This is a genomic window from Armatimonadota bacterium (assembly GCA_031459715.1).
Classification (GTDB): domain Bacteria; phylum Sysuimicrobiota; class Sysuimicrobiia; order Sysuimicrobiales; family Humicultoraceae; genus Humicultor; species Humicultor tengchongensis.
The window spans coordinates 1-57512 of the sequence record JAVKIA010000015.1 but is presented as its reverse complement, the minus strand read 5'-3'; the positions used below and the strand labels follow the sequence as shown (position 1 = coordinate 57512).

General features: G+C 69.7%; 48 protein-coding genes and 6 tRNA genes (1 of these 54 running past the window's edge). 38 read left to right on the top strand and 16 right to left on the bottom strand.

Annotated features, from left to right (window positions below):
- The 10 genes from QN152_07555 to coaE all read left to right on the top strand — a co-directional run.
- Nucleotides 1-672, top strand: partial view of a metallopeptidase TldD-related protein gene (locus QN152_07555; protein MDR7539369.1) — the 3' end only. Its footprint begins 675 nt before the window's first position; only the last 672 of its 1347 coding nucleotides appear in the window; its start codon lies off the left edge, out of view; its stop codon occupies nt 670-672.
- Nucleotides 673-802: 130 nt separating this feature from the next.
- Complete coding sequence (locus tag QN152_07550; GenBank protein MDR7539368.1) at nt 803-4330, top strand: DNA polymerase III subunit alpha; 3528 nt, start codon at nt 803-805, stop codon at nt 4328-4330.
- A 1-nt stretch (nt 4331) separates the two neighbouring features.
- Nucleotides 4332-4940, top strand: a complete 609-nt coding sequence (locus tag QN152_07545; GenBank protein MDR7539367.1) for a TlpA disulfide reductase family protein — start codon at nt 4332-4334, stop codon at nt 4938-4940.
- 20 nt (nt 4941-4960) lie between these two features.
- Complete coding sequence (locus QN152_07540; protein ID MDR7539366.1) at nt 4961-5698, top strand: DUF881 domain-containing protein; 738 nt, start codon at nt 4961-4963, stop codon at nt 5696-5698.
- A 13-nt stretch (nt 5699-5711) separates the two neighbouring features.
- A complete protein-coding gene (locus QN152_07535) occupies nt 5712-6725 on the top strand; it encodes a hypothetical protein (protein MDR7539365.1) in 1014 nt (337 codons plus the stop codon).
- 111 nt (nt 6726-6836) lie between these two features.
- Nucleotides 6837-6923, top strand: a tRNA-Leu gene (locus QN152_07530).
- 58 nt (nt 6924-6981) lie between these two features.
- Complete coding sequence (locus tag QN152_07525) at nt 6982-7629, top strand: sigma-70 family RNA polymerase sigma factor (GenBank protein ID MDR7539364.1); 648 nt, start codon at nt 6982-6984, stop codon at nt 7627-7629.
- Nucleotides 7626-8828 (top strand): DUF4349 domain-containing protein, encoded by a 1203-nt coding sequence (locus QN152_07520; GenBank protein MDR7539363.1) that lies wholly within the window; start codon nt 7626-7628, stop codon nt 8826-8828. The genes QN152_07525 and QN152_07520 overlap by 4 nt, the downstream gene beginning before the upstream one ends.
- A 132-nt stretch (nt 8829-8960) precedes the next feature.
- Nucleotides 8961-11570: a DNA polymerase I gene (gene polA, locus QN152_07515; protein MDR7539362.1), complete on the top strand. Its 2610-nt coding sequence runs from the start codon at nt 8961-8963 to the stop codon at nt 11568-11570.
- Nucleotides 11570-12202 (top strand): dephospho-CoA kinase, encoded by a 633-nt coding sequence (coaE, locus tag QN152_07510; protein MDR7539361.1) that lies wholly within the window; start codon nt 11570-11572, stop codon nt 12200-12202. The genes polA and coaE overlap by 1 nt, the downstream gene beginning before the upstream one ends.
- 35 nt (nt 12203-12237) lie before the next feature.
- Here coaE and QN152_07505 read toward each other — a convergent pair whose 3' ends face one another.
- The gene (locus QN152_07505; GenBank protein MDR7539360.1) at nt 12238-12744 is read right to left on the bottom strand and encodes a TIGR00725 family protein; all 507 of its coding nucleotides are present in this window, start codon (nt 12742-12744) and stop codon (nt 12238-12240) included.
- 18 nt (nt 12745-12762) lie between these two features.
- Nucleotides 12763-12966 (bottom strand): cold-shock protein, encoded by a 204-nt coding sequence (locus QN152_07500; GenBank protein MDR7539359.1) that lies wholly within the window; start codon nt 12964-12966, stop codon nt 12763-12765.
- Nucleotides 12967-13175: 209 nt separating this feature from the next.
- Between QN152_07500 and uvrB the strand changes: the two genes are divergently transcribed.
- Nucleotides 13176-15305 (top strand): excinuclease ABC subunit UvrB, encoded by a 2130-nt coding sequence (gene uvrB, locus QN152_07495; GenBank protein MDR7539358.1) that lies wholly within the window; start codon nt 13176-13178, stop codon nt 15303-15305.
- Nucleotides 15306-15456: 151 nt separating this feature from the next.
- On the opposite strand, the gene QN152_07490 is transcribed toward uvrB, so the two are convergent.
- Entirely contained in the window at nt 15457-16350 is an 894-nt protein-coding gene (locus QN152_07490) for a hypothetical protein (protein MDR7539357.1), read from the bottom strand.
- Here QN152_07490 and QN152_07485 point away from each other — a divergent pair.
- From QN152_07485 to QN152_07460, 6 genes are all read left to right on the top strand, one after another.
- Nucleotides 16349-16489 (top strand): hypothetical protein, encoded by a 141-nt coding sequence (locus QN152_07485; GenBank protein ID MDR7539356.1) that lies wholly within the window; start codon nt 16349-16351, stop codon nt 16487-16489. The genes QN152_07490 and QN152_07485 overlap by 2 nt on opposite strands.
- A gap of 76 nt (nt 16490-16565) precedes the next feature.
- A complete protein-coding gene (gene uvrA / locus QN152_07480; GenBank protein ID MDR7539355.1) occupies nt 16566-19547 on the top strand; it encodes an excinuclease ABC subunit UvrA in 2982 nt (993 codons plus the stop codon).
- A 100-nt stretch (nt 19548-19647) separates the two neighbouring features.
- Nucleotides 19648-20760, top strand: coding sequence for an aminotransferase class I/II-fold pyridoxal phosphate-dependent enzyme (locus tag QN152_07475; protein MDR7539354.1), 1113 nt, complete (start codon nt 19648-19650; stop codon nt 20758-20760).
- 12 nt (nt 20761-20772) lie between these two features.
- The gene (gene uvrC, locus QN152_07470; protein MDR7539353.1) at nt 20773-22656 is read left to right on the top strand and encodes an excinuclease ABC subunit UvrC; all 1884 of its coding nucleotides are present in this window, start codon (nt 20773-20775) and stop codon (nt 22654-22656) included.
- Complete coding sequence (locus QN152_07465; protein ID MDR7539352.1) at nt 22653-23447, top strand: ABC transporter ATP-binding protein; 795 nt, start codon at nt 22653-22655, stop codon at nt 23445-23447. The genes uvrC and QN152_07465 overlap by 4 nt, the downstream gene beginning before the upstream one ends.
- A complete protein-coding gene (locus QN152_07460) occupies nt 23444-24481 on the top strand; it encodes an iron chelate uptake ABC transporter family permease subunit (GenBank protein ID MDR7539351.1) in 1038 nt (345 codons plus the stop codon). Before QN152_07465 ends, QN152_07460 begins: the two co-directional genes overlap by 4 nt.
- Here QN152_07460 and QN152_07455 read toward each other — a convergent pair.
- Nucleotides 24384-25019, bottom strand: coding sequence for an N-acetylmuramoyl-L-alanine amidase (locus QN152_07455; GenBank protein MDR7539350.1), 636 nt, complete (start codon nt 25017-25019; stop codon nt 24384-24386). The genes QN152_07460 and QN152_07455 overlap by 98 nt on opposite strands.
- 112 nt (nt 25020-25131) lie before the next feature.
- Here QN152_07455 and QN152_07450 point away from each other — a divergent pair.
- Nucleotides 25132-25207 (top strand) — tRNA-Gly (locus QN152_07450).
- Between the two features lie 50 nt (nt 25208-25257).
- Here QN152_07450 and QN152_07445 read toward each other — a convergent pair.
- A complete protein-coding gene (locus QN152_07445) occupies nt 25258-25476 on the bottom strand; it encodes an SPOR domain-containing protein (protein ID MDR7539349.1) in 219 nt (72 codons plus the stop codon).
- Between the two features lie 525 nt (nt 25477-26001).
- Between QN152_07445 and QN152_07440 the strand changes: the two genes are divergently transcribed.
- Nucleotides 26002-26076: transfer RNA gene (locus tag QN152_07440), tRNA-Cys, on the top strand.
- A 35-nt stretch (nt 26077-26111) separates the two neighbouring features.
- Nucleotides 26112-26200, top strand: a tRNA-Leu gene (locus QN152_07435).
- Between the two features lie 5 nt (nt 26201-26205).
- Here QN152_07435 and QN152_07430 read toward each other — a convergent pair.
- Nucleotides 26206-27273, bottom strand: a complete 1068-nt coding sequence (locus QN152_07430; protein MDR7539348.1) for a diguanylate cyclase — start codon at nt 27271-27273, stop codon at nt 26206-26208.
- 106 nt (nt 27274-27379) lie between these two features.
- Between QN152_07430 and QN152_07425 the strand changes: the two genes are divergently transcribed.
- The 5 genes from QN152_07425 (at nt 27380) to QN152_07405 (ending at nt 31703) form a co-directional block, all read left to right on the top strand.
- Nucleotides 27380-29797, top strand: coding sequence for an ATP-binding protein (locus tag QN152_07425; GenBank protein ID MDR7539347.1), 2418 nt, complete (start codon nt 27380-27382; stop codon nt 29795-29797).
- A 171-nt stretch (nt 29798-29968) separates the two neighbouring features.
- Nucleotides 29969-30044, top strand: a tRNA-Thr gene (locus tag QN152_07420).
- Nucleotides 30045-30164: 120 nt separating this feature from the next.
- On the top strand, nt 30165-31382 hold the full coding sequence (tuf, locus tag QN152_07415) for an elongation factor Tu (GenBank protein ID MDR7539346.1): 1218 nt from the start codon (nt 30165-30167) through the stop codon (nt 31380-31382).
- Nucleotides 31383-31454: 72 nt separating this feature from the next.
- Nucleotides 31455-31607, top strand: a complete 153-nt coding sequence (gene rpmG, locus QN152_07410) for a 50S ribosomal protein L33 (protein MDR7539345.1) — start codon at nt 31455-31457, stop codon at nt 31605-31607.
- Nucleotides 31608-31628: 21 nt separating this feature from the next.
- Nucleotides 31629-31703 (top strand) — tRNA-Trp (locus QN152_07405).
- Between the two features lie 26 nt (nt 31704-31729).
- On the opposite strand, the gene QN152_07400 is transcribed toward QN152_07405, so the two are convergent.
- The 3 genes from QN152_07400 to QN152_07390 all read right to left on the bottom strand — a co-directional run bounded on the left by QN152_07400 (nt 31730) and on the right by QN152_07390 (nt 36183).
- A complete protein-coding gene (locus QN152_07400) occupies nt 31730-33205 on the bottom strand; it encodes an HD domain-containing protein (protein ID MDR7539344.1) in 1476 nt (491 codons plus the stop codon).
- Nucleotides 33205-35319 (bottom strand): HEAT repeat domain-containing protein, encoded by a 2115-nt coding sequence (locus QN152_07395; protein MDR7539343.1) that lies wholly within the window; start codon nt 35317-35319, stop codon nt 33205-33207. The genes QN152_07400 and QN152_07395 overlap by 1 nt, the downstream gene beginning before the upstream one ends.
- Nucleotides 35320-35451: 132 nt before the next feature.
- Complete coding sequence (locus QN152_07390) at nt 35452-36183, bottom strand: ImmA/IrrE family metallo-endopeptidase (GenBank protein MDR7539342.1); 732 nt, start codon at nt 36181-36183, stop codon at nt 35452-35454.
- A gap of 256 nt (nt 36184-36439) precedes the next feature.
- On the opposite strand from QN152_07390, the gene secE reads away from it, so the two are divergent.
- The 8 genes from secE (at nt 36440) to rpoC (ending at nt 46959) form a co-directional block, all read left to right on the top strand.
- A complete protein-coding gene (gene secE / locus QN152_07385) occupies nt 36440-36712 on the top strand; it encodes a preprotein translocase subunit SecE (GenBank protein ID MDR7539341.1) in 273 nt (90 codons plus the stop codon).
- A 13-nt stretch (nt 36713-36725) separates the two neighbouring features.
- Nucleotides 36726-37349, top strand: a complete 624-nt coding sequence (gene nusG, locus QN152_07380; protein MDR7539340.1) for a transcription termination/antitermination protein NusG — start codon at nt 36726-36728, stop codon at nt 37347-37349.
- A gap of 63 nt (nt 37350-37412) precedes the next feature.
- A complete protein-coding gene (gene rplK / locus QN152_07375) occupies nt 37413-37838 on the top strand; it encodes a 50S ribosomal protein L11 (GenBank protein ID MDR7539339.1) in 426 nt (141 codons plus the stop codon).
- 58 nt (nt 37839-37896) lie between these two features.
- On the top strand, nt 37897-38607 hold the full coding sequence (gene rplA / locus QN152_07370; GenBank protein MDR7539338.1) for a 50S ribosomal protein L1: 711 nt from the start codon (nt 37897-37899) through the stop codon (nt 38605-38607).
- A gap of 252 nt (nt 38608-38859) precedes the next feature.
- On the top strand, nt 38860-39426 hold the full coding sequence (gene rplJ, locus QN152_07365) for a 50S ribosomal protein L10 (protein MDR7539337.1): 567 nt from the start codon (nt 38860-38862) through the stop codon (nt 39424-39426).
- Between the two features lie 45 nt (nt 39427-39471).
- Nucleotides 39472-39843, top strand: coding sequence for a 50S ribosomal protein L7/L12 (gene rplL / locus QN152_07360; GenBank protein MDR7539336.1), 372 nt, complete (start codon nt 39472-39474; stop codon nt 39841-39843).
- A 313-nt stretch (nt 39844-40156) separates the two neighbouring features.
- Nucleotides 40157-43522: a DNA-directed RNA polymerase subunit beta gene (rpoB, locus tag QN152_07355; protein ID MDR7539335.1), complete on the top strand. Its 3366-nt coding sequence runs from the start codon at nt 40157-40159 to the stop codon at nt 43520-43522.
- Complete coding sequence (rpoC, locus tag QN152_07350) at nt 43522-46959, top strand: DNA-directed RNA polymerase subunit beta' (protein MDR7539334.1); 3438 nt, start codon at nt 43522-43524, stop codon at nt 46957-46959. Before rpoB ends, rpoC begins: the two co-directional genes overlap by 1 nt.
- On the opposite strand, the gene QN152_07345 is transcribed toward rpoC, so the two are convergent.
- The 7 genes from QN152_07345 to QN152_07315 form a co-directional block, all read right to left on the bottom strand.
- Nucleotides 46960-47484, bottom strand: coding sequence for a hypothetical protein (locus QN152_07345; GenBank protein ID MDR7539333.1), 525 nt, complete (start codon nt 47482-47484; stop codon nt 46960-46962).
- Complete coding sequence (locus QN152_07340; GenBank protein MDR7539332.1) at nt 47481-49013, bottom strand: hypothetical protein; 1533 nt, start codon at nt 49011-49013, stop codon at nt 47481-47483. Before QN152_07340 ends, QN152_07345 begins: the two co-directional genes overlap by 4 nt.
- Nucleotides 48985-49389, bottom strand: a complete 405-nt coding sequence (locus QN152_07335; GenBank protein ID MDR7539331.1) for a hypothetical protein — start codon at nt 49387-49389, stop codon at nt 48985-48987. Before QN152_07335 ends, QN152_07340 begins: the two co-directional genes overlap by 29 nt.
- 59 nt (nt 49390-49448) lie before the next feature.
- Nucleotides 49449-49883, bottom strand: a complete 435-nt coding sequence (locus QN152_07330; GenBank protein ID MDR7539330.1) for a GspH/FimT family protein — start codon at nt 49881-49883, stop codon at nt 49449-49451.
- Nucleotides 49884-49943: 60 nt separating this feature from the next.
- The gene (locus QN152_07325) at nt 49944-50345 is read right to left on the bottom strand and encodes a prepilin-type N-terminal cleavage/methylation domain-containing protein (protein ID MDR7539329.1); all 402 of its coding nucleotides are present in this window, start codon (nt 50343-50345) and stop codon (nt 49944-49946) included.
- Between the two features lie 152 nt (nt 50346-50497).
- Complete coding sequence (locus QN152_07320) at nt 50498-51700, bottom strand: type II secretion system F family protein (GenBank protein ID MDR7539328.1); 1203 nt, start codon at nt 51698-51700, stop codon at nt 50498-50500.
- Nucleotides 51697-53595: a GspE/PulE family protein gene (locus QN152_07315; GenBank protein ID MDR7539327.1), complete on the bottom strand. Its 1899-nt coding sequence runs from the start codon at nt 53593-53595 to the stop codon at nt 51697-51699. The genes QN152_07320 and QN152_07315 overlap by 4 nt, the downstream gene beginning before the upstream one ends.
- Before the next feature lie 247 nt (nt 53596-53842).
- Between QN152_07315 and QN152_07310 the strand changes: the two genes are divergently transcribed.
- From QN152_07310 to QN152_07290, 5 genes are all read left to right on the top strand, one after another.
- A complete protein-coding gene (locus QN152_07310) occupies nt 53843-54127 on the top strand; it encodes a ribosomal L7Ae/L30e/S12e/Gadd45 family protein (GenBank protein MDR7539326.1) in 285 nt (94 codons plus the stop codon).
- Nucleotides 54128-54374: 247 nt separating this feature from the next.
- Entirely contained in the window at nt 54375-54752 is a 378-nt protein-coding gene (rpsL, locus tag QN152_07305; GenBank protein MDR7539325.1) for a 30S ribosomal protein S12, read from the top strand.
- Nucleotides 54753-54767: 15 nt separating this feature from the next.
- Nucleotides 54768-55241 carry a 30S ribosomal protein S7 gene (rpsG, locus tag QN152_07300; GenBank protein MDR7539324.1) on the top strand — a complete coding sequence of 158 codons (474 nt, stop codon included), beginning with the start codon at nt 54768-54770 and terminating at the stop codon, nt 55239-55241.
- Between the two features lie 49 nt (nt 55242-55290).
- Nucleotides 55291-57378: an elongation factor G gene (fusA, locus tag QN152_07295; GenBank protein MDR7539323.1), complete on the top strand. Its 2088-nt coding sequence runs from the start codon at nt 55291-55293 to the stop codon at nt 57376-57378.
- Nucleotides 57379-57408: 30 nt separating this feature from the next.
- On the top strand, nt 57409-57512 hold a 104-nt coding region (locus tag QN152_07290), incomplete at its 3' end, for a GTP-binding protein (protein ID MDR7539322.1).

Below are 57512 nucleotides of genomic sequence, written 5' to 3'. Positions count from 1 at the left end.
CCGGTGATCCTGGAGCCTCCGGCCGTGGGCCTGATGCTCGCCTTCCTGGCCATGACCACGTTCAACGGGAAGGCGGTGCTGGAGGGGCGCAGCGCGCTGGCCACGCGCCTGGGCCAGCGGGTGATGGACCCGCGGGTACAGATCTGGGATGATGCCACGGACCCGCGCACGATCGGCCTCCCCTTCGACTTTGAGGGGTTGCCGAAGCGCCGCCTCGACCTGGTGCGCGAGGGGGTGGCCGTGGGGGTAGCCTACGACAGCCGGACGGCCCACCGGGCGGGGGTGCCCAACACGGCGCACGCCCTCCCTCAGCCCAACCCCTTCGGGCCGATGCCCACCCACATGCTCATGGCCCCCGGGCGGCGCTCGCTGGAGGAGTTGGTCGCGGCTACGGAGCGCGGCCTGCTGGTCACCCGCTTCCACTACGTGCGCGTGGTACATCCGGCACGGACGTTGATCACGGGGATGACGCGGGACGGGACCTTCCTGGTGGAGGGCGGGCGGATTGTCCGGGCGCTGCGCAACCTGCGCTTCAATGTCTCCATCCTGGAGGTCTTTGCCGCCGTGGAAGAGATCGGCGCGAATGGCCGGCTGGTAGGGGAGGAGCTGGCCGTGTTCGCGCCCCCGGTTGCCGTCCGCCGGTTTACCTTTACCGGCCTCACGCCCTTCTAGCTCCGGCTATCAGGGGAACCTCCCTTCCCTGTCGTCCCGCCTGGGAGGGAAGTCCTGGGCGTGCTGCCCCGGTGACTTGTGGTGGCCCCGGAGAGGCTTCCGGCGGTAAACTCTGGAAGAGGACCTGCGGATGTCTGACCCGTTCGTCCACTGCCACCTGCACACAGAGTACTCGCTGCTCGATGGCCACAGCCGCATCCGCCCCCTGATGGAGGAGGCGGTGCGGCTGGGTATGCCTGCCGTCGCCCTGACCGACCACGGGGCGATGTACGGCGCCATCGAGTTCTTCCTGGCGGCGCGGGAGTACGGTCTGACCCCCATCCTGGGTGTGGAGGCCTACGTGGCCCCGCGGCGGCTCTCCGACCGGGACCCCAAGCTGGACGCCAACCCCGCCCACCTGATCCTGCTGGCCACCAGCACCGAGGGGTACCGCAACCTGATGGCTCTGACCACGGTGGCGCACCTGGAGGGCTTCTACTACAAGCCGCGGATCGACCGCGAGGTCCTGGCCCGCCACAGCCGGGGCCTGGTGGGCTCCTCCGCCTGCGTGCAGGGGGAGGTGGCCCGGGCGATCCTGCGCGACGATCTGGCGGGCGCGCGGGAGATCGCCGCCGCCTACCGGGACATCTTCGGGCCGGGAAACTTCTTCCTGGAGGTGCAGAACCACGGCCTGCCTGAGGAAGCCCGCGTGATCCAGGGGATGCTGCGCCTGGCCCGGGAGCTGGACCTGCCGCTGCTGGCCACCAACGACGTGCACTACGTGCGCCCGGACGAGGCGGACGCGCAGGACGCACTCATGTGCATCCAGATGAACATCGGTCTGGAGCAGACGGACAAGCCGCGCATGGGGAACGTGCCCCAGTTCTACCTGAAGAGCGCCGAGGAGATGAGCCGCCTCTTCGCCGAGATCCCCCAGGCTGTGCGCACGCCGCTGGAGATCGCGGAGCGCGCGCACGTGGAGATCGAGATGGGGCGGCTGCGCCTGCCCCACTTTCCCGTGCCGCCGGGGGAGACCGCCGACAGCTACCTGCGCCGCCTGTGCGAAGCCGGGCTGCACCGCCTCTTTGGCCGGATCACCCCCGAGGTGCAGGCGCGCCTGGACCATGAGCTGGAGATCATCGCCCGCACGGGCTACGCCGCCTACTTCCTCATCGTCCAGGACTTTGTCAACTTCGCCCGCCGCCAGGGCATCCTCACCACCGTGCGCGGGTCCGCCGCCGGCAGCCTGGTCCTCTACGCCCTGGGCGTGACCGACGTGGACCCCCTGCAGTACCGCCTCCCCTTCGAGCGGTTCCTCAACCTGGAACGGGTCACCCCGCCGGACATCGACGTGGACTTCATGGACAGCCGGCGCGACGAGGTGATCCGCTACGTCATCGAGCGCTACGGCATCGACCACGTGGCCCAGATCATCACCTTCGGCACCATGGGGGCGCGGCAGGCGGTGCGGGATGTGGGCCGGGTGATGGGACTCCCCTACGGCGAGGTGGATCGCATCGCCAAGCTCATCCCCTTCCACGCCTCCATCGACGAGGCCCTGCGTGCCGACCCCGAACTGGCCCGCAGCGCTCAGGAGAACCCCCAGGTGCGGCGCCTGCTGGATCTGGCCCAGAAACTGGAAGGCGTCGCCCGCCATGCCAGCACCCACGCCGCTGGCGTGATCATTTCCCGTGACCCGCTCATCGAGCACGTTCCCCTGCAGAAGTCCACCAAGGGCGACCTGGTGATGACCCAGTACGACATGAATGCGGTGGAGAAGATCGGCCTGCTGAAGATGGACTTCCTCGGGCTGATCAACCTCACCATCCTGGACACCGCCCTGCGCATCATCGCCCGCACCCGGGGGATGCGCATCGACCTGAAGGCCATCCCCCTGGACGACCAGAAGACCTACGACCTCCTCTCCGCCGGGGAGACGGTGGGGATCTTCCAGCTGGAGGGGGCGGGGATGACCCGCTACCTGAAGGAGCTGCGCCCCTCACGCATCGAGGACATCATGGCCATGGTGGCCCTCTTCCGCCCCGGGCCCATGGCCAACATCCCCGCCTACATCCGCCGCAAGCACGGCCGCGAGCCCATCACCTACCTGCATCCCTCACTGGAGCCCGTGCTCCGCGAGACCTACGGGGTGATGGTCTACCAGGAGGACGTGATGGCGGTGGCCCAGGCGGCCGCAGGCTACACCCTGGCCGAGGCGGACGTCCTGCGCTACGCGGTGGGGAAGAAGATCAAGGACAAGCTGGAGGCGCAACGGGAGAAGTTCATCGCCGGGTGCCGCCGCCGCGGCATCCCCCGGCGCACCGCCGACCAGCTGTGGGAGCAGTTCGAGCCCTTTGCCCGTTACGGCTTCAACCGGGCGCACGCCGCCTGCTACGGCCTGATCGCCTACTACACCGCCTACCTCAAGGCCAACTACCCCGTGGAGTACATGACCGCGGTGCTCACCCACGAGGCGCAGGGGCAGGACTGGATGGCCAAGGTGGCGCTGGCCGTGGCGGAGGCGCGGCGCATGGGCATCCGCGTCCTCCCCCCGGACGTGAACGCCTCGGAGGAGAACTTCTCGGTGGAGGGCGAGGCCATCCGCTTCGGGCTCAGCGCGGTGAAGCACGTGGGAGCGGGCGCCGTGCAGGAGATCATCCGCGCGCGGCAGGAGGGTCCCTTCAGCTCCCTGACCGACCTGTGCGCCCGGGTGGACGGGCGGGTGGTGAACAAGCGGGTTCTGGAGAGCCTGATCAAGGCGGGAGCGCTGGATTCCCTGGGCCAGCCCCGGGCGCAGCTGCTGGCCAGCCTGGACCAGGCCCTGGCGGCGGCGCAGCGGGTGCAGCGGCTGCGCGACTCCCCGCAGCAGGGCCTCTTCGCCCTGGACGGGCCCGCGGTCGAGTCCCCGCCACTCCTCCCGGTGGAGGAGTTCAGCGACCGGGAGCGCCTGGCCATGGAGAAGGAGATGCTGGGCCTGTACATCTCCGACCACCCGCTGGCTCACCTGCAGGAGGACCTGGCGGCGCGGGTCAGCCTGCCCATCGGCCAGCTCTCCGAAGTGCCCGATCGGACCACGGTCACCGTGGGGGGCATCGTCACCGCCCTCAAGCGCACCACCACCAGGAGCGGATCGGTGATGGCCTTCCTCACCCTGGAAGATCTCACCGGAGCGGTGGAGGTGATCGTCTTCCCCAAGACCTATGAGCAAAACGCCTTCCTCCTGAAGAAGGACGCCGTCCTGGTGGTACGCGGCCGGGCAGACGTGGCGGAGCAGCAGGTGAAGGTCCTGGCGGAGAGCCTTTTCCCGCTCGCTGAGGCCCCGGTGGCGGAGCCGCTCACGGAGGCTGAGCCGCTGCTGGCGGAGGACGCGCCCGGCGCGGACGGGAACGGCGGGACAGTCGCTTTGGCGCCGGAGGAGACGCCCCCGGAGGGGCCGGGAGGCCCGGTGCTCCACGTCCGCCTCCCGGTCCACCTCGGCGCGGAGGCGCTGGAGCGGTTGCGGGTGGCCTTGGAGCGGCACCCCGGACACCACCCGCTGGTCCTGCACCTGGTGCGCGACGACCGGGAGACGGTCGTTCGCTCCCAGGAGGTTCGCGTGCGTGCCGACCCCGCGCTGGCTGAGGACCTGGAGTCGGAGTTCGGCGCAGGGACGGCCTGGGTGGAGGAGGGTGACCGGTAGGATGACCCGGGGGAGACGTCTGTTCCTTGGCGCTCTGGTGGGGTTGCTGGCCGGTGGTGGCCTCGCCTACCTTCTCGTCCTTCCCGCCACCTCACCCGGGCAGGACCCCCGGGCGCTTCGTCCCTATGCAGTGGTCCCGCCATCGGGCCGCTCACCCGCCTCACCGCTGCTGGCGGGACGTCCGGCTCCCGACTTTACCCTTCCCTCCCTCCGGGGCGGCCAGCTCCGCCTCAGCGACTTTCGGGGGAAGGTGGTTCTGCTCAACTTCTTCGCCTCCTGGTGCGCCCCGTGCGCGGCGGAGGCGCCTGACCTGCGGACGGTGTACGAGCGCTACCGCAACCGCGGGGTGGTCTTCGTCGGTGTGGCCGTTCTGGACGAGGTGGACGCGGCGAGGGCCTTCCTGCAGCGCCACGGGCTGCCCTACCCGGCGGTCTTTGACCGGAGCGGCAGGCTGATGGAGCGCTACCAGATCACGGGGCTGCCCACCTCGATCTTCATCGACCCATCGGGGATGCTCGTCGACCGGTTCGTCGGTCCGTTTATCGGACCCGCCGGAGCTGCCGAGCTGGAGCGCCGGCTGGTCCGGGCCGGGGCCGGGACGGCACCCTGAGCCGGGAGGGATCACCCGCCATGGATCAGCCGGCAGCCCCCCGCCCCCTGGCCCTGCCCGTGCTGCAGGTGCTGGCCGCGGTGCTGTTGCTGGCCTTAGGCTTCCTCCTTGTCATCCAGTCTCGGGCCGGTCGCTCCCTGGTGCAGCAGCCGGAGGTGCCCACCAGGAATGTCTACGCCCTGGCTACACTCTTGCGTGAGGAGCGGGAGGCGAACGCGGCCCTGGAGGCGCAGGTGGCCGCGCTGCGCCGGCAGCTGGAGGCCTACGAGCGGAGCGCAGCCGAGGGGCAGAGCCTGACCGCCGCCATGTCCAGGGAGCTGGAGGTGCTGCGTACCGCGGTGGGTCTGAAGGCCATGGAAGGGCCCGGGGTCACCGTGACCATGAAGGACGCGCCCAGTCGGCCGGCCGGCAGCAACCCGGTGGTGGTCACCTACCAGGACATCGTCGGGGTGGTCAACGAGCTGTGGGCGGCAGGCGCAGAAGCGGTGGCCGTCAACGGCCACCGGGTGACGGCGATGACGGGGTTCGGGCAGGTGGGTGGGACCGTGGTCGCAGACCTGGAGCGTCTGCAGGGGCCCTTTGTCATCACCGCCCTGGGTGACCCCGCCACGCTGGAGGGTGCCCTGAACATCCGGGGCGGGCTGGTGGAGGCCCTGCGCACCATCGGCCTGAGCGTGGCCGTCACCCGCCACGACCGCCTGCGCGTCCCGGCTCTGTCCCGGCCGGTGCGGTTCGAGCACGCACGGCCGCTGCCGTAGGACGAGGATCGCGGTGCAGCACCCCGTGTTCATCGCCGGGGCCAGCTTCGCCGGTCTGGCCGCCGCCCGCGTCCTGGGCCCGGTGGCGTTGCTTGTGGACCGGGCACCCCTGGGCGCGGGGCAGACCTCCGCCTGCGCGGCCCCCGCATCCCTGGTAGAACGCGCGGGTGCAGGAGAGGCCATCCTGCAGCGGCACGACCATCTGCGCATCACCGTGGGAGCGCAGGCGGTACGCTGGCCGCTTCCCGAGCCCTTCTGCACCTTCGACTACGCAGCCTACTGCCGGCTGGCCTTTGCCGTCACCGGGGCGCACTTTCTCCAGGCTTCCGTGCTGAGGATTGAGGACGGCTGCGTGCACACCACAGCCGGCACATTTCCTGCCCGCGCTGTCGTGGACGCCACCGGTCCCCGCTCTGTGCTGGCCGCGGCGGCGCGGGGGAGGCGGCTGGCCTTCGGCCTGGAAACGGAGATTCCCGCGCCCCCCGAGACCGGGCTGCGGTTCTACTTCGTGCCGGAGGTCTCTGACGGCTACGCCTGGGCCTTTTCTTGCGGAGCGGTGACCCGCTTCGGCGTGCTCAGCTACCGGGGAGAGACCAGGCTGCTGCCCGCCCTGAGCCGTTTCCTCTCCCGCTTCGACCTCGCTCCCGGGCCTCTACACGGGGGATTTCTGGCCACCGGCCTGTGCCCAACGGTGGTCGGCCGCACCTTCCTCGCCGGCGATGCGGCGGGCCAGTGCCTCCCGCTGACGGGGGAGGGGATCCGCACCGCCGTGCGGGCCGGGGAACTCTGTGGCCGCCTGCTGCAGGGCGTGCTGCAGGGGCGCTGGTCCCTGGAGGAGGCCGCGTCGCGCTACCGCTCCATCGTGTGGCGGGAGCGCCTTCGCTTCCGGGTCCTGCTGTGGGCAAATGGCGCGGTGTTGTTCCTGCCGCGCCGCCTGTTGCGCCTGCTGCTGCAGGCAGTGAGCCGGCCGGCAGTCCTGGAGGCCTTCTTCCGGCAGTACCTGGCCATTCTGGACTGGCCACACTGATCCAAATACTAGAAGCTGTTTGCCCGGGTTTCTAAGCCGGTGCCATGCCTTGCCCGCAATGTGGTGCGGTGCTACCATCGTCCTGCGCAACCCTTTGCACCAGGCACGTGTGCCGGGGTGGCGAAACAGGCAGACGCTTCGGTCTCAAAAACCGATGGGGGAAACCCCGTGCGGGTTCGAGTCCCGCCCCCGGCACCACCTGGAATTACCGATTGTTCCCCTGCACAGCGGAACTCAGGAGGGGTGCCTCCGTCTAATGGGACGGATGTCGGCGACCAGGGCACAGATGCCCGCGGGGAGGTGGCCCACGGAAGCCGCAGCCGGTGAAGCGCCGGCGCAGGTGGATCCGGCGGAAGGGGCGCTGATCGAGCGCAGCCGCCGCGGCGACCTGGACGCCTTTGACCACTTGGTGGCCGCGCACCAGGACCGCGTCTACCATACCGTCTACCGCATCACCGGGAACGCCGACGACGCCCACGATGCGGCGCAGGAGACCTTCGTCAAGGCCTTCCGCGCCCTGCCCCGCTACCGTCACGAAGCCGCCTTCGGCACCTGGCTGCACCGCATCGCCGTGAACGCGGCCCTGGACATCGTGCGCCGCCGGCCACAGGCACCGCCCCTTCCTCTGGAGGATGTGGCGCTGCCCGCCAGCGCTCACAACCCCGACCGGGAGGCGGAACGGCGGGAGGTCCAGCAGCGGGTACACCAGGCGCTGCAGCAGCTCTCTCCCGACCACCGGGTGGTGATCGTGCTGCGCGACCTGCAGGGCCTGGCCTACGAGGAGATCGCCGCCGTCCTGCGCATCCCCCTGGGCACGGTGCGTTCCCGGCTGAGCCGGGCGCGCGATTCGCTGCGCCGGGCGCTGAGGGATCTGGCACCGGGTGAACTGCTGGAGGAAGGATGATGGAGGCTCACCTGCCGCTGGAACGGCTCTCCGCGTACCTGGACGGGCGGATCGACGCCGCAGAGCGACGCGAGGTGGGGGCCCACCTGGAGGCCTGCGCCGCCTGCCGCGGGGCCCTCGCCGGGCTGCGGCGCACCGTGGCCCTGCTAGGCCAGATGGAGGCGGTGCGCGCCCCCGCCGGCCTCCGCGCCGCCGTGCGACAGCAGCTGGAGGCGGAGCAGAGTCATCCCGTCCGCTCCCGTTTCCGACTATCGGGCGTGACAGCGCCGGGAGGCGCCCTCTGGCGCGTGGGGCTGGTGGCAGCCGCCGCGGGGCTGGTCGCCCTCTTCGCCGTCAACCTCTGGCCGGACCTCCTGCCCGCGCGCAGGCAGGTGGCGGAGGAGCGGCAGGGAGCGCGCCCCCCGCTGCCGGTGCAGGCGGTGGAGAGGGTGGGGAGCAGCGAGGGACTTGGCCGGACCCGGCAGGTGGGGGTCCCCGCCGTCCCGCTCCGGGGGCAGGTCCCGGAGGCTCCCCGTCTGCCCTTCGAGCGGCAGGTGGTCCGCCAGGCCGAGCTGACGGTGGAGGTGGCCAGTTTCGAGGACGCTTCGGCCTCCCTGGTGCGTATCGCCGAGGACAGCGGGGGCTTCGTCGCCGAGTCCACCACCTCGCAGGGGGAACCGCCGCAGGGGACCTTCGTGCTGCGCGTGCCCGCCCGGGCCTTCTCCCGCACGCTGGAGCGGGTCGAAGCGCTGGGCCAGGTCAGGGGGCGACGAGTGAGCGGGCAGGATGTCACCGAGGAGTTCGTTGACCTGCAGGCGCGCATCCGCAACCTGGAGAGACACGAGCGGCAGCTGCTCATCTTTATGGAGCGGGCAACGCGGGTGGCCGACCTGCTGGCCATCGAGCAGGAACTCTCCCGCGTCCGGGGGGAGATCGAGCGGTTGAGCGGGCGGCTGCGCTTTCTGGCCCACCGCGTGGAGCTGGCCGCGCTTGAGGTGAGGCTGCGCCAGAAGCCCAGAGGCAGTTCCGGGATCTTCTGGGACTTTACCGCCTCGTGGCGCCGGATGCGGGAGGCCTTCCTGGGAACGATCCGGCAGCTGCTGGCTGCAGCCGAGCGGCTGGTGGTCACCCTGAGCGCCCTGGCCCCCGTGCTCCTGGTGGGGCTGGCCGGCCGGGGGGTCGTGCGCCGCTACCAGCGCCGCGGGGCCAGCTCCCTCTGAGGACCCTCCGCCGCTACCCGGGCCGCGGGACCGGGGCCGCCCGGGGACCGCGCACCCTGTGAGGACACAGGCTGTGCCCGCCGCCCCCGTCTGCGTACAGGCGGTTGCTATACTGGTCCGGGTGATTTCCTGGTGACCGGGAAGCTGGTCCTCCTGGATACCAACGGTCTGGTCTACCGCGCCTTCTTCGCCCTCCCCTACTTCACCACCAGCGACGGCCGGCCGACCAACGCGGTCTACGGCTTCGCCAATATGCTGCTCAAGGTGCTGGAGGAGGAGCAGCCGGATTACGCTGCCGCCGCCTTCGACAGGCCCGTCCCCACCTTTCGGCACAGGGCCTACGCCGCCTACAAGGCGCAGCGTGAGCGCATGCCCGACGACCTGCGGCCGCAGCTGGCGCTGAGCAAGGAGATCCTGCAGGCCCTGCGCATCCCCATGTTCGAGATGGAAGGCTACGAGGCGGAAGACGTTATCGCCACCCTGGCCCGGCGCGCCGTGGCCGAGGAGATAGACGTCCTCATCGTGAGCGGCGACCTGGACCTGCTGCAGATCGTGCGGCCGGGTATCCGCGTCATGATCACCAGCCGTGGCATCACGGAGACCACCGTCTACGACGAGGCGGCCGTGCGCCAGCGCTTCGGCTTCGCTCCCGCCCAGCTCCCGGACTTCAAGGCGCTGAAGGGGGATCCCACGGACAACATCCCGGGGGTGCCCGGCATTGGTGAGAAGAGCGCCAGTGCGCTGGTGGCTCAGTTTGGTTCCGTGGAAGCGCTGCTGCAGCGGCTGGAAGAGGCACCCCCCCGGCTGCGGGAGCGGCTGGCCGCCCACGCCGCACAGATCCGGCAGAGCAAGCACCTGGCAACGGTGGTGGAGGTACCGCTGGCCTGGAGCTGGGAGGAGCTGCGGCGGCATCCGCCGGATCGGGAGCGGCTGACGGCCCTCTTCCGCGACCTGGAGTTCAAGACCCTCCTGGAGCGCCTGGGGACGGCACCGCCGCAGGCCCCACCGCAGGGGGAATACCAGGTGGTCAGCTCCCCGGAGGGGTTGCTGGCAGAGGTGCGCCAGCGGGGCGAGGCCGGCGTGGTGCTGGTGCACACGCCCGAGCATCCGCTGACCGCCACACTCACCGGGATCGCTGTCGCCGGGCGGGAGGGGAGGGCCCGCTTCCTGCCCCTCGACGGCCGGATCCCCAACGAGCTGGCGGCCTGGCTGGCCGATCCCTCGGTGCGCAAGGTCACCGGCGACGCCAAGGGCGACTACCACCTGCTGGTGCGCCAGGGCGTGCGGCCGGGAGGGTGGGACTTCGATGTGGCCCTGGCCGCCTACCTGCTTAACCCGGGGAAGCGGACCCACACCCTGCAGAGCGCAGCCTGGGAGTACCTGCACTGGCGGCTGGAGGGAGAGGGGGAGGAGGCGCTGCCGCTGCGCGGCCCGCAGCCGGCCTGCCGGGCGGCAGACGCTCTGCTCCGCCTGCGGCCGCTCCTGGAGGAGCGACTGCGGGAGCGGGAGCTTACCGGGCTGTTCCAGCACATCGAGATGCCGCTGACCGTGGTGCTGGCGGAGATGGAGCGTGCCGGGGTGAAAGTGGACATCCCCTGCCTGCAGGAGCTGGACCGGGAGCTGGTGCGGCAGATCGACGGGCTGGCCACCGAGATCTACCGGCTGGCGGGGATGGAGTTCAACATCAGCAGCCCCAAGCAACTGGCCTTCGTCCTCTTCCAGCGGCTGCAGCTCCCGGCGCTGAAGAAGACCAAGACGGGCCTCTCCACGGACCAGGAGGTGCTGGAGTATCTGGCCGCCCAGCACGAGATCGCCGCGAAGGTGGTGGAGTATCGCGAGCTGGTCAAGCTGAAGAACACCTACGTGGACGTCCTGCCGCGGCTGGTCGACCCCCGCACCGGCCGGGTCCACACCACCTTCAATCAGACTCTGGCAGCCACCGGCCGTCTCTCCAGCACCGAGCCCAACCTGCAGAACATTCCCATCCGCACCGAGGTGGGGCGGCGGATTCGCCGCGCCATCATCCCGGGCGACGGCGCCCTGCTGCTGGGCGTGGACTACTCCCAGATCGACCTGCGCGTCCTGGCCCACATTACCGAGGACCCGGGCCTGCTGGCCGCCTTCGCCCGCGACGACGACGTGCACGCGGTGACGGCGGCCGAAGTGTTCAACGTGCCGCGGGACCAGGTCACACCCGACCTGCGGCGGCGGGCCAAGACCATCGTCTTCGGCGTGGCCTACGGCATGAGCGAGTTCGGGCTGGCGGCGCAACTGGGGATCGGCAAGGCGGAGGCCAGACAGTACATCGAGCGCTACTATGCCCGCTACCCACAGGTGCGGGCGTATATGACCCGCATCGTGGAGCAGGCGCGGCGCGACGGCTACGTCACCACCCTGCTGAACCGTCGCCGCTACCTCCCCGACCTCTTCTCCCGCAACCGCGTGGTGCGCGAGGCCGCCGAGCGCACGGCCATCAACACCCCCATCCAGGGCAGCAGCGCTGACATCATCAAGAAAGCCATGGTGGAGGTCGCCCGGGAGGTGCTCCCCCGCCATCCGGCGGTGCGCCTGATCCTGCAGATCCACGACGAGCTGCTCTTCGAGGTGCCGGCGGCGCAGGTGCGGGAGGCCGCCCGGGCCATCCAGGAGGTGATGAGCCAGGCCTACCCGCTGAAGGTTCCCCTGAAGACGGAGGCCAGAGCTGGCCCCAACTGGCGGGACATGACGCCGCTATCCCCCTGATGGCCAGGGTCGTCGGGCTCACCGGCGGGCTGGCCAGCGGCAAGAGCACCGTGGCCGCCATCCTCCGCCAGCTGGGGGCGGTGGTTATCAGCGCCGACGCCCTGGCCCGCGAGGTGATGGAGCCGGGTACGGAGGCGTACCGGGAGGTGGTGGCCGCCTTCGGCCCGGGGGTCCTGCAGCCCGACGGGCGGATCGACCGTGCCCGCCTGGCCTCTTGGATCTACGCCGATCCGGCGGCGCGCCGTCGCCTCAACGAGATCACCCACCCGCGTATCCGGGTCCTGCTGCGCCGCGAGCTAGCCCGCCTGCAGCGGTGGCTACCAGCGGATGCGGTCATCGTCCTGGACATCCCCCTGCTGCTGGATACCGCGCCCCGGGACGCCTTCCCCCTGGAGGGGGTGATCGTCGTGGCCGTAGACGAGACCACGCAGCTTGCCCGTCTGTGCCGCCGTGAGGGGATCAGTGAGGAGGAAGCCCGCCAGCGTCTGGCCGCGCAGCGGCCGCTGCGGGAGAAGGTGGCGGAGGCCGACTGGGTCATCGACAACAGCGGCACGCCGGAAGAGACCCGCCGCCAGGTGGAGGCACTGTGGCGACGGCTCCGGGCCAGCCCCGCTGACCCCCGGGGAGGCTGACCAGGCAGAGAGGCCGATCGCCGCCCAGAGCCCGGCTAGCCCCGGCCCCGGCGGGCCAGCGCCTGTTCCCAGGCCCAGGCCACAGCCTCCTGCGGGTCCTGTGCCCGGCGGATGGGGTCGGCGGGTAGGCCCTCCCGGCGCACCTGCCAGGTGTCCAGTCCGACCACGGGCACACCCAGGTTCAATGCGTGCCCGATCTCCGAGAGGGTCCCGTACCCGCCGCCCACGGCGATGACCGCCTCGGCAGACCGCGCGATGATGACGTTGCGCGCTTCATCCATGCCCGTGGGGATGGGAATCGTCAGGTAGGGATTACCCTCCTCTGCGGAGGCGCTGGGCAGGATGCCGACGACCACGCCCCCTGCGGCGGCCGCGCCCCGCGCCGCCGCCTCCATCACCCCCGTCATCCCCCCGCAGATGAGAATGCCGCCCCGCCTGGCGATCTCCCGGCCGATGATTTCGGCCGCCTCAGCCAGGGGGGCGGACGTCTGCCGCTCCCCGATCACGGCAATGCGGATCGGTCGCTGCGGACGACCCTGCATCAGTTCCCGGAGGGGAAACTAGATCGGGCGGACGTTCGCGGCCTGAGGTCCCTTCTGTCCCTGTGTGATCTCGTACTCTACCTTCTGCCCTTCCGAGAGGGTGCGATACCCCTCCATCTGAATGGCCGAGTGGTGCACGAAGACGTCCTTGCCTCCCTCATCGGGTGTGATGAACCCGTACCCCTTCTCGGCGTTGAACCACTTAACGGTTCCCCTGGGCATACCTCTCCCCCGTCCTTTCCCGGACAGTCGGTCGTCCGGCCCCGTATGTTTCGCCAGGAGAGGGGCCCAACCCTACCGGCGGGCGGGGCTTAGCCATCCACCCCCAGGGGGTTTCCGCCCACCTCCGCCGGGTCCGGCAGACCCGGCGCCGGGGGAGGTCCAGGAGGGGCGCTCCACCCGGGTGCCCGATGGGGTGCTAAGATTGTTTTATGGCCGTGTTCAGGATGCTCACCGAGATGCAGCCCCGGGGTGACCAGCCCAAGGCCATCGAGGAGCTGGTGGCCAGCCTGCAGGCGGGAAACCGCTACCAGACACTGCTGGGGGTTACCGGCAGCGGGAAAACCTACACCATGGCCAGGGTGATCGAGCGGCTGCAGCGCCCCACCCTGGTCATCGCCCACAACAAGACCCTGGCCGCGCAGCTCTACAGCGAGTTCCGCCAGTTCTTCCCGGAAAACGCCGTCCGCTACTTCGTCTCCTACTACGACTACTACCAGCCGGAGGCGTACGTCCCACAGACGGACCTCTACATTGCCAAGGACGCCTCCATCAACGACGAGATCGACCGGCTGCGGCACGCCGCCACCAAGGCGCTGATGGAGCGGCGCGACGTCATCGTCGTGGCCTCTGTCTCCTGCATCTACGGCCTGGGCCGGCCCGAGGACTACAAGGAGGTCATGCTGCTGCTCCGCCGTGGCGAGCGGCGGACCCGGGAGGACATCCTGCGACGGCTGGTGGACATCCAGTACGAGCGCAACGACATCGACTTTGCCCGGGGCCGCTTCCGCGTGCGCGGCGACGTCATCGAGATCCACCCCGCCTACGAGGAGCGGGCGGTGCGCGTGGAGCTGTTCGGCGACGAGGTGGACCGAATCATGGAGGTCGACCCCCTCACCGGCGAGATCCTGGAGGAGAAGCCGGTGGTGGCTATCTGGCCGGCCAGGCACTGGGTGACCACAGAGGAGCGGCTGGAGCGCGCTCTAGGGACCATCGAGGCGGAGCTGCAGGAGCGGGTGGCCTGGTTCCGGGCTCAGGGAAAGCTGCTGGAGGCGCAGCGGCTGGAATTCCGCACCCGCTACGACATGGAGCTGCTGCGGGAGACCGGCACCTGCCCCGGCATCGAGAACTACTCGCGGCACCTGGACGGGCGGGCGCCGGGGGAGCGGCCGGGATGCCTCCTCGACTACTTCCCCCGGGACTTCCTCATGTTCATCGACGAGAGCCACGTCACCGTGCCGCAGATCAAGGGGATGCTGGAGGGAGACCGCTCCCGCAAGACCAACCTGGTGGATTACGGATTCCGCCTGCCCTCCGCCCTGGACAACCGCCCCCTCTCCTGGGAGGAGTTCGACGCGTTGATCAGCCAGGTGGTCTTCGTCTCGGCCACCCCCGGGCCGTTCGAATACGAGGTCAGCCAGAAGGTGGTGGAGCAGATCGTCCGTCCCACGGGGCTGGTGGACCCCTACGTGGAGGTGCGGCCGGCCCGCGGCCAGATCGACGACCTGATGGCCGAGATCAAGGCTCAGGTGGAGAAGGGGGAGCGTACCCTGGTCACCACGCTGACCAAGCGGATGGCCGAGGACCTCTCGGCCTACTTGCAGGAGATGGGCCTGAAGGTACACTACCTGCACTCCGAGGTGGAGACGCTGGAGCGGGTGCAGATCCTCAAAGACCTGCGCCTGGGTACCTACGACGTCCTGGTGGGGATCAACCTGCTGCGGGAGGGGCTGGACCTGCCCGAGGTGTCGCTGGTGGCCATCCTGGACGCCGACAGGGAGGGCTTTCTCCGCTCCGAGACCTCTCTGATCCAGACCATGGGGCGGGCGGCACGTCACGTCTCCGGCCGGGTGCTCCTCTACGCCGACGAGGTCACGGAGTCCATGCAACGGGCCATCGCCGAGACCAACCGCCGCCGGGAGATCCAGGTGCGCTACAACCAGGAGCACGGGATCACCCCCCGGTCCGTCACCAAGCCGATTCGCGACCTGATCGACATCCAGCAGGTGGCCGAGGAGATCGAGAGCTACCAGCCCTCTACGGAGGTGCTCACCGCCCAGGAGTTGATCAAGCTGGCGGAGAGCCAGCGAGGCAAGGTGCCCTGGGACGTGGCCCGCCTGCTGATGCTCTCCCCCCAGGAGCTGGAGCAGACCATCGAGGCGCTGGAACGGGAGATGCGCCGGGCGGCCGCCAACCTGGAGTTCGAGAAGGCCGCCGCGCTGCGCGATCAGGTGGCCGAGCTGCGCCGCGGGCTGGGAGAGCCCTTCTTCGCCACCGGCCTTCGCGGGGGGGGACGGCGGAGGGGCCCGCCGAGCGCCCGGCGGGGAGCGCGGCGGCACTAGGGCGCATTCAAGAATTCCTGGGCCGCGCGGCCCGAGGCCCTGGAAACTTGCGGCGGTGAACTTCTGGGGCGGGCTGGCGACGCCCGGAGGGATGGCGATGGGGCGGCAGACTCCCTCTCTCCCCGCGTCGTCTGGGGGTGAAGCGCCGGGGTCAGGGAAGGCGGTACGCGGAGAGGTCGCGGCCCAGGCCCAGGGCGAAGCGGTGGCGTGCGCGGACCAGCTCCTGCAGTCCCCCGCGAAGGATCTCCTCGGCCTGGTCCCGCGCCAGGGGTTGCAGGACCCGGCTGCCCCCGGGAAAGGTGACCGTTTCCACCGTCCCCTCCCCCCATCCGTCCACGCTCAGGCGAAGAAGCCTCGTCCTGTTGGCCGGCTGGCCGAACGTCTCCCACGTGATCGCCAGGAGATCCGGCTGCACCTCCAGGCGCCACCGTTCGGCACTGCGGGCCACCTCCAGGCTCTCCGCGAGGTCGGGGGTGGCCAGGGCGGCCAGGGTGTAGACCGTGGACCCGTCCGCCTCGTCCGCCCGCAGGATGAGGTCCGCCCCTTGCCGCAGTTGCAGGGCAATCCGCGCCGGGCCCCCGGTGAATCCGACAAGACCCAGAGCCTCGCGAGCCCTGTCCAGGAGCGGGGCCGCTGCGGCCTGGCGGCGGGCGACCTCCTCCGGAGCCGGAGGCGGGGGGACGCGCTCGCTGCCCAGGTAGACGTCCCAGAAAGCGGCGGCCCCGCCCGGCCCCGGCCGGATGACCAGGGCCGCTGCATCCGCCGGCCGCCGCGTGCGGGCCTCGACCAGGTCGGCCCCCGCCAGGGTGAGTACCACTTCCACGAACTCCGCATCCAGGCACGCCCAGCAGGCCAGCGTGAACCGCTGCTCGCCCGGGGGCCGCAGCAGGTAGGTGACCTCGTACCCCTCAGGCGCCAGGACGGCGGCCTGGCGGGCCTCCAACAGCCCCAGGCGGGAGGGGTCGACCACCACAGTGAGGGCGGCGGCGCGGCCGGGAGTCCCGAGGAGGATAACCAGCACCAGGGTAAGGAGGGCGCGCCGCATGGGGCGATCTGCGCAGCTGTTCGTCCGCGCGCCGGCCCAGTCCTCCTGCGGCGGCGTCTCCGCCGCCGCCATCTGCGGGCGGCGCGGAGACCAGGGCCCGGGGGTGCTGGAGGGCTGCCACTGGCGCCCTGAGACCTGACTGGACGGCGGCCCGGCAAGCTTGAGAAAATAATGACTTGAGTTCCTGAGCAGGGTCGTAGAGCGCCGAAGAGACCATGCCGCTGGACCGCATCATCGTGCGCGGAGCGCGCGAGCACAACCTGAAGAACATCACCGTGGAGATCCCGCGGGACAAGTTTGTCGTCCTCACCGGGATTTCCGGATCGGGCAAGTCCTCCCTCGCCTTCGACACCATCTACGCTGAAGGGCAGCGCAAGTACGTGGAATCGCTCTCCGCCTACGCCCGGCAGTTCCTGGGGCTGATGGAGAAGCCGGAGGTGGACTACATCGAAGGCCTCTCCCCGGCGGTCTCCATCGACCAGAAGGGCGCCCCCCGCAACCCCCGGTCCACCGTGGGGACCGTGACCGAGATCTACGACTACCTGCGGCTCCTCTACGCGCGGATTGGCCAGCCCCACTGTCCCAAGTGCGACCGGCCCATCGCCCGGCAGACCCGGGAGCAGATCGTGGACCGGGTGCTGGGGCTGCCGGAGAGGACGCGGATCCAGGTCCTCGGCCCTATCGTCCGCGGCCGCAAGGGCGAGTACCGGCAGCTCTTCGAGGACCTGCGCCGCCAGGGGTTCGTCCGGGTCCGCGTGGACGGCAGCGTCTACGACCTGAGCGAGGAGATTCCCCTGGACAAGAACCGCAAGCACAGCATCGAGGTCGTGGTCGACCGCATCGTCATCCACCCGGAGGTGAAGACCCGACTTGCCGATTCGGTCGAGACCGCTCTGAAGCTGGGGCAGGGGATTGTCTACGTCCACGTCCTTCCTGACGGCGGGGGAACAGGAGCGGGCCCGACGGCGAGTCACGAGGTCCCGGAAGCCGGAGGACCCCCCTCCGCGCCCTCCCGAGACGGCGACGAGCTGCTGGTCTTCAGCCAGCAGTTCGCCTGCACCGAGCACGGCACGGTGCTGCCGGAGATCGAGCCGCGGATCTTCTCCTTCAACAGCCCCTACGGAGCGTGTCCCACCTGCTCGGGGCTGGGCTTCAGGCAGGAGATCGACCCCGACCTGGTGCTGGATCGCGACCGCTCCCTGCTGGATGGGGCGGTGGTCCCCTGGGCCGAAAGTAGCAGCGACTACTACACCGAACTGCTGCAGTCCCTGGCCGCGCACTACCGGGTAGACATGAAGACGCCGCTGCGCCGCCTGCCCAAAGCCTTCATCGAGGTCCTGCTGCGAGGGTCAGAGGAGCCCATCCGCGTGCGCTACCACAACAAATGGGGAGCCCTGCGCGTCTACGACACCTACTTCGAAGGTGTGATCAACCAGCTGGAGCGGCGGTACAAGGAGACTGACTCCGAGTACGTCCGCGAGGAGATCGAGCGGTTCATGACCACGCAGCCCTGCCCCACCTGCCGCGGCACCCGGCTGAAGGCCGAGTCGCTGGCGGTACGCGTGGGAGGGCTGAACATCGCCCAGCTCACGGCGTTGACCATCCGCCAGGCGCAGCAGTTCTTTGCCGGGCTGACGCTGAGCGAGCGGGAGCAGCTCATCGCTCACCAGATCCTCAAGGAGATCCGCGCTCGCCTGGGCTTCATGGTGAACGTGGGGCTGGACTACCTGACGCTGGACCGCACCGCCAACACCCTATCCGGTGGGGAGGCGCAGCGCATCCGCCTGGCCACCCAGATCGGCTCGGGGCTGATGGGGGTCCTGTATGTGCTGGACGAGCCCAGCGTGGGCCTGCACCAGCGGGACAACAAGCGGCTGATCGCCACGCTGAAGGCCCTGCGCGACCTGGGCAACACCATCCTGGTGGTGGAACACGACGAGGAGACCATCCGCTCCGCGGACTGGGTGGTGGACATCGGACCGGGCGCGGGGGCGGAGGGGGGCGCTGTGGTCGTCAGCGGCACGCCTGAGGATGTGGCCCGCCACCCGCACTCCATCACCGGCCTCTACCTCTCGGGGCGGCGGAAGATTCCGGTGCCGGCGCGTCGCCGCCCGGGCAGCGGCGGCGCGCTCATCGTGCGGGGGGCGAGGGAGCACAACCTGAAGAACATCGACGTGCGCATCCCCCTCGGTCTCTTCGTCTGCATCACCGGCGTCTCCGGGTCGGGCAAGTCCACCCTGGTGGACGACATCCTCTACCGGGCGGCGGCTCATGCCCTGCACGGGACGCGCCTGCGCGCCGGGGCTCACGAGCGTATCGACGGCCTGCACCTGATCGACAAGGTGATCAACATCGACCAGTCCCCCATCGGCCGCACGCCGCGCAGCAACCCGGCTACGTATACCAAGACCTTCGACCTGATCCGGGATCTGTTCGCTCAGACGCCAGATGCGCGCATGCGCGGCTACAGGCCGGGCCGCTTCTCCTTTAACTTGCGCGGAGGCCGCTGCGAGGCCTGCGAGGGTGACGGGATCGTGCGCATTGAGATGCACTTCCTCCCCGACGTGTACGTTCCCTGCGAGGTCTGTCACGGCAGGCGCTACAACCGGGAGACGCTGGAGGTGCTCTACCGCGGCCGCAGCATCGCCGATGTCCTGGACATGTCCGTAGACGAGGCCCTGGCCTTCTTCGAGCACGTGCCGCGGATCCGACGGAAGCTGCAGACCCTGCACGACGTGGGCCTGGGCTACATCAAGCTGGGCCAGCCGGCGACCACGCTCTCTGGCGGAGAGGCGCAGCGGGTGAAGCTGGCGGCGGAGCTTTCCCGCCGGGACACGGGAAAGACCCTGTACATCCTCGACGAGCCCACGGTGGGGCTACACTTCGCCGATGTGGAGCGGCTCCTCCAGGTGCTGCACCGGCTGGTGGACGCGGGCAACACCGTGGTGGTCATCGAGCACAACCTGGATGTGATCAAGACGGCGGACTGGATCGTGGACCTGGGACCGGAGGGAGGGGAGCTGGGCGGTGAGGTCATCGCCGAAGGGACCCCGGAGGAGGTGGCCACGGTCCCCCACTCCTACACCGGACAGTTCCTGCAGCGCGTGCTGGGCGTGGGAACACCCGCGTCCCGCCAGCAGTCGACAGACGGGGCGCGGGTGCGCTCTTCCGCGGCGGCCCGCGGCCGGTCCCGCTAGTCCACCCCGGAACTTCGCGCCGCGACACGCCGGGGTCCCCGGCCGCACGTGGGCGAGAGTTCCCGGACACCCTTACGGGTGAGGGAGGGAGCGGTAGCAGATGCCCCTTGAACCCTTCGCCATGGAGCGCTGGCAGTCCACCTATGAGACGGAGGTGGCCTACAACCTCAGCGAGAGCGGGGTCATGCCGGTCACCCTGGCCTCGCTGGTGGACCACTCCTGGGTGCGGGAAGTGCTGGCCCGGCAGCCTCTGGGCTACGGGCACACGCGGGGCAGCCCGGAACTGCGCCAGGCCATCGCTGCCCTCTACCCCGGCGCCACCGCCGAGCACGTCCTGGTGACCAGCGGGACGGCCGAGGCCAACTTCCTGGCGACCTGGTGGCTGGTCCAGCCGGGAGACGAGGTCGTCCTGCTGTTGCCCAACTACATGCAGATCCCCGGGTTGGTGCGCGGTTTCGGCGGGCAGGTGCAGGCTTGCTGGCTGCAGGCGAACCGGGGGTGGCGGCCTGACCTTTCCGCGCTGGAGGCGGCGGTCGGCCCCCGGACCAAGGCGATCGTGGTGTGCAACCCCAACAACCCCAGCGGCGCCGTCCTCACCGTCGGGGAGATGGACGCAGTGGTGGGGGCCGCCGCCCGGGTGGGGGCCTGGATCGTCGCCGACGAGGTCTACCGCGGAGCCGAGGTGGTCGGCCCCCTCACCCCCACCTTCTGGGGGCGGTATGAGAGGGTGCTGGTGACCTGCGGCCTCTCCAAGGCCTACGGCCTCCCCGGCCTGCGCATCGGCTGGATCACCGGACCGCGGGAGGTCATCGCCGACCTTTGGGCGCGACACGACTACACCACCATCGGCCCGGCCTACCTAAGCGACATGCTGGCCCGCGTGGCCCTCTCCCCGCGCGTCCATTCCCGGCTGGCTCAACGGACCCGGCTGACGCTTCAGTCCAACCTGGGGCTGCTCTCAGCCTGGGTGGCCGAGCAGGAGGGACGCGTGGGATGGACGCCCCCGGAGGCCGGCGCCATCGCCATGCTCCGCTACCGCGCGCCGGTCAACTCCACCGCGCTGGCCGAGCGCCTGCGCACCGAGCAGGACGTTCTGGTGGTGCCGGGGGACCACTTCGGCCTGGACGGGTTTATCCGCGTCGGCTACGGGATGGACGCCCACGTACTCACCGAGGGCCTGCGCCGTATCGGCGCGCTGCTGGCCGCATACTGATATCATCAGGGCGTGGAGTCCTCCGCCATCGCCGAAAAGCTGAGGCTGCTGCCGGCGCAGCCCGGGGTCTACCTGCTGAAGGACGCCCTGGGCCGTGTCCTCTATGTGGGGAAGGCGGCGTCCCTGCGCAGCCGCGTGCGACAGTATTTTCAGGACAGCGCCTCCCGTCTCAGCCCGCGACTGGAGCACCTGGTCTCCCGCATCGCCGACATCGACTACGTGGCCACCGATAACGAGGTGGAGGCGCTGATCCTTGAGGTCAGCCTCATCAAGCGCCACCGCCCCCCCTACAACGTGCGCATGGCCGACGACAAGGCGTATCCCTATATCAAGCTGACCAATGAGCCCTTCCCCCGCATCATCATGACCCGGCGGGTGGTGCGCGACGGCGGTCGCTACTTCGGTCCCTACCCCTACCATGAGCCCAAGCTGGTGGGACGGACCATCCGCACCATCCGCAGGCTGTTCAAGCTGCGCACCTGCACCATCGAGATCACCCGGTCGCTTCCCCGTCCCTGCCTCGACTACTACATCGGCCAGTGCACGGCGCCATGTGTCGCCTGGGGGGCAGGGCCCGAGGAGTACGCCTCCCAGGTGCACCAGGCGGCCGCCTTCCTGGAGGGCAAGCAGCAAGACCTGCTGCAGGAGCTGCGGCAGCAGATGCAGGAGGCGGCGGACCGGAGGGAGTTCGAGCGGGCGGCGCAGCTCCGCGACCAGATCCAGGCTATGGAGGCGGTCTACGCCCGGCAGCGCATCGCCTCCGCCGGCCTGGAGGACCGCGACGTGGCCGCGGTGGCTCAATCCGGGGACGCGGCTTGCGTCCAGATGTTCTTCATCCGCGGCGGGCGCGTGCAAGGCCAGGAGCACTTCCTGCTGAGCGGCACCCAGGGCCTGGCCCGGGGGCAGATCCTCTCCCAGTTCCTCAAGCAGTACTACGAGGACGCGCCCAGCCTGCCGCGGGAGATCCTGCTGCAGGATCCGGTGGAAGATCAGGAGGTACTGACGCAGTGGCTGGCGCGGCGCCGCGGCGGGCCGGTGAGCGTGGAGGTGCCGCAGCGGGGCGACCGGCGCAGGCTGGTGGAGCTGGCTGCGGAGAACGCCGCGCTCTTCCTGCACCAGGAGCGCGCCCGCGGCGTGGGCGGGCCGGAAGGAGTGGCCCTGAAGGAACTGCAGGAGCTGCTCCGTCTGGAGACCATGCCCTTCCGCATCGAGGCCTACGACGTCAGCAACTTCCAGGCGGGGGAAGCGGTGGGCTCGCTCATCACCTTCGAAGGCGGTCGGCCGAAGAAGAGCGACTACCGCCGCTTCCGTATGAAGTGGACCCGGGGGCCTAACGACTACGCCATGCTGGGGGAGATGCTGCGGAGGCGGTTTGCCCAGGCGCGCCAGGAGCAGGAACGGCTGGATCGGGACGAGCCGCTGCGGCCCAAGTGGTCGGTGCTGCCCGACCTCCTGGTGATCGACGGCGGGCGAGGGCAGTTGAATGCCGCCTGCGAGGTGCTTTTTGAGTTCAACCAGACCATCCCGGCCATCGGCCTGGCCAAGCAGCAGGAGCTGGTCTTCACCCCGGACCGTCCCGAGCCCCTGGTGTTGCCCCGCGACAGCCAGGCGCTGCGTCTGCTTCAGCGCGTGCGCGACGAGGCGCATCGTTTCGCCCGAGCCTACCACCAGAAGCTGCGGGAGCGGCGGGTGGTCTTCTCCCTGCTCGATGAGATTCCCGGCATAGGCGAAAAGCGCAAGCGCGACCTCATCCGCCACTTCGGCTCGGTGCGCCGCGTCCGCCAGGCCTCGCTGGAGGAGATTGCGGCGGTGATCGGCCCCAAGATGGCCTCGCGGGTCGCCGCCTATCTCCAGGCGCACCCGGATGTGCGCGTCCGGGACGAGGCGCTGCGGTGACGCCGACACATCCCGGACCGGCCGTTGCCCTGCGCGGTCTGACCAAGTGCTTTCCCGCCCGCAGGCGGGACGGGGCGGCCGCCTCCCAGGTGGTGGCCGTCGACCGGGCTACCCTGGATGTGGCTCGGGGGGAGCGCCTGGGGTTGCTCGGGCCCAATGGCGCCGGCAAGACCACCACCATCCTCGTGTTGAGCACCCTCCTGGCGCCCACAGAGGGCACCGCCCTGGTGGAGGGATTCGACGTGCGGCTGCAGCCGCAGGCGGTGCGGCGGCGGATCGGGGTCCTGCTGGCGGGCGACCGCGCCGTCTACCGCCGCCTTACCGGGCGGGAGAACCTGCTGTACTTTGCCGAGCTCTATGGCCTCCCCAGGGCGGAGGCCAGGGCGCGCGCTGCCGCTCTGCTGGACCTGGTGGGCCTGGCGGAGCGCGCCGACGACCTGGCGGGCCGCTACAGCTCGGGGATGTGTGCGCGCCTGGCCCTGGCGCGGACCATGCTGCACGACCCCTCCGTCCTTCTGCTGGACGAGCCCACGGTAGGCCTGGACCCGCACGGGGCGCGCCTGGTGCGCGATCTGATCCTCTCCCAAAGCCGCGAGGGGAAGACGGTCTTGCTGGCCACCCATGACATGGCGGAGGCGGAACGGCTATGTGACCGCGTGGCCGTCATCGACCGGGGTCGGCTCATCGCCATCGACGCCCCCGGGCGTCTGAAGGCTGCGGTGGACGGAACGGAAGGGCGGCCGGTTACCCTTGAGGACGTCTTCTTCGCGCTGACCCGGCGGCAGCCGTGATCGCACGGCGGCGGGCTCGGCCGCTTCCCGTGCTGGTGATCCTGACGGGGCTGCTTGGGTTCTCCGCTGTGGCCGGGGTAGCCGTGGGGTCGGTGGCCGTCGACCCGCGCACCGCAGGGGCGGTACTCCTGCGGGCGGCTGGCGTCCCCGTGGCGGTGACCTGGCCCCCTGAGACCGCGGCCATCATCCTGGTCCTGCGCCTGCCCCGCGTGATCCTGGCTGGCGTGGTGGGGATGAGCCTGGCTGGCGCGGGCACGGTGTTCCAGGGGCTGTTCCGCAATCCGCTGGCCGACCCCTATATTATCGGGGTCTCCGCCGGCGCGGCCCTGGGCGCCACCATGACCATCGTGCGCGGCGGGGGCGCCGGGCCTGCGACCATCGGCACCGTCCCCATCGCCGCTTTCCTGGGGGCGCTGGCCGCCTCCTACGGCGTCTACCGCCTGGCCCGCCGCAACAGTGATGTCCCCATGGAGGACCTCCTCCTGGCCGGGGTGGCCATCGGCGCCTTCCTCTCCGCCATCATCTCCCTAATGCAGCTGGCCGGGGGGGAGAGCCTGCAGCGGGTCATCTTCTGGGTCATGGGCGGGTTCGCCGGGCGCACCTGGGCCCACATCGGCATGGCCGCGCCCTATGCAGCGGTGGGCCTGCTGGTGGCCTGGCTCTATGGCCGGGACCTTAACGTGCTGCAGGTGGGGGAGGAGGGGGCGCTGCTGCTGGGCGTGGACGTCCCCCGGGTGAAGCGCATCCTGCTGGCCTGCGGCTCGCTGATGGCGGCGGCCGCGGTGGCCACCAGCGGGCTGATCGGCTTCGTCGGCCTGGTCACCCCGCACCTGATGCGCCTGGTAGTCGGTCCCGACCACCGCGTCCTGCTCCCGGCTGCCGCCCTGGCTGGCGCCGTCACCCTGGTGCTGGCCGACCTCCTGGCGCGGACGGTGGTCACGCCGGGGGAGATTCCGGTCGGCGTGGTAACGGCGCTGCTGGGGGCGCCGTTCTTCCTTTACCTGTTGCTGCGGGGCCGCCGCCCCACGGCGTGACCTCCACGCCCTGCACAAACGCCGCACAGCCCCGGGCGATGGCCGCTCCCAGCGCGGCGTGGGTCTGGGGCCTGGCCAGCAGCGCCCGCTCCTCCGGGTTCGAGAGGAAGAAGCCCTCCACCAGACAGCTCGGCCGGGGCTGGCGCAACACGGCCAGGGCCGCAGTCCTGATGCCGCGGTTCCGCCGTCCCGGGAAGCGCTCCGCGACTGCATCCAGGATGAGAAGCGCCAGTTCCCGGCTGGCCGGATCGTGCTCCGGGCGGACCAGCACCTCGTACCCCTGCGCCTGGGAGCGCGCCGCCGCGTTGACGTGCACGGAGACGAAGAGGTCCGCTCCGGCCAGGGCGGCGACGCGGCGCCGCTCCGCCAGGGTGAGGGTGCGGTCGCTCTCTCGGGTCAGCACCACCCGGTGCGCCTTCTGCAGGGCCGCGGCCGCCGCCAGCGCCACCTGCAGGGTGACCTCCTTCTCCGCCAGACCGTCCCGCACGGCGCCGGGGTCCTCCCCGCCGTGGCCGGGGTCGAGACAGATGGTGCCCACGGGGTGCAGCCCTTCCAGTCCACCGGCGGCTGTTCCTTCACCCGTTTGGGGGACCACCGATGCGCGAAGGGATTTGCTGCCGCCCAGCGCCCGGGCTATAATCGGAGCAGTTGCGGGAGTAGCTCAGAAGGCAGAGCATCTCCTTGCCAAGGAGAAGGCCGCGGGTTCAAGTCCCGTCTCCCGCTCCAGCAACCCATCGTCTACGGTGCGCCGCCGGGGTCCCCCGGCGGCTTCTGCATTAGCGGTGCTCGATGATGGTCGCAGGGAAGCCCCTGGCGGAAGCCAGCCCGGCGAGGCGGACGGCGCGGGCGCGCTCGCGGAAGGCGCCAATGCGAACAGCGTACCCTTCACCCACCGGCACCAGATAGGGCTCAAAGCCCGACCCCCGCAGCCGTTCGCTGAGGCGGCCCGCCGCTTCGCGTGAGGGGAGGACGGCGATCTGCACGATGTGCAGCACGCGCCCCGGCGGTTGGGGGGGGAAGCGGCGGCGAGCAGGCCGCGGCTCAGCGGGTGGTGCGGTCGAGGGGCTCGGCGGAGAGGGTTGCGACGGCGTCGCCCCCGCCGCGGGTGGCGCTTCAGCGGGGACCCGGGTGGCGGTCGGCTGCGTGGCTGCCGGGGTCCCCGCAGGAGGGACCGTCGGGGGGAGATCCTGGAGCGGTGGTGGCATGGGAGCGGGGACCGGGGGCGGTGCCAGTGGACCAATCAGAGGTCTGATGGCGATGGCAAGCAGGATCCCCAGAAAGATGGCTATCAGGACCTGCAGGACGGTACGCACTGTGAACTTTTTCGGGCCCGTGCGCGGGAGGGCCTGCCAGGTGCTTGTTTTGCGCACACGGCCTCCGCGCCGAAGACCAGGTAGCCAGGCCGGGTGGGCGTCAGGCCGCCGGAGGATGCCGGAGCCGCTGGTTGACACCTGAAAAGACCGTGGCGTACCATCTTCTCGCCAGGAGGGCGGTTGGCGGTACCGCCCCGGTGCAGGCGAGGCGGCGTAGCCAAGAGGCAAGGCAGGGGTCTGCAAAACCCCGATTCCCCGGTTCGAATCCGGGCGCCGCCTCCATCGTCTTCTCTATCAGTGGCACTGGGCCGGTTGGCGGGCGGGTGTCGAAACAGGCAGACGAGGCGGACTTAAAATCCGCTGGCGCAGACGCGCCGTGTGGGTTCGATCCCCACCCCGCCCACCACGGCGTCAGAGCACTCCGAAGGGCTGGCCGGGGCCAAGGGGTCCCGCCTGGTCTTCGGCGGGCTCGCCCAGCTCCTCCGTCATCGGGTCGGGCAGGACGTTCAGCTCCCGGAAGACCACGCGGCCCTTCCCCGCCCGTTTCGCCTCCAGCAGCGCGGCATCGGCGTGCTGGAGCAGGGCACCGGTGGGGACGTCGCCGTGCACCTCCGGGTCGTACGTGGAGACGCCGACGCTGACGGTTACCCGAAGAGGCACCTGCGTGGTCACCACTTCCAGCTCACTGATGGTACGCAGCAGCCAGTGGCCCAGCTCTACCGCCGCCGTCTGGTTCGCCCCGGGCAGCAGCCACACAAACTCCTCGCCCCCGTAGCGCGCCGCCAGGTCGGTGCGCCGCTTCCGCCCCGTGAGTACCCGGCCGATTTGCCGCAATACCTCGTCCCCGGCCTGGTGCCCGTGGATGTCGTTGATCTCCTTGAAGTCATCGATGTCGAAGATCAGGCAGGAGAGCGGCTGGGCGTTCCGCCGTGCCCGCTCCATCTCCGTGAAAACCTGCTCGTCGAAGGTGCGTCGGTTGGGCAGCCCGGTGAGGGGGTCGCTGGTGGCCAGCTGCTGCAGCATCTTGTTCTTCTCGGTCAGCTCATCCTGCAGCGCCTTCACCCGCAGGGCGGCGCGGATGCGGGCCAGCAGCTCGACGGTGTTAAACGGTTTGGTCACGTAGTCGTGCGCTCCCAGGTCCAGCCCCTGCACCCGGCTGTCCAGCTCGTCCCGCGCCGTCATGAAGATCACCGGGATCTGGCGCGTGGCTTCATCTTCCTTGAGGGCCCGGATTACCGCGAAGCCGTCCAGGTCGGGCATCATGATGTCCAGCAAGATGAGATCGGGATTCTGGGCGCGGGCCACGGGGAGGACGTCGGCGCCCTGCAGGAGGGGGATGACGGTGGCGCCCATGGACTCCAGGCGCAGGCGTACCACCTCCAGGACGGAAGGCTCGTCGTCCACCACCATGATCCGGGGAGCCCGGGTGCCGATGCGCAGGTCCGGAGGGGAGGCGGCTTGGGCGCGCGCGGCGGGCATAACTCAGATGCGGGAAGGCGCTCCCGGCGGCGTCGGCGGGAGCGCGCGGCACGCATGGTATAATTCGGGCCAAATAGCATACCGGCCTGCATCGGAGCGCGTCGTCGTGCCTGCATTTACTCCGTCGATGCTGTTGCTGACCATCGGGATCCTGGAGATCCTCCTGGGAACGGCGGTACTGGCCGTGCCCATTCCCCGGCAGTGGGGTCTCCCTGCGGCCCCTCCTCCCATCCTCACCGCCTACGGCACCGCCTTTGTGGTCTTCGGTGTTTGCGCCTTCATCCTGTACGTGACCCAGCCTGCCCTGCCGCGGCCGTGGCGGGCGGCCGGAACGCTGGTCGTCACCCTCCCCCTGTTGGACCTGGCCCGGATGGCCTTCGCCCTCGGGATGGTCCTTGGGGGCACCGCCTACGCCGCGCTGGGGGTGGTGAACCTGGCCTTCGCCGGGCTCGGCCACCTCGGCGAGCGCCGCAACGACCGACCCGCGGTGGACGGTGTGCTGGCCAGCGTGCTCCTGTTCGAGGCCACCGCCGGTACCTTGCTCCTGACGGCTACCTCCGTCTTTGCTGTACCCATCTACCGCAATCTTCTGACCTACCACCGGCCTGCCGCAGCCCTGATGCTGCTGGGGGCGGCGGCCCTCCTGGGGTCCCTCTTCGTCCGTCGTCCGGCCCTGCGCCTTTCCGCCAGGGTGCTGGCCGCCGTGCCGCTGGCCCTCCTCACCGTGAGCCTGGTCCGGCTGCCGGGCCCGTGGCCGGGGTTGTTCGTTTACCCGACTCTGGCCGCCTTCCTGGTAGCCCGTCCCTGGCTGGAACGCTCCGCCGTAGCGCAGGCCCGCACCCAAAGTGAGCGGCCGGCGGCGGCCTCGTTCGAACGGATGGCGGAGGGCGTAGTCTGGGCGGTGATCCTCCTGGTGACCGTGGCCGGGAACGTTCAGCCGGCCACGGCGAACCGCGTGGCCCTGTACGTGCTGGCGTTTGGGGCCAGCCTGTTCACCCTGGTGTGGTTCCGCCTCCCGCCCGGTCCCCGGCCGCAGCGGCGTACCCTCTGGGGGACGGCGGTATACACGCTCCTGGCCGGGCTGGTCGTCCACCTCACCGGGGGGGTGCGTACTCCGCTGCTCTTCCTTCTCATCCTGCCCATCCTGGCGGCGGCCTGGGCCCTCCCACCCAAGGCCATCACCGCTCCGGCCGTACTGGCCCTGGCCGTGGTTGGGGTGGAGGCAGGGCTGCACCTGCGACGCGGGGAGGCCGCCAGCGAGATCCTCACCCTTACCATCTTCCGGGGCAGCGGCCTGCTGTTCGTGGCGGTCTTCGCCTACCTGCTGGCGCGGCGGGCGGCCGAGCAGCGCGACCTGCTGCGGCGCGAGAAGAAAAAGCTGGAGACCATTGTGGCCAGCCTGCAGGAGGGACTGATCGTGCTGGACGGAGATGGACGTATCCAGTTCTGCAACCCGGCGGCGGCAGAACTCCTGGGTGCAAGCGCCGGTGGAGTAGCCGGCCGGCCGCTCCATGAGGTGGCGGCCATCCGCCGCCAGGACGGTTCCCCCTATCGGGAGGGTGACCATCCTGTGACCGCGGCGTTGCAGCGGGGGGAGGCCAGCTGCAGCCGCGTCCTGGTGGAGGCCGGCGGAGGGGCCACTCCTCATCCCTACGCCCTCACCGTTACCCCCGTTCACGGCGCCGGTGCTCCCGCGGGCGTCATCTGCAGCCTGCGCGATGTGGCTCCGGAGCTGGAGATGGAGCGCCTGCGCGAGGATTTCTTCAACATCGCCTCCCACGAGATCCGCACCCCCCTCACCGTGATCAAGGGCCATGTGGAGCTGCTGCTGGACGGGGCGGCGGGCGCCATGGGGGAAATGGCCCGTCACGTCCTCGGGGAGATCCACGCCGCCACCGCCCGGCTCATCCGCATGGTCAACGACTTCCTGGACGCGGCGCGCGTGGAGCAGGGACGGATCACCGTGCAGATCGACCGGGGCCAGCTGCCCCCGCTGGTGGAGCAGGCCGTGGCCACCCTGGCCCCGGACGCCCGGCGCAAGGGGCTGACGCTGACCTACCGCCTGTCCGATCCGGCCGCGGTGCCCCCGGTGCTCATGGACGCGGGGAAGGCGCTGCAGGTCCTGATCAACCTTATCGACAACGCCATCAAGTTCACGGCCCGGGGCGGTGTGGAGATCTGGCACGAGGTGGAGGACGGGACGGTGGCCACTTACGTGCGGGACAGCGGGGCGGGCATCCGCCCGGAGGAGCGGCACCGCCTCTTCGAGCGTTTCAGCCAGCTGGGGCGGGGGCTGCGGCGGGAGACCGGCGGCAGCGGGCTGGGGCTGTACATCTGCCGCCGGCTGGCCGAGCACATGAACGGGACGGTCGCCCTGCAGGAGAGCGTCCCGGGCGCGGGCAGCACCTTCGTCTTCGTCCTGCCCAGGGCAGCGGGCTCCCCTGCCGAGGAGCCGCTCAGCCGGCCAGGAACAGAAACCAGATCACCGCGGCCAGCAGCAGGTAGAACAACCAGTCCATCGTGACATCTCCCCTCCGGTTACTGTTCGGGCTAATTGGCCCTGGCCGCGCTGCTTCCTCCCTGGTGCCGGGTGGCGGAGGGGCTGTGGCAGGAGCTCTGGCGCAGGGAGTTGGGTGAGGAGGTGCAGGCCTTGTGAGGAGGCGCTCCCCGCGTGGTATAATCACGCCGAATCACCGCCCACGTAGCTCAGGCGGCAGAGCGTGTCCTTGGTAAGGACAAGGTCACCGGTTCGAATCCGGTCGTGGGCTCCAGATGGTGGAGGGTTAAGGGTCAACACCCTTAACCCTCTTTGAGCGGAGGGACCTCTTCCCCGCCCGCCGGCTGGCAGCGGGTCAGGCGACGCGGCGGGGGATGGATGGTGGAGGACGGAGATGGCCAAGCCCAGGTTTGAGCGGACGAAGCCGCACGTGAACGTGGGGACCATTGGGCACGTGGACCATGGGAAGACCACGTTGACGGCGGCGATCACCCATGCGCTGGCGCACGAGGGGCTGGCGCAGCCCAAGGGGTACTACGACATTGACAATGCGCCGGAGGAGCGGCAGCGGGGGTTGACCATCAACATCAGTCATGTGGAGTACGAGACGGGGAAGCGGCACTATGCGCACATTGACTGTCCGGGGCACGCCGACTACATCAAGAACATGATCACGGGGGCGGCGCAGATGGACGGGGCGATTCTGGTGGTGTCGGCGGCGGACGGGCCGATGCCGCAGACGCGGGAGCACATTCTGCTGGCGCGGCAGGTGAACGTGCCGGCCATCGTGGTGTTCTTGAACAAGGTGGACATGGTAGATGATCCGGAGCTGCTGGACCTGGTGGAGGTGGAGGTTCGGGAGCTGCTGACGCGTTATCAGTTTCCGGGGAACGAGATCCCGGTGGTACGGGGGTCGGCGTTGAAGGCGCTGGAGGTGCTGGAGGGGAACCCGCGGGTACGGCGGGGGGAGGACGCGTGGGTGGACCGGATCTACGAGTTGATGGATGCGGTAGATGGCTACATTCCCACGCCGGTGCGGGAGGTAGACAAGCCGTTCCTGATGGCGGTGGAGGACATTTTCACCATCACGGGGCGGGGGACGGTGGCGACGGGGCGGGTAGAGCGGGGGAAGGTGAAGGTAGGGGAAGAGGTAGAGATTGTGGGGTTGCGGGCGGAGGCGCGGCGGACGGTGGTGACGGGGCTGGAGATGTTTCGCAAGACGCTGGAGGAGGCGGTGGCGGGGGACAACATTGGGGTATTGCTGCGGGGGGTAGAGAGGGAGGAAGTGGAGCGGGGGATGGTGCTGGCGAAGCCGGGGACGATCAACCCGCACACCAAGTTTCGGGCGGAGGTATACGTGCTGACCAAGGAGGAGGGGGGGCGGCACACGCCGTTTTTCACGGGGTACCGGCCGCAGTTTTACTTTCGGACGACGGATGTGACCGGGGACATCACGCTGCCTCAGGGGGTGGAGATGGTGATGCCTGGGGACAATGTGAACCTGGAGGTGGCGCTGATCACGCCGGTGGCCCTGGAGGAGGGGCTGCGCTTTGCCATCCGGGAGGGGGGGCGCACCGTGGGCGCCGGCGTGGTCACCGGGATCGTGGAGTAAGGGGGCGCCGCGCCCGGCATCCCTGGAACGGATGCGGGGCGGTGCCGGCGGCGATGGGAGGATGTCTGGACGATGGCACGCGAGATCGTGACCCTGGCCTGTTCGGTCTGCAAGCGGCGGAACTATACCACCGTGAAGAACAAGAAGAACGACCCCGAGCGGCTGGAGCTGTCCAAGTACTGCAAGTGGTGCCGCCGGCACACGCCGCACAAGGAGACGCGGTAGGGTATACTAACAGGAGAGCGCAGGGGCGTACGTTAATAGGCAAGCGGCCGGTCTCCAAAACCGGTGCTGGGGGTTCGAGTCCCTCCGCCCCTGCCAGTAGCACCTTCTGCCGGCCACCGCACTTAAAGGTACGTTGGGGAAACTTCGCATGAGACGGCCCTCTCCTGCAGGGCCGCCACGCAGTCAACTCCGGCGTCGAGGGGGTCCAGGGCGCGGGCGATTCGCCGCTTGCGCTCCTCCAGCAGGTTGACCACGACCGCAGGGAGGGGTTTGCCTCCGCGGCCGCGGACGAGGCTGACCACCGGCCGGGCAACCTCCCGCTCGGCGGGGGCGATGACCACCCCCACCTCCCCGCTGTCTAGTTCCACCACAGAGCCCACCGGGTAAAGCCCCTCCTGCTGCACGAAGATCCGCGCCACCACCGGGTCGAAGACTTTGCCGGCCCGGGCCAGGATGAAGGTAATGGCCTCGTGGGGAAGCATCGCCCGCTGGTAGACCCGCCGTGCCGAGGTGGCGGCGTCGTAGAAGTCGGCCACCTGGACGATGCGGGTGAGGAGGTGCGGGGCGGGTTTAGCCGTGATGGCCGGATACCCCGAGAGGTCGTAGTTGGCGTGGTGCTCGAAGGCCACCACCATGGCCAGGCGGGCCAGCCCGGGAAGCTCGCGCAGGATCTGGGCTCCGTAGAGAGTGTGCCGGCGGACGACCTGCAGCTCCTCCTGCGTCAGCTTGCTGGCCTTGGTCAGGATCTCCCAGGGGACCCGTACCTTCCCGATGTCGTGCAACAGCGCCGCCAGTCCCAGCGTGGTCAGCCCGACCCGGTCCAGCTCCAGCTGCGAGCCCACCAGCAGGGAGAGGACGCTGACGTTGACCGAGTGGTGAGCGGTGTCCTCGTCGTAGTCCTTGATGGCGGAAACTCCCAGCAGGGCCTCCCGATTCCGGGCAATGATGTCCATCAGGGAGGTGAGGATCAACCGGGCCTTGCGCAGGTCCAGGGGGACGTCACGCGAGGCCTGGAAGGTCAGCTCGTCCACCACCTGCAGGCCCGCCCGGTAGGCTTCCCGCGGGTCCACCCGCAGGTCCAGGTCCTGCCGCGGCGGCCCCGAGGGCCCGACAACGATGTGCCGGACCCCGAGCTGCTGCAGGGTGGTGGTGGGCCCGCCGCGGCGGTGGATCTCCGCGGGGGGAAGGCCAAGCAGCTCCACCAGGCTGCGTAGTTCCGCCGGCACCAACCCGGCGTGCAGCTCGATGGCGCCGATCTCTCGGGCCCGCAGCTCGGCCAGCAGCGGCTGGAGCTGCAAACTCTCCTCCAGGAGGACGGTATTTTCCACAAAGAAGGCGTCTCCGTCGATGAAGAAGCGTAGCGAGGCACGCTGTGCCAGGAGGTGGGAGATGAGGGTATGCGCCTCGCTCATCGTCTCCAGGACCACTGGGTGATCGGGCCCAAAGAGGAGGGAGGTGCGCCGGGCCCGGGAGAGGGCGCTGAGAATCTGTCCGGGCCGCTGGGGGCGGGCCCGCCGCATACCCGGCGGCGGCGACCACAGGACGGTGGCCGCGGGGTGTGCGGCGCCAGAGAGGGGGGCAGGGTCCTCTGGCGGCATCAGGACATCTGGGCCGAAGGGACTCGCTTCTCCTCCGGCCTCTGGCCTTCGATGGCCAACACCGCCCGGCGGGCGAGTTCCCGCAACCGCCGCCGCGCTCCCAGGGCCAGGGGCAGGTGAGCGAGGCGCTTCAGGACCGGCAGGGCCTCGGGGGCTCCCAGGCGCTCCAGGGCCTGCACCGCTGCCGCCTTGTGGGCGAAGAGCCGGTTCAGCGGGTCGGGCGTCGCGACCAGGACCAGCAGCTTTGGCAGTGCCAGCCGCGTGCCTCCTGCGTCTAGAGCCTGCAGGGCGCGGAGCTGGATGCGCCGATCCGGGTCATCCAGCAGGCGGACCAGCAGCCGCTGGGCCTCCCCGGTGCCCACGCGGGCCAGGGCATCGGCCACCTCGCGGCGCACCCGGTACTCCGGATGGTCCACCACCCGTTCCAGATGGGCGACCACCTCCGGGGCCTGCAGGCGGCCCAGGATGTTGGCGATATTGCGCACCAGGTACCAGCGCTCGTCGTCGATGAACACCGCCAGTTCCCGCACATGGTCGCGCCCGATGCCAGCCAGCAGATCGCAGAGCAGGGCCCGCATCCCGGCACGCGGCTCCCCTCCCAGGATGCGGACCAGCGGGGTGACCGCCTCTGCTGCCACCACTTCCAGGCAGCCGTGCACCTGCCGCTGCAGCGGCGTTTCCCTCCCGCTCCACAGTGCGGCCAGCAGGCGGTCCAGCAGGGGGTGCTCCGTCACCCGCCGGACGATGTCGGAGGCCAGACGGGCCCGCAGTCCTTCCCCGGTGTGAACCAGCCGCTTCACCCGCTGCAGTACCGCGGCCAGTAGGGGGAATTCCTGATGCTCCACCATCCAGGGGAGGTACCCCGTCAGCGCTGCGGCCGCCTCCGCCAGCTCCTCCTCGTCAAGCTCGTCCCGAAGGATGTCCACCAGCGTGAGGATGACCTCTCGGGCGGCGGATACTTCGTCGATGGCCTTGGCCTCCTGCAGGCGCTGCGTAAGCTCTTCGTGGTTGATAGCGATCAGGCTGTCGTCGAAGACGAATTCCGCGAGGACCCCGGGCGAACGCTCCGCCGGCTGGGGCGGCAGGTGGGACCGCAGGGCATCGCGCAACCATGCCGGGCCCGCCCCGGCCGGCCGCAGGCGGGCTTCCAGCAGGGCCACGACCGCCTCCGCCTTCTGTGCCGGCAGCGCCAGCACCGCCAGCAGGCGCAGTATGTCCTCCGCTGTAGCCGGGCCGTGGATCCCCCGGGCGATCAGCTCCGCCACCTGCTCGGGCGAAAGGCGGGAGAGGAGGTACTTGGCGGAGGTGTCGTCCGCGGCCCGGGAGAGGAGCATCCGGGGGAGCGCCGCCCGCAGCGGCGCCTCCACCAGCAGGAGCGCCTCAGCCAGGTGGGCATAGAGGGGCGACTGCGTCTCCAGCGGTTCGTCCAGGATGATCCGGTCCAGGCTGCGGACCGCCCGGAAGGCGTGCTCGATCCGCTCCTGCTCCCCGATACCCGCGAAGGCGCGGGGAGCCACGAGGTAGACGTTGTCCAGGAGGCGTGCCGTCTGGTCCGCCGCGGAGAGGATGTCGATGATGGCCTGGCGCTCCCGCGGCGCCAGCCTGCTGCGCCCGATCAAGGCCAGAAAGGCGTTGAGCCCCAGGGCCTCGACCTCCTGCCCCTGTTCCAGGGCCAGCTCGATGATCTGCGCGTTCCCCACGCCGGACTGCCAGAGGAGGTGCTCTGGGCCCCCCGCTGCTTCCAGACTCGTCCGGTCCATGCCGGCGATGGCCAGCAAAGAGGCCAGCTCCCGCTCGGTGGCGGCGGGCAGGACGGAGAGGAGGGCAATCTTGCGCGTATACAGGTGGAAGGCCAACCCGGCGTGCACCTCCCCCTCGAAGGTGACGCCATCTACGACCAAGCCATGGCGGGAGACGCGGACGACGAAGGCCCCATGGGTCTCCAGGTAGGGGCGCAGGGCTGACAGGAGATCCTCCAGGGCGCGCTCGGCCACAGGATGCCGTGCGGGGTACAGACCGAAGGTCTTGACCGCGACCGCCAGCCGCCTGATCAGCCGGTCGGCGGCCCGGGCCTTGGGGTCGACGACCAGGACTCGCTCGTCGGTGAGGCCCATTTCGTGCTACTTCCATGCCCATTCCTGGAGGCGCCTAGTCAGGGCCCGGAAGGAAAGTCAAGAGGGACTGAACAGGCCCACGCCAGGTGAACGGGCCCACGCGCCAGGGACCCACCGGCCAGGGCCGCCCAGTCAGCGCAGCAGACCCAGGTCCTCCAGCCGGCGGCGCATCGCTGCGGGGGACACCTGGAAGGTATGGGCCAGGTCGGTCACGATCCCTTGCAGCAGTTCCGCGCGCTGGTGCCGGCCTGCCGCCCGGCGCAGACGCGGCTGCATCCGGCGAAACTCTGCCCGCACCTCCGCCGCCGGCATGAGGAGCTCAGCAGCGAAGGCCTTCCCCGCCCGTTCCTCCTGGGTGCGCAGCGGTTCCCGCAGGGCGGCAGGCCCCTCAGCGGTGGTGCTGGCGGCCAGTGCGGTGTGCCCCAGTACCGCGTGCCCCAGCTCCTCCGCCACCACCCAGCGCCGCTCTGCCGCGGAGCGGAAAGGGTAGGCCCTGTTCAAGACAAGCGTCTCGCGGCCGGCCCGGCGGGCGATGCCGCCGCGCTCGCTGGCGGGACGGCGCACCCACTCCACCGGGTAGCCCAGCAGCGCGGCGACCCGTTCCACGTCCACCGGAGGGGTGAGGCCGAAGGTGGCCAGGATCTCCCTCGCCGCCCGGACCTCAGGGGGGAGGGTGGGCGCCTCACCCTCTGCGGGTTTTCCGGGCAACCGGCGCACGGCGGCGAGCTGCTCGCCGCTGAAGGGGCGGCCGCCGGTCTCCAGCTGGTAGAACCCGCAGGCGCGGCAGGTCCAGGCCACCGGGTCCTCACAGGGGCTGCCAAACTCCGGCATCATCTCGTCGCCACAGAGCAGACACCAGCGCATCGCCCGTCGTCCTCCTGCGGCCCGCGGGAGTAGAGCCTTCGTCCTCCTGAGGGCAGACCCCTGCGCCTTCCCCGCTGGCCCGAGGTTCAGGGTAGAGGACTCTCCCGGGCAGGTGCGGGGCGGAACAGGCGTTTGACAGGGGGAGGGTCGCTTCCTATAATGCGCTTGACAGGGCCCATCCAGTCTTTTTCTTTTTTTGGGCAATTTCCCGGACCCGGTCCTGAGCCAGGACTGACGGGAGTGAGAGCGAGAGGCGATGGCCCGGATCTCCGAGGTGAAAACAGGGCGGCTACCCCAGCGCGCGGTCCGGCACGTGGCGGTGCGGCGCGGCCCGGTAGTGGTGGAGCGGGCCCTCCGCTACCTGCGTGAGGTCTGGGCCGAGCTGCGGCGCGTGGACTGGCCCTCGCGCAAGGAGCTGACCGGCTCCACGCTGGTCGTCCTGGTGGTGCTCCTGGCCCTGGCGCTGTACCTGGGGGCCTGGGACTACCTGTTCACCGTGAGCGTGAAGCGCTGGTTGATTGGCCCGTAGGGGGCGACGAGCCATGACCGAGGACCCCCTGAAGGACCTTTTCATCGACGAGCCGGTGCGGGTGGAGGAGCCTCAGGTGGAGGAGGAGCCCGAACCGGAAGTTCCCCCCGACCCTCGCACCCGCTGGTACGTCATCCACACCTACTCCGGGTATGAGAACCGGGTCAAGACCAATCTGGAGCGGCGCATCGAATCCATGAACATGCGGGAGAAGATCTTCCAGGTCCTCGTACCCATGGAGAAGGAGAAGGAGATCAAGGGCGGCAAGCGGCGCGAGGTGGAACGGAAGATCTTCCCCGGCTACGTGCTGGTGCAGATGATCATGGACGACGACTCCTGGTACGTGGTGCGCAACACCCCTGGGGTCACCGGGTTTGTCGGCTCCGGGGCCCGTCCCGTCCCGCTGGAGGACAAAGAGGTGCGGCAGCTGCTGCGGCAGCTGCGGGACGAGACCCCCAAGTACCGCATCACCTACGTCAAGGGGTCGCCGGTGCGGATTACCGCGGGCCCCTTCCAGGATTTCACCGGCATCGTGGACGAGATCATGATGGAGAAGGAGAAAGTCCGCGTCCTGGTCTCCATCTTCGGCCGGGAGACGCCTGTGGAGCTGGATTTCGGGCAGGTGGAGAAGGTCTGACCCGGCCGGGGGCGCCGCACGGGCCTGTCGGGTTTCCGGTCCTACTGAGGCAGGGAGGGTTGCATGGCCAAGAAGGTAGTGGCAGTGGTCAAGCTGCAGATCCCGGCGGGCAAGGCTACCCCCGCGCCCCCGGTCGGCCCGGCCCTGGGCCAGCACGGGGTGAACATCATGGAGTTCGTCAAGGCGTACAACGAGCGCACGGCGCGCCAGGCCGGCACCATCGTGCCGGTGGAGATCACCATCTACGCGGACCGCACCTTCACCTTCGTAACAAAGACCCCTCCGGCGGCGGTGCTGCTGAAACAGGCCGCCGGGGTGGAGAAGGGCTCCGGCGATCCGGGGAAGGCCAGGAGCGGCCAGGTGACCCGCCGGCAGCTGCGGGAGATCGCCCTGCAGAAGATGCCGGATCTGAACACCACCGACGTGGAGGCGGCGATGCGCATGATCGAGGGCACCGCCCGCTCCATGGGTATCGAGGTGGTGGGCTAGGCGGGCAGCGCGTGGGAGAGCGCCCGGAGGGCGCTCGCCCGGACCACGGGAGGAACCCATGGGGAAGCACAGCAAGCGCTACCAGGAAGCCACCAAGCTGATCGAGCGCACGCGGCTCTACGCTCCCGAGGAGGCTGTGCGGCTGCTGCAGCGGGTGGCCACGGCCCGGTTCCCCGAGACCGTAGAGGCCCATGTACGCCTGGGGGTCGACCCCAAGCACGCCGACCAGCAGGTGCGCGGCACCGTGGTCCTGCCCGCGGGGACCGGGCGGACCGTACGGGTGGCGGTCTTCGCCAAGGGGGAGAAGGCCCGGGAGGCGGAGGCGGCGGGGGCGGATGTTGTGGGGGTGGAGGAGCTGGTGGAGCGGATCCAGGCGGGCTGGACGGATTTCGACGCCGCCGTGGCCACACCCGACGTGATGAACGTGGTCGGCCGGCTGGGCCGCATCCTCGGCCCGCGCGGCCTGATGCCCAACCCCAAGGCCGGAACGGTGACCTTCGAGGTGGGAAAGGCGGTGCGGGAGATCAAGGCGGGGAAGATCGAGTTCCGGGTGGACAAGACCGGCATCGTCCACGTCCCCATCGGGAAGGCCACCTTCAGCGCGGAGGACCTGTTGCGGAACCTGGCAGCGCTGGTCGACGCCCTGGTGAGGGCCCGGCCGGCGGCGGTGAAGGGGCAGTACCTGCGCGCCATCACCCTGGCCACGACCATGGGCCCGGGCATCAAGGTGGACCCGGCGGCGGCCCTGGCGCTGACCCGGGCCGGTTGACGGCCGGGGGGGACCATGCTAGCGTGTGGAGTTGTTCGAGTGCTGTGGCCGAGCAGGGAGCGAGGTCCCCAAGCACCGCGTACGGTTCTTGGAGCGTCCTGGCGCCCGCCGGGTGCAAGCGCATAGTGGCCCGAGACAGCAGGTGCGTGGCTTAAAGGACGGAGGCGCCAGGCCCCGCCGCCTGCCGAGGCCCTGATCCGTCGCGGACGGAGCCGGTCGGGCCCGTCCGCGTGTCCGTTTGGGAGGAGGGCGATGGTCCGCCCGGAGAAGGTCGCCGAGGTGGAGGTTCTGAAGGAGCGGCTGCAGCGGGCCCGCGCCGTGATCCTCACGGATTTCCGCGGGCTGACGGTCAAGGAGATCACTCAGCTTCGGGCACGCCTGCGGGAGGCGGGGGTGGAGTACCGGGTGGTGAAGAACCGCCTGATGCGCATTGCCGCCCGCCAGGCGGGGATCCCCGGCCTGGAGATCTATCTGGAAGGCCCCACCGCCGCGGCCTTCGGCTACGACGACCCCGTTACTCCGGCCAGGGTGGTTCACGAGTTCATCCGCCAGATGCGCAAGCTGGAGGCCAAGGGCGGCATCGCGGAGGGGCGGCCGCTCACGGCACAGCAGGTCCGCCAGCTGGCCGACCTGCCGCCTCGCGGCGTTCTCCTGGCACAGGTGGCCGGGGGTATGCGCGCTCCCCTCCAGGGGCTGGCCTCGGTCCTGGCGGGTGTACCGCGGGCGCTCGTCCACGTGCTCGAGCAGATCCGGCGCAAACGAGAGGCGGTCGGGGAACGTGCGGAGGAAATCTCGACAGGTCCGGCTGGGGGCACCTAGCGGCTGGATACAGGAAGGAGCGGGGCAATGGCGACGAAGGAGAAGCTGAGCAAGGAGGAGATCCTGGGGGCCATCGAGAGCCTGACGGTGCTGGAGCTGGCTGAGCTGGTCAAGGCCCTGGAGGAGCGGTTCGGCGTCTCGGCGGCGGCGCCGGTGGTGGCGGCGGCGCCGGTGGTGGCGGGCGCACCCGCGGCGGCGGAGGAGCAGACCGAATTCGACGTGATCCTGGCTGCGGTGGGGGAGAAGAAGATCCAGGTGATCAAGGTGGTGCGCGAGTTGACCGGCCTGGGCCTGAAGGAGGCCAAGGAGCTGGTGGACACCGCCCCCAAGCCGGTCAAGGAGAAGGTGGGCCGACAGGAGGCGGAGCAGATCAAGGCCAAGCTGGAGGCGGAGGGGGCCAAGGTGGAGATCAGGTGAGGGGAAGCCTGCGGGGGAGGGCTGCCCGCACCTTCCCGGACCGCCCCGGGCCGTGAGAGTGTTTCCTATTGACGTCCTCCTTGCCCGGTGTTAGTGTAATCGTTACTGCTAGACCGGGGTAGGATGGGGGTTTACGGCCGCGGTTTCACAGTATGACCGGAGCGAGGCACGCCTGACCAGCGTGTCTTTCACTATTTCCAGCACTTCCCGGGGCTCGCCATCGGGGCCCGTTTCCGTGTAGCGCATTGACCGGTCGACGGTTCATGTGGAGGTGAGGTCTGCCGCCGTGAAGACGCTGACGAAGCGCAGGGCGATGCGGCCTTCCACACCCCTGAAGAAGCTGGGGCTGGAGGCGCGCGTGGTCAAGCGGGGGAGGCGCCCACGGCTCTCCTTCGCCAAGATCCCAGAGATCATCGACCTCCCCGACCTGGTGGAGGTGCAGCGCCGCTCCTACGAGTGGTTCCTGCGGGAAGGGATCCGGGAGGTCTTTGCCGAGGTCTCGCCGATCCAGGACTTCACCGGCAACCTGGAGCTGCACTTCGCCGTGGAATCCGGCCGGCGCAAGGCAGCTAGCGGGAGCGTCTTCAACGGTGACGCCGTCCTGGACTTTGGCGGCTACCGATTCGAGCGACTGAAGTACACCGAGGAGGAGTGCCGCGACCGGGACTACAACTACAGCGCCGCCCTCAAGGTGAAAGTCCGCTTGGTCATCCGGGAGACGGGGGAGATCAAGGAACAGGAGGTCTTCATGGGGGACTTCCCCCTGATGACCGAACGGGGCACCTTCATCATCAACGGGGCGGAGCGCGTGGTGGTCAGCCAGCTGGTGCGCTCTCCGGGAGTCTATTTCAGCTTTGCTCCGGACACCGCGGGCCGCCCGCTGCCCGCGGCCACCGTCATCCCCCATCGCGGTGCCTGGTTGGAACTGGAGGCCGACAACAACAAGGTCCTGTGGACGCGCGTGGACCGCACGCGCAAGGTTCCGGCCACGGTCCTGCTGCGGGCTGTGGGTTATGAGAGTAACGAGCAGATCCTGAAGCTCTACGGCGACGACCCCGTGCTCAAGGCCACCCTGGAGAAGGACAACAGCCGGAACCAGGACGAGGCCCTGATCGAGATCTACCGCCGCCTGCGCCCGGGGGACCCGCCCACGGTGGAGTCGGCCCGCACCCTGATGCACACCCTCTTCTTCGAGCCGCGGCGCTACGACCTGGGACGGGTGGGGCGGTACAAGCTGAACAAGAAGCTGGGCCTGCACCACCCCCTGGATGTGCGCACGCTGACCAAGGAGGACATGGTCGAGATCATCCGCTACCTCAGCCGGCTGGTGCGCGGCGAGACGGACGCCGTGGACGACGACATCGACCACCTGGGCAACCGGCGGGTGCGCTCTGTGGGGGAGCTGCTGCAGAACCAGTTCCGCATTGGAATGCTGCGCATGGAGCGGGTCATCCGCGAGCGCATGACCATCCAGGACACGGCGCAGATCACCCCCCAGGTGCTGATCAACATCCGCCCGGTGGTGGCGGCGATCAAGGAGTTCTTCGGCTCCAGCCAGCTCTCCCAGTTCATGGACCAGACCAACCCCCTGGCGGAGCTGACCCACAAGCGACGCCTCTCAGCCCTGGGGCCGGGGGGCCTTTCCCGCGAGCGCGCTGGATTCGAGGTGCGCGATGTGCATGCCTCCCATTACGGGCGCATGTGCCCCATCGAGACACCGGAGGGGCCCAACATCGGCCTGATCTCCTCTCTGGCCACCTACGCCCGGGTCAACGACCTGGGTTTCATCGAGACCCCCTACCGCGAGGTGAGAGAGGGCGTGGTCACGCGGCGCATCCGTTACCTCACCGCGGACGAGGAGGACAAGTACGTCATCGCCCAGGCCAACGTCGTCCTGGATGAGGATGGCCGGCTGGTCGGTCCGCGGGTGACGGCGCGCCACGGCTCGGAGATCAAGCTGGTGCGTCCGGAAGAGGTGGACTTCATGGACGTCTCCCCCAAGCAGATCGTCTCGGTGGCCACCGCCCTCATCCCCTTCCTGGAACACGATGACGCCAACCGTGCCCTGATGGGCTCCAACATGCAGCGCCAGGCGGTGCCGCTGCTGACCACGGAGGCGCCCCTGGTGGGAACGGGCATGGAGTACCGCGCGGCCGTGGACAGCGGGGCGGTGGTGGTCTGCAAGCGAGACGGTGTGGTGGAGGCGGTCTCCGCCGACGAGATCGTGGTCAAGGTGGCTGGCGGGCGGCGGGACGTCTACCGGCTGGTGAAGTTCCAGCGGAGCAACCAGGGGACGTGCATCAACCAGGTGCCTATCGTCCGCAGCGGGCAGGAGGTTAAGGCCGGTGAGGTGCTGGCCGACGGCCCCTGCACGGACCAGGGGGAGCTGGCCCTGGGGCGCAACGTGCTGGTGGCCTTCATGCCCTGGGAGGGCTACAACTACGAGGACGCCATCGTGGTCAGCGAGCGGCTGGTGAAGGAGGACCTCTTCACCTCCATCCACATCGAGGAGTACGAGGTGGAGGCCCGGGACACCAAGCTGGGGCCTGAGGAGATCACTCGCGACATCCCCAACGTGGGCGAGGAGGCGCTGCGCGACCTGGACGAGCGGGGGATCGTGCGCATCGGTGCCGAGGTCCGCTCCGGCGACATCCTGGTGGGGAAGGTGACCCCCAAAGGGGAGACCGAACTCACCGCGGAGGAGCGCCTGTTGCGCGCCATCTTCGGGGAGAAGGCGCGGGAGGTGCGCGATACCTCCCTGAAGGTGCCCCACGGGGAGAAGGGCAAGGTCGTCGGGGTGAAGATGTTCAGCCGGGAGCAGGGCGACGAGTTGCCGCCGGGGGTGAACACCCTGGTGCGCGTCTACGTGGCGCAGAAGCGCAAGATCACCGTGGGGGACAAGATGGCGGGGCGCCACGGGAACAAGGGTGTCATCTCCGTGATCCTGCCCGAAGAGGACATGCCCACGCTCCCGGATGGTACACCGGTGGACATCGTGCTCAACCCGCTGGGGGTGCCTTCGCGGATGAACGTGGGGCAGGTGCTGGAGACCCACCTGGGCTGGGCCGCAGACCGTCTGGGGATCTGGGTGGAGAGCCCGGTCTTCGACGGGCCGCGGGAGGAGGAGATCAAGCAGCTGCTCCGTCAGGCCGGCCTGCCGGAGAGTGGCAAGATGCGGCTGATCGACGGGCGCACGGGGGAGCCCTTCGACCGGGAGGTCACAGTGGGCTCCATCTACATGATGAAGTTGCTGCACCTGGTGGAGGACAAGATCCACGCCCGCTCCACCGGTCCCTACAGCCTGATCACCCAGCAGCCGCTGGGCGGGAAAGCCCAGTTCGGCGGCCAGCGCTTTGGGGAGATGGAGGTCTGGGCCCTGGAAGCCTACGGCGCCGCCAGCACCCTGCAGGAGCTGCTCACGGTCAAGTCCGACGACGTGGTGGGGCGGGTAAAGACCTACGAGGCCATCGTCAAGGGCGAGAACATCCAGGAACCCGGCGTTCCCGAGTCCTTCAAGGTCCTGGTAAAGGAGCTGCAGTCCCTCTGCCTGGACGTAAAGGTGCTGAGCGAAGACAAGAAGGAGATTGAACTCAAGGAGATCGAGGAGGATATTGCCGAGACGGCCCGCGCTCTGGGCATCAACCTGGAGGGCGAGGAAGCCCTGGTGGAGGAGTACTGATGCAAGACGTCAACAACTTCGATGCGGTGAAGATCGGGCTGGCCTCGCCGGAGCAGATTCGCCTCTGGTCGCACGGCGAGGTGAAGAAGCCGGAGACCATCAACTACCGCACGCTCAAGCCGGAGCGGGACGGGCTGTTCTGTGAACGCATCTTCGGCCCCACCAAGGACTGGGAGTGCCACTGCGGCAAGTACAAGCGCATCCGCTTCAAGGGCATCATCTGCGACCGCTGCGGCGTGGAGGTGACCCGGGCCAAGGTGCGGCGCGAGCGGATGGGGCACATCTCCCTGGCTGCGCCCGTCTGCCACATCTGGTACCTGAAGGGGGTGCCCAGCCGCATCGGGCTGCTCCTGGACATGTCGCCGCGGGCCCTGGAGCGGGTGGTCTACTTTGCCTCCTACGTGGTCATCGATCCTGGGACCACCCCGCTCACCAAGAAGCAGCTGCTGAGCGAAACGGAGTACCGGGAGATGCGGGAGAAGTACGGCACCGCCTTCCGGGCGGGCATGGGCGCCGAAGCCATCCGGGAGCTGCTGGCGGAGATCGATCCGGAGAAGCTCTCCCGCCAGCTGCGGGCCGAATTGCGGGAGGCCGGCGGGCAGAAGCGGATGAAGATCCTCAAGCGCCTGGAGGTGGTGGAAGCCTTCCGCAAGAGCGGCAACCGGCCCACGTGGATGATCCTGGATGTGATTCCGGTGATTCCCCCGGACCTGCGGCCGATGGTGCAGCTGGATGGCGGCCGCTTTGCCACCAGTGACCTGAACGACCTCTACCGCCGGGTGATCAACCGCAACAACCGACTGAAGCGACTGCTGGACCTGGGCGCCCCGGAGATCATCGTGCGCAACGAGAAGCGCATGCTGCAGGAAGCGGTGGACGCGCTGATCGACAACGGGCGCCGCGGCCGTCCCGTCACCGGGCCCAACAACCGGCCGCTGAAGTCGCTCTCCGACATGCTCAAGGGGAAGCAGGGGCGCTTCCGCCAGAACCTTCTGGGCAAGCGCGTGGATTACTCCGGCCGCTCGGTGATCGTGGTCGGACCGCGGTTGAAGCTGCACCAGTGCGGGCTGCCCAAGGAGATGGCCCTGGAGCTCTTCAAGCCCTTCGTCATGAAGAAGCTGGTGGACAAGTCGCTGGCGCAGAACATCAAGAGCGCCAAGCGCATGGTGGAGCGCTCCCGCCCGGAGGTCTGGGATGTGCTGGAGGAGGTGGTACGGGAGCACCCTGTGCTGCTCAACCGGGCCCCCACCCTGCACCGGCTGGGCATCCAGGCCTTTGAGCCGGTGCTGATTGAGGGGAAAGCCATCCAGGTACACCCCCTGGTCTGCACCGCCTACAACGCCGACTTCGACGGTGACCAGATGGCGGTGCACGTGCCCCTGTCGGCCGCGGCGCAGGCGGAGGCCCGCCTGCTCATGCTCTCCGCCTACAACATCCTCTCGCCGGCCTTCGGCCGGGCCATCACCAGCCCCACACGTGACATCGTCTTCGGCTGCTACTACCTGACGCTGGAGCGGCCGGGGGCCAAGGGGGAGGGCAAGGTCTTCTCCACCCCTAACGAGGTGCTCATGGCCTACGAGACCGGGGCCGTGGAGCTGCACGCCCGGGTGAAGGTGCGGCTGGGCCGGGAGGGGGAGCTGGTGGAGACCACGGTGGGCCGGATCATCTTCAACGAGGCCATTCCCGAGGAGCTGCGCTTCATCAACGAGATCTGCGACCGCAAGGTCCTGGCCACGGTGGTCTCCGAGGCTTACAACCGCCTGGGCTCCAGCAAGACGGTGCAGCTGCTGGACGCCCTCAAGGACCTGGGGTTCCGGTTCGCCACCCGCAGTGGCTCGGGGATCGCCATCGACGACATCGCTGTGCCCCAGGAGAAGGAGCGGATCCTGCGGGAGGCGGAGCGGCAGATCGACGCCATCGAGAACCAGTACCGCCGCGGGCTGATCACCGACGGGGAGCGCTACCAGCGGGCCATCGACGTCTGGACCAAGGCCACCGAGGAGATCACCGATGCCATGCTGGAGGCTTTTGACCCCTTTAACCCCCTGTACATGATGGCCCAGAGCGGGGCCCGGGGGAACATCCAGCAGATCCGCCAGCTGGCGGGGATGCGCGGGCTGATGACCGACCCCAGCGGGCGGATCATCGAGCTGCCCATCAAGGCCAACTTCCGCGAGGGGCTCACCGTGCTGGAGTACTTCATCTCCACCCACGGGCAGCGCAAGGGCCTGGCGGACACGGCCATCCGCACCTCCGAGTCCGGCTACCTCACCCGCCGCCTGGTGGACGTGGCCCAGGACGTCATCGTCCGCGAGGAGGACTGCCGCACCACCGAGGGCGTCCGTATCACCGCCATCACCGAGGGGCATGAGGTGGTGGTGCCTCTGCGCGACCGGATCATCGGCCGCATCGCCGCCGAGGACGTCAGGGTGCCCCGCGGGCGGGCCGTGCTGGTGGAGGCAGACCAGGAGATCGACGAGGAGACAGCCGACCGGCTGGAACAGTCTGGCGTGGAGAGCGTGCTGGTGCGCTCTGTGCTCACCTGCAAGAGCCGCTATGGCGTCTGCGCCAAGTGCTACGGCCGTAACCTGGCCACGGGGAAGCTGGTGGAGATCGGCGAGGCCGTAGGGATCATCGCCGCCCAGTCCATCGGGGAACCGGGGACCCAGCTGACCATGCGCACCTTTCACACCGGTGGGGTGGCCGGGTTCGACATCACCCAGGGCCTGCCGCGGGTGGAGGAGCTCTTCGAGGCCCGCCGCCCCAAGGGCCAGGCCATCATCGCCGAGATCTCCGGCAAGGTGAGCATCAGCGAAGCCAAGGGCGCGCGGCGGATCACCATCACGGGCAAGGACGGCGGCGAGCAGACCCAGGCCGTGCCCCACGGGGTGCGCCTCCGCGTGGCCGAGGGCAACCGCGTGGAGGCGGGCGACCAGCTCACCGAGGGCTCGGTCAACCCCCACGACATCCTGCGGATCAAGGGCCTGGAGGCGCTGCAGACCTACCTGGTGCAGGAGATCCAGTCCGTCTACCGCTCCCAGGGTGTGGACATTAACGACAAGCACATCGAGATCATCGTGCGGCAGATGTTGCGTCGGGTGAAGATCGAGGAGGCCGGCGACACGGAATTTCTGCCGGGGCAGCTGGTGGACAAGTTCGAGTTCGAGGAGGAGAACGCCCGGGCCATCGCCGAGGGTAAGGAGCCGGCGCAGGCCCGGCCGACCCTGCTGGGGATCACCAAGGCCTCCCTGGCCACCGATTCGTTCCTCAGCGCCGCCAGCTTTCAGGAGACGGCCCGCGTCCTCACCGACGCGGCGACCAAGGGGAAGGTCGACCCGCTGATCGGGCTGAAGGAGAACGTGATCATCGGCAAGCTCATCCCGGCGGGCACCGGGATGTCCCGCTACCGCAACATCAGGATCTCGGCCGAGCTGTAGTCAGGGGTAGACCTCCTCCCACCGGAGGTAGGTCACGGTCGCGGGGACGATGAAGCCGGCGGTGGGGCCCGCCGATCCCCAGGCGTAGGCGATCTCCACCTCGGCCCGCACGGCGCGGCGCTGCAGGACGGCGCCCCCCGGTGTCCGGATCTCTCCCGTCCCTATGATGCGCCAGCGGCGCACTTCCCGATCCGCGGCGCACTGCAGCAGGCAGGTCAGGGTGGTGCTGTACCAGTACTCAGCTCCCGGCGTGGCCGGGTAGTTGACTGGCCCCACGGCGGCGGCAGCCTTGTCGGCTTTCAGGGCGTAGACCTGATGCTCTATGGCCGCCTGGGCCAGGTATTGGGCCTGCTGGTCCCAGCGCGTCCACCTGCCCACGTCCACCTCCGCCGCCGTCATCTCCGCCAGCGCCACGGCCAGGATCGACAGGACGAGCAGCACCAGCAGGGCAAGCGGCAGAGCCACCCCCTCCTCCCCCAGCGGCCTCTCCCGGGTGATGAGGTGGCGCGAAGTCGGCGTCCTCACGGTGCCTGACGGAAGGCCCGGCCGCTCACAGCCAGATCGGGGACCCGGCCGTCGGGATCCATGACCACCAGGGTAACCTGCACGCTGCGCACCTGCGGGGTCTGGGAGCAGTCCAGCGGGGCCCCGTTGGGGGCAAAGCAGGTCACCGTCATGGAGCGGATCGGTCCCGCCAGCGCCTCCAGGGCGTCCGGGCGCGTCCCTGAAACCTCACCGCCCAGGGCGAGGAGGGGCTCGAGCTGCACCCGGGGGCGGACGATCACCCGGCGGTGGCGGTGATCCTGGGGGGCGTCGTGGCCGTCCACCAGGGCATAGTACGCCCCCGCCGCGTAGGTGGCGTCCGCAGCGGAGAGCATCCACCCCGCGGGCTCGGCGGTGCTGGCCGGCCAGAACTTGGCCTGCAGGGTCGAACCCACCAGGGAGAAGCGCGCGTAGTAGTCTCTCCCCGGGATCACACGGTAGAGGGTCGCATTCCGGGCGGTCTGGGCCAGGATGCTTCCGTCGACGTTCCAGGCGGTGACCTCCCGGATGCGCAGGCGACGGTTGAGATCCTCGCCCGGGACTACCAGGTAGCCGGCGCCGGAGGCGCTGAGCCTGGCCCCCACACCCACCACATGCCGGTCGTTGGCTGCCCGATCCCCCGGCGCGCCGCTGCGGGATCCCCAGAAGATCTCCACGTCCTCGTGGGGGACGTTCTTGCTCAGCCGCCGGTAACAGTTGTTGCCGCTAGTTGTCTGGAAGACGAAGCCGTCGGCAGAGGGTGCATACCCGGCAGGGGGCGCGGGGGCGCAGGGATCCCTGCGTATCCAGCCGCCGAGGGTGCTGCCGTCCTCATAGTCCAGGAAGACGTTGTCCCCGCGGGCCGGGGGTGGCGGGGCCGCAGGGTTGCCGTAGTAGAGGTAGTAGCCGGCGTCGGCTTGCCCGGAGACGATAGGGGCCCGCAGGGGGAACCACAGCTTCACCGCAGAGGTGTTCCAGGTAGAGAGGGGATCCAGCACCCGGTCCAGCTCCGCCATCGCCGTCCCGTTCCAGTACTTGATCCGCACGTCTTCGCCCCCGGGAAGGCTCTTGCCGGCGGCGACCAGAGCGGCGTGGTCGACAACCACAGGGACGGCGTACCCTGCCGGCGTGGTCTGCACCGCGGTCACCGTGATCTGCCGCCGGTAGTCCCAGTCGTTGCTCCAGCGGTATGACAGCTCGCCGCCAGTCCCGTCCAGCACGTACTCCACTGTAGGCATGGCCCCGCTGCCGTCTCCCCAGAAGAGGGTCAGGCGGATCAGCCCGGGGGAGATCACCCGGAAGGACTCGGCCGCCCGCACCTGGCGCAGCAGCAGGTCCAGCGCCACGCGGGCATTCTGCACCAGCTCCTGGCGGCGCCGCGTCTCCTGGTACGATCCCTCGGCGCCGCCGAGCAGCGGCAGCAGCCCGCCGACCACAAGCGAGAGGAGGAGCACGGCAAGGAGGACCTCGACCAGGGAGAGGCCGGCCTCACCGCAGCGGAGCCTAGGGCCGCGAGGTGACCCTGGTGTCATAGCGCACCTGCGTCTCGCCAGCGTCGCAGGTCAGGCTGCCGTCGGCGTCTGCACACGCCCGCACACCCACGCTCTTCAGCGCGCCCACCCCCGGGGTGGGGCTGGACTGCTCGGACTGGACCGTCCACTCCAGGCGGCACGCGGGCAGGTCGCCACAGCCCTCTGCCCCTGAGGAGACGGCGTCGATATCGCTGCGCATGGCGGCGACGAGCTCCTCCAGCTTGCGGGAAGCGGCCACGCCCAGGCGCATTGCCGTCTCCCCTTCCCGGTTGGCCTCCAGAAGCCCCGGGTAGAGGTGCACTAGCGGCACGAGGGCCAGGCCCACCAGCAGCGCCGCCACCAGGAGCTCGACCAGGGTGATGCCGGCCTGCGCCATAACGACGCCTTGGGGCCTTGCGGTGACCGCCTGCGTTTTCGCCACTCCGCCCCGCGGCCTCACGGTGCGCTGACCCGGACCCTTCCCGTGCCCGCCGCCACGTCGACCTGTGCAGTCGCCCCGCCAGCGGCGAACCTCAGGCGGGCGGCCGCAGACGCTGCGCCCGAGGGCTGGAAGGTCACCAGGTCGCTGCCGGTGACCGCGATCCCCTCCGGCAGGCTCTTGGGGAAGTCTGGCTCCGGCGCGCCGCCCTGGGGCGCGACCGTGTATGCGGTGTACGGACCTCCGGGGGGTGCGAAGGAGACCACGTACGGCATCCGGCGGGCGATGGCCAGGCGGCGGGCCAGGACTAGGTCGGCGGCCACCTGCCGAGCGGTCGTCTCCACGCCGAGCTCCTCCGGCGCGAACAGCTGCGGCAGCGCCACGACCAGCAAGATGGCCAGAAGGCCCACAACCACCAGCAGCTCCAGGAAGGAGAAGCCGCCAGGGCGCACCGGTACCTTCACACCCGGAGGCCGCCCCTGTGAAGAGACCGCGGTCGCCCGGCCTCGAGGCTACGGGCCGTGGCCGCTGGAGCTGCTGGCGTCGTGGTTGACGCCGCCCGCGCTCAATTGCACCCGGCACAGGGTGGCGTCATACGTGGTGCCGTACGCTGCACTGCTGCCGGTCCACGGGTCGGTGGGCGCGCCGTCCGGGAAGTAGGTGGTGTCGGCCAGGAACTCGGTAAACGTCGTCCCGGGCTCGGCCGCCACCGGGCAGCTCCCGTTGTTGCGGAACCGGTAGAGCGCCAGCGCCGCGTTGATGGCCCGGACGTTGGCCCGGTCCACCTGTCGCCGCGCGTCGTTCTCCGCCCCGAAGTAGTTGGGCAGCGCCACCAGGACCAGGATCCCCAGCAGCAGCACCACCGCCAGCACCTCGACGAATGTGAAGCCGCCTTCACCAGACCATTGCCGCATCCTCCATCCCTCCTTGCTGTACTGTTGGTGCGTTACAAAGGCAGGCATGGTTGCTGGCTGAGAGACTCTGCCAGACCGTGCAATGAGGGAACCACCCTCCTTACCGGTTGGTGTCGCCTCCCCATCGGCTGCTCATGACCTCCTCCGGTCCTTCAGCGCACCAACGCCCGGGACAGGCCGAAGATGGGCAGGTACAGCGCCAGGAGAATTGCCCCGATGACCCCGCCCAGCAGCAGGGTCAGCGCCGGCTCCAGGAACGTGAGGAGGCGGCGCATGCATAGCTCGAATTCCCGGTCCAAGACTGCGCCGGCGCGCTGCAGCATCTCGTCCAGCCGGCCGGACTCCTCCCCCAGCGCCACCATTCGTACGACCATTGGCGGGAACATTCCGGTCTGGCGCAGGGAGTCGCCCAGCCGGCACCCGCCGCTGACACGAGCTGCCAGCTCGCGTATGGCGGTGCGAAAGTCCGCTGTCCCCACCGCTTCCCCGGCCACCTCCAGCGCCGTCAGCACGGGGACACCGCTTTGCAGCATCGCCCCCAGGGCGTGGACGAAGCGGGAGAGGGCGACGGTCCGGGCCAGCGAGGCCGCCTGGGGCAGCCGCAGGACCAGGCGCCGGGCCGGCCCGGCGATGGTCTCCCACAGCGCCCGCCGCGCAGGCGGCAGCAGGATCGCTGCTCCGGCCAGGGCGGCCAGAGGGAGGTTGTGGCGGAAGAGGGTGCTGCTGGCCACCAGGGCCCGGGTCGCCAGGGGGAGGCGCGCTCCGCTGTTGCGGTAGACCCGGTCGAAAGCGGGGATGATGAAGGTGAGGAAGACGACCACGACGATCCCCGCCAGGGCCAGGACCAGTCCCGGGTAGACCAGCGCCTCCCGCACCCGGCGGCGGAACTCCTGATCCCGCTCCAGGTAGGCGGCCAGCCGGCCCAGGGCCTCGTCCAGCCGGCCGCTCAACTCGCCGTTGCGCACGATTCCCACATAGAGGGCGGGAAAGAGGTCGGGATAGCCCCCCAGGGCCGCAGAAAGGCTCTTTCCTTCCTTGATGTCCTGCGCCAGGTCCCACAGGATGCTGCGCGTCCCGGGATCCTCCGTCTGCTCCGCCAGGGTATCCAGGGCGGGAGAGAGAGGCACGCCGGCTGCCAGCAGCATAGCCAGGTGGTGCGTCAGCAGGGCGACCTCCGCCGGCTGGGGACGACGAGGGCCGCGCCACAGGCCAGCGCCCGCGATGCGCAGCGAGGTGACGTAGAGCCCCTGCTCCCGCAACCGCGCCCGGGCGCGGGCGGCGTCCTCTGCCTCCACCTGCCCCCTGACCAGCAGGCCCCGCGCGTCGCGGCTGAGGTACTCGTAGGTGGGCATCATCCCTCCTCCGCCAGGAGCAGGCGGCGGTACTCCTCGGTGCTGGTAATCCCTTCCAGGACCTTGCGCCGCGCCGACTCCTGCAGCGTCTGCATGCCCGCGGCCACAGCAGTCGCCTGCAGTGCGCTGGCCGGCCGGCGCTGCAGGACCAGTTCGCGGAGGTCCTCGGTCATGGCCATGATCTCGAAGATGCCAGTGCGTCCCTTGTAGCCCAGGTCTCCGCACTCGGGACAACCTGCGGGCCGGAAGAGGCGCGGGTGCTCCCCCTGGCCCCGCAGCATCTCCGCCTCCTCGGCGCTGGCCCTGCCCCGCCGTCGGCAGGCAGTGCAGAGAACCCGGAGGAGCCGTTGACCCACCACCGCCAGGACCGAAGAGGTCAGCAGGTAGGGCTCCATGCCCATGTCCAGCAGGCGCACCAGGGCACCGGCGGCGTGGCTGGTGTGGAGCGTGGACAGTACCAGGTGGCCGGTGAGGGCGGCCTGGACGGCGATGGTGGCGGTTTCAGCATCGCGGATCTCCCCCACCATGACCACGTCGGGGTCCTGCCGCAGGATGGCCCGCAGTCCCAGGCCGAAGGTCACCCCCGCCTTCTCCCGCACCGGGATCTGGGTAATCCCCGGCAGGCGGTACTCCACCGGATCCTCAATGGTCATGATGTTGCGGGTGCGGGCGTTGATGTGGCGCAGGGCGGCATAGAGGGTGGTGGTCTTGCCGCTGCCGGTGGGTCCGGTGACCAGGAGCATCCCGTGGGGTCGGGCCAGCAGACGCTCCAGGACAGCCTGCTGCTGGGGGAAGAGGCCGAGCCGCTCCAGGCCCAGCAGGACCTGTTGAGTGTTCAGCAACCGGACGGCGGCGCGCTCCCCGTAGGCGGTGCCCACCGTAGCCAGGCGCAAGTCGTACTGCCGCCCCTCGATCTCCAGGAGGATGCGGCCGTCCTGGGGCCGCAGACGCTCTGCGATGTCCACGCCGGCAAGGACCTTCAGACGGGAGATCACCGCGCCGGCCACCCCCGGGGGCAGGGTCGCCTTGTCGTGCAGGAGCCCGTCCACCCGCATCCTAACCCGAGCCTGATCGGCATCCGGCTCGATGTGGATGTCCGTGGCTCCAATGCGCACCGCGTCTCCCAGGATGGAGTTAAGCACCCGCACCACGGGCGGAGCGTCGGCCGCCTCGGTCACCACGGTCGCCGCGCCGGGCGGGCTGTCGGGCTCCTCGGGCACCGCCAGAAGGCTCTCCCCGACCCGCCGCCGCACGTCCAGGTACCTGGTTACCGCCCAGTCGAAGTCGCGCTCCGTGGTGAGGAAAGGGCGGACCCGCCCCCCGAGCATCCGCGCCACCGTGTCGATGGCCAAGACATCCGTGGGGTCCAGCATGGCCAGGTGGACCTCCTGCCGCACGCGGGCCACAGGCACGACCTTGTGCTGCAGGATCACCCACTCCGGCAGCTCCCGCACCAGCTTCTCGTCGATGGGGTACGTGGACAGGTTGAGGTAGGGGACGCCCCGCTGCGCCTCCAGCATCTGCCCCAGGGCCTGCTTGCTCACGTACCCCCGGTCGACCAGGATGCGCCCCAGCCGCTCCCCGGTCTGCTGCTGCTCGGCCAGCGCCTCCTGGAGCTGGGCTTCGCTGATCAGGCCGGCGTCCACCAGCATGTGCCCCAGGAGCCTCCGCCGCGGGGCCGGGCTGTAGCGCACCTGGCCATCCTCCCCGCTGGTGCGGATGAGGTTGCCCAGCAGGACCAGGCTCTCCAGCTCGGCCTCGACCTCCGCTACCGACACGGCCAGGCTCGCGGCCAGGCTCGCCGCCGTCACCTGGTCCCGGTCGCCGGCGTGGTCGTCCAGCAGTGCGAGGAGCCGCCGCTGCAGGGGGGAACCCGCCGTGCGTGCGGTCTTCGCCATTGTGTCTCCCTGGCGCCAAGGGGGAGCAGCATCGGCGTGGATGCCCTCCCCGATGCCCGGACGTAAGCGGGAGCTCCTGCCCCAAGCTGCCCCCCGGGTTCTCACAAGGTTATAGCCAAGTGCCCCGGGATTTAGACCTCCCCCGTATCCGGCTGCCCCCCAGGGCTTCCCCGAACGGCTCTTCAACTAGCAGGCAGGGGTCTTTGACATCCCCGGAAGCGGGTGCTATCCTTCGTAAGGTTGAGCGATGGCCGCCACGCTTCCGCCCCTGGAGCAGATCCGGGCCGCCGAGGCGCGGGCGGTTGGCGCCAGCCAGACGGCCAAGGCGGTTCGCGGGGGGCGGGCGCGGCTGGTCCTGGTGGCGCGAGATGCCGACCGGAAGGTGACCGAGCCGGTTATCCGCGCCGCTCAGGAGCGGGGAGTGCCCCTCGTGGAGGTGGACTCCATGCGGGAGCTGGGCCGGGCCTGCGGGATTGCCGTGGGCGCGGCTGCGGCCGCGGTGCTGGAGCCGCCGACGCCGCCGGGGGCGTAGCGCGACAATCGGGGCTCTCCAGCGCGTAGCCTCTACTTAGGTCCCCGGAGAGTACCTGGGATGCGCCGCAGGGCACCATCTCCGGTGCCTCGTATGGCGCAGGCTCTATAGCGGCGGAGAAGGCTTGCGATAATCCGGCGCCACCGCGCCGGACATCGCGCGGCGGTGATCGCCCTCTTCCCCCGTGGCGGAGGGCTTCTATGTGTGCGGCGGCAGGCCGCCGCATGAAGTGTGGAAGGAGGAGAGGATGCCGACAACTGCGCAGCTGGTGCGGTTGGGCCGCCAGCGGACACCACCGCGGACCAAGTCCCCGGCCCTGGCCGGGAATCCGCAGCGGCGTGGGGTGTGCATTCAGGTGAAGACCACCACCCCGAAGAAGCCCAATTCCGCGCTGCGCAAGATCGCCCGGGTGCGGCTGACCACGGGCAAGGAGGTCACCGCGTACATCCCCGGCATCGGGCACAACCTGCAGGAGCACTCGGTGGTGCTGGTCCGGGGGGGTCGGGTGCGTGATCTCCCCGGCATCCGCTACCACATCATCCGGGGCACGCTGGATGCGGCCGGGGTTGCGGAGCGGCGGCGCGGACGCTCCAAGTACGGGGCCAAGCGCCCCAAGAAGGCGTAGGGCGAGGGAGGCAGCATGCCCAGAAAGGGACCGGCTCCCCGGCGGGTGATCCCCCCTGACCCCCTGTACGGCAACGTAACCGTGCAGCGGCTGATCAACAAGGTGATGCAGCGGGGGAAGAAGAGCCTGGCCGAGCGCATCGTCTATGCGGCACTGGACGAGGTGAAGAGCAAGTCGGGCCAGGACCCGGTCAAGGTGCTGGACAAGGCCCTGGGCAACGTCATGCCTCTGCTGGAGGTGCGGCCGCGGCGCGTGGGCGGAGCCACCTACCAGGTGCCCATTGAGGTGCGGCCGGAGCGGCGGCTCTCCCTGGGCCTTCGCTGGCTGACGGAATTCGCCCGCCAGCGGCGAGACCGTCGGGGCATGCCGGCCAAGCTGGCGGCGGAGATTCTGGACGCTTCGGTGGGCCAGGGGGGCGCGGTGAAGAAGCGCGAGGACACCCACCGCATGGCCGAGGCCAACAAGGCCTTCGCCCACTATCGCTGGTGACCGCGGTGCAGCAGAACCGAGACGAGGACAGACCTTGGCAACGACGCTGATGGCCGTGACGCCGGTCGGACTGGAGAAAACCAGGAACATCGGGATCGTCGCCCACATCGACGCGGGCAAGACGACCACCACCGAGCGTATCCTCTTCTACACGGGACGGGTGCACCGCATCGGCGAGGTGGACGAGGGCTCGGCCACCATGGACTGGATGGTCCAGGAGCGGGAGCGGGGCATCACCATCACCTCGGCGGCGACCACCTGCACCTGGCGCGGGCACCGCATCAACATCATCGATACCCCCGGGCATGTGGACTTCACCGTGGAGGTGGAGCGCTCGCTGCGGGTGCTGGACGGGGCGGTGGTCCTGGTCACGGCCGTGGAGGGGGTGCAGCCGCAGTCGGAGACGGTGTGGCGCCAGGCCGACCGCTACCGTGTGCCGCGTATCGTCTTCGTCAACAAGATGGACCGCAGCGGCGCCGACTTCCTGCGCGTGGTGCAGATGCTGCGGGAGCGCCTGGGGGCGCATCCGGTGCCCGTGCAGCTGCCCATCGGCGCAGAGGATGGCTTCCGCGGCGTGGTGGACCTGATCCGGTTCAAGTCCATCATCTACCTGGACGACCTGGGAACGCGCTCCGACGAGACGGAGATCCCCCCGGAGCTATGGGGGCTGGCGCAGCGGCTGCGGGAGGAGCTGGTGGAGGCGGCGGTGGAGCAGGACGAGGAGCTGCTGCACCGCTACCTGGAGGGCTGGCCCATCGGCGAGGAGGAGATCCGCCGCGGGCTGCGCCGGGGCACCCTGAGCTCTGCGCTGGTGCCGGTGCTCTGCGGCTCCGCCTTCCGCAACAAGGGGGTGCAGCCCCTGCTGGACGCCATCATTGACTTCCTGCCCTCACCCCTGGACCTGCCGCCGGTGCGGGGGGTCGACCCGCGCAGCGGCCAGCCGGCTCTGCGGCAGCCCCGTGAGGACGCGCCCTTTGCTGCACTGGCCTTCAAGATCGTCACCGATCCATACGTGGGCAAGCTGACTTATTTCCGCGTCTATTCCGGGCGCCTGGAGGCCGGGTCGTACGTCTATAACGCCAACAAGGGGGCGCGGGAGCGGGTCTCCCGCATCCTGCAGATGCACGCCAACCACCGGGAGGACATCCCCGCGGTCTCCGCGGGGAACGTGGTGGCGGCGGTGGGGCTGCGCCTGACCACTACCGGCGACACCCTCTGCGACGAGGGCGCGCCGGTAGTCCTGGAAGCCATGCAGTTCCCCGAGCCGGTGATCGCCGTGGCGGTGGAGCCGAAGACCAAGGCCGACGAGGACCGCCTCACCGCCTCTCTGGCCAAGCTGGCGGAGGAGGACCCTACCTTCAAGGTGCGCTTTGACCCCGAGACAGGTCAGACCCTCATCTCCGGCATGGGTGAGCTGCACCTGGAGATCATCGTCGACCGGCTGCTGCGGGAGTTCAAGGTGGAGGCCAACGTGGGCCGGCCCCAGGTGGCCTACAAAGAGACGGTGCGGCAGGCCGCCCGGGCCGAGGGGCGGTACGTGCGCCAGACCGGCGGCCGCGGCCAGTACGGCCATGTGGTGCTGCAGGTGGAGCCGCTGCCCCGGGGCGGCGGGTACGAGTTCGTGGACCGGATCAGCGGAGGGCGCATCCCCCGGGAGTTCATCCCCGCCGTGCAGGCAGGTGTCCGCGAGGCGGCGGAGAGCGGCATCCTGGCCGGGTATCCCGTGGTGGACGTCCGCGTGCTGCTGCTGGATGGTTCCTACCATGAGGTAGACAGCAGCGAGATGGCCTTCAAGATCGCGGCCTCCCAGGGGTTCAAGGAGGCGGTGCAGCGGGCACAGCCGGTGCTGCTGGAGCCCATCATGCGCGTGGAGGTGATCACCCCCGAGCCGTACATGGGGGAGGTGATCGGCGACCTAAACGCCCGCCGCGGCCGCATCGTGGCCATGGAGCAGCAGGGGACCTCGCGGCTGGTCCGGGCTCTGGTGCCGCTGGCGGAGATGTTTGGCTACGCCACGGCGCTGCGCTCCGCCACCCAGGGGCGGGCCACCTATACCATGGAACCCTCGCACTACGAAGAGGTTCCCCCGGCCATGGCGGAGGCCATCCGCGGTCAGGCCGTGGGGGCAGGGCAGTGAGCAGGATGCACTCGATGGTGGAGGACGGAGATGGCCAAGCCCAGGTTTGAGCGGACGAAGCCGCACGTGAACGTAGGGACCATTGGGCACGTGGACCATGGGAAGACCACGTTGACGGCGGCGATCACCCATGC

What these genes read in the sequence shown, in the direction of transcription:
- fusA (MDR7539323.1), top strand. Translation starts at nt 55,291, where the DNA reads ATGGCCGTGACGCCGGTCGGACTGGAGAAAACCAGGAACATCGGGATC.
- QN152_07500 (MDR7539359.1), bottom strand. Translation starts at nt 12,966, where the DNA reads ATGCCCAGGGGAACCGTTAAGTGGTTCAACGCCGAGAAGGGGTACGGG.
- QN152_07310 (MDR7539326.1), top strand. Translation starts at nt 53,843, where the DNA reads ATGGCCGCCACGCTTCCGCCCCTGGAGCAGATCCGGGCCGCCGAGGCG.
- rpmG (MDR7539345.1), top strand. Translation starts at nt 31,455, where the DNA reads ATGGCACGCGAGATCGTGACCCTGGCCTGTTCGGTCTGCAAGCGGCGG.
- uvrB (MDR7539358.1), top strand. Translation starts at nt 13,176, where the DNA reads ATGGCCGTGTTCAGGATGCTCACCGAGATGCAGCCCCGGGGTGACCAG.
- uvrA (MDR7539355.1), top strand. Translation starts at nt 16,566, where the DNA reads ATGCCGCTGGACCGCATCATCGTGCGCGGAGCGCGCGAGCACAACCTG.
- QN152_07520 (MDR7539363.1), top strand. Translation starts at nt 7,626, where the DNA reads ATGATGGAGGCTCACCTGCCGCTGGAACGGCTCTCCGCGTACCTGGAC.
- QN152_07335 (MDR7539331.1), bottom strand. Translation starts at nt 49,389, where the DNA reads ATGGCGCAGGCCGGCATCACCCTGGTCGAGCTCCTGGTGGCGGCGCTG.
- rplK (MDR7539339.1), top strand. Translation starts at nt 37,413, where the DNA reads ATGGCCAAGAAGGTAGTGGCAGTGGTCAAGCTGCAGATCCCGGCGGGC.
- QN152_07325 (MDR7539329.1), bottom strand. Translation starts at nt 50,345, where the DNA reads ATGCGGCAATGGTCTGGTGAAGGCGGCTTCACATTCGTCGAGGTGCTG.
- rplA (MDR7539338.1), top strand. Translation starts at nt 37,897, where the DNA reads ATGGGGAAGCACAGCAAGCGCTACCAGGAAGCCACCAAGCTGATCGAG.
- QN152_07340 (MDR7539332.1), bottom strand. Translation starts at nt 49,013, where the DNA reads ATGACACCAGGGTCACCTCGCGGCCCTAGGCTCCGCTGCGGTGAGGCC.
- QN152_07525 (MDR7539364.1), top strand. Translation starts at nt 6,982, where the DNA reads ATGGGACGGATGTCGGCGACCAGGGCACAGATGCCCGCGGGGAGGTGG.
- rpoB (MDR7539335.1), top strand. Translation starts at nt 40,157, where the DNA reads ATGCGGCCTTCCACACCCCTGAAGAAGCTGGGGCTGGAGGCGCGCGTG.
- secE (MDR7539341.1), top strand. Translation starts at nt 36,440, where the DNA reads ATGGCCCGGATCTCCGAGGTGAAAACAGGGCGGCTACCCCAGCGCGCG.
- QN152_07400 (MDR7539344.1), bottom strand. Translation starts at nt 33,205, where the DNA reads ATGCCGCCAGAGGACCCTGCCCCCCTCTCTGGCGCCGCACACCCCGCG.
- QN152_07395 (MDR7539343.1), bottom strand. Translation starts at nt 35,319, where the DNA reads ATGGGCCTCACCGACGAGCGAGTCCTGGTCGTCGACCCCAAGGCCCGG.
- QN152_07485 (MDR7539356.1), top strand. Translation starts at nt 16,349, where the DNA reads ATGGGGCGATCTGCGCAGCTGTTCGTCCGCGCGCCGGCCCAGTCCTCC.
- coaE (MDR7539361.1), top strand. Translation starts at nt 11,570, where the DNA reads ATGGCCAGGGTCGTCGGGCTCACCGGCGGGCTGGCCAGCGGCAAGAGC.
- QN152_07390 (MDR7539342.1), bottom strand. Translation starts at nt 36,183, where the DNA reads ATGCGCTGGTGTCTGCTCTGTGGCGACGAGATGATGCCGGAGTTTGGC.
- QN152_07475 (MDR7539354.1), top strand. Translation starts at nt 19,648, where the DNA reads ATGCCCCTTGAACCCTTCGCCATGGAGCGCTGGCAGTCCACCTATGAG.
- QN152_07550 (MDR7539368.1), top strand. Translation starts at nt 803, where the DNA reads ATGTCTGACCCGTTCGTCCACTGCCACCTGCACACAGAGTACTCGCTG.
- QN152_07540 (MDR7539366.1), top strand. Translation starts at nt 4,961, where the DNA reads ATGGATCAGCCGGCAGCCCCCCGCCCCCTGGCCCTGCCCGTGCTGCAG.
- rpoC (MDR7539334.1), top strand. Translation starts at nt 43,522, where the DNA reads ATGCAAGACGTCAACAACTTCGATGCGGTGAAGATCGGGCTGGCCTCG.
- nusG (MDR7539340.1), top strand. Translation starts at nt 36,726, where the DNA reads ATGACCGAGGACCCCCTGAAGGACCTTTTCATCGACGAGCCGGTGCGG.
- QN152_07315 (MDR7539327.1), bottom strand. Translation starts at nt 53,595, where the DNA reads ATGGCGAAGACCGCACGCACGGCGGGTTCCCCCCTGCAGCGGCGGCTC.
- QN152_07490 (MDR7539357.1), bottom strand. Translation starts at nt 16,350, where the DNA reads ATGCGGCGCGCCCTCCTTACCCTGGTGCTGGTTATCCTCCTCGGGACT.
- QN152_07320 (MDR7539328.1), bottom strand. Translation starts at nt 51,700, where the DNA reads ATGATGCCCACCTACGAGTACCTCAGCCGCGACGCGCGGGGCCTGCTG.
- rpsL (MDR7539325.1), top strand. Translation starts at nt 54,375, where the DNA reads ATGCCGACAACTGCGCAGCTGGTGCGGTTGGGCCGCCAGCGGACACCA.
- QN152_07505 (MDR7539360.1), bottom strand. Translation starts at nt 12,744, where the DNA reads ATGCAGGGTCGTCCGCAGCGACCGATCCGCATTGCCGTGATCGGGGAG.
- QN152_07430 (MDR7539348.1), bottom strand. Translation starts at nt 27,273, where the DNA reads ATGCCCGCCGCGCGCGCCCAAGCCGCCTCCCCTCCGGACCTGCGCATC.
- tuf (MDR7539346.1), top strand. Translation starts at nt 30,165, where the DNA reads ATGGCCAAGCCCAGGTTTGAGCGGACGAAGCCGCACGTGAACGTGGGG.
- rpsG (MDR7539324.1), top strand. Translation starts at nt 54,768, where the DNA reads ATGCCCAGAAAGGGACCGGCTCCCCGGCGGGTGATCCCCCCTGACCCC.
- QN152_07545 (MDR7539367.1), top strand. Translation starts at nt 4,332, where the DNA reads ATGACCCGGGGGAGACGTCTGTTCCTTGGCGCTCTGGTGGGGTTGCTG.
- rplJ (MDR7539337.1), top strand. Translation starts at nt 38,860, where the DNA reads ATGGTCCGCCCGGAGAAGGTCGCCGAGGTGGAGGTTCTGAAGGAGCGG.